49 protein-coding genes, 1 tRNA gene, 1 rRNA gene and 1 pseudogene are annotated in these 45,151 nt (G+C 43.8%); 10 read left to right on the top strand and 42 right to left on the bottom strand.

The window, feature by feature from the left end; translation table 11 throughout:
* The 16 genes from D8877_RS11395 to D8877_RS11320 all read right to left on the bottom strand — a co-directional run.
* The coding region (locus D8877_RS11395) for a YobI family P-loop NTPase (protein WP_446677724.1) at positions 1-564 on the bottom strand (564 nt) is incomplete at its 3' end.
* A 209-nt stretch (positions 565-773) separates the two neighbouring features.
* Complete coding sequence (locus D8877_RS11390) at positions 774-1,526, bottom strand: DUF6261 family protein (RefSeq protein ID WP_185760221.1); 753 nt, start codon at positions 1,524-1,526, stop codon at positions 774-776.
* A gap of 651 nt (positions 1,527-2,177) precedes the next feature.
* Entirely contained in the window at positions 2,178-2,630 is a 453-nt protein-coding gene (locus D8877_RS11385; RefSeq protein WP_125337791.1) for a GNAT family N-acetyltransferase, read from the bottom strand.
* Positions 2,631-3,476, bottom strand: coding sequence for an aldo/keto reductase (locus D8877_RS11380; RefSeq protein ID WP_125337792.1), 846 nt, complete (start codon positions 3,474-3,476; stop codon positions 2,631-2,633).
* 76 nt (positions 3,477-3,552) lie between these two features.
* Complete coding sequence (locus D8877_RS11375; protein ID WP_002903311.1) at positions 3,553-3,747, bottom strand: hypothetical protein; 195 nt, start codon at positions 3,745-3,747, stop codon at positions 3,553-3,555.
* Positions 3,748-3,904: 157 nt separating this feature from the next.
* Positions 3,905-5,056 (bottom strand): N-acetylglucosamine-6-phosphate deacetylase, encoded by a 1,152-nt coding sequence (gene nagA, locus D8877_RS11370; protein WP_032909245.1) that lies wholly within the window; start codon positions 5,054-5,056, stop codon positions 3,905-3,907.
* Between the two features lie 240 nt (positions 5,057-5,296).
* Complete coding sequence (gene rbfA, locus D8877_RS11365) at positions 5,297-5,647, bottom strand: 30S ribosome-binding factor RbfA (protein WP_002908941.1); 351 nt, start codon at positions 5,645-5,647, stop codon at positions 5,297-5,299.
* Positions 5,648-5,822: 175 nt separating this feature from the next.
* Positions 5,823-8,615: a translation initiation factor IF-2 gene (gene infB / locus D8877_RS11360; protein ID WP_125341591.1), complete on the bottom strand. Its 2,793-nt coding sequence runs from the start codon at positions 8,613-8,615 to the stop codon at positions 5,823-5,825.
* 19 nt (positions 8,616-8,634) lie between these two features.
* Complete coding sequence (locus D8877_RS11355) at positions 8,635-8,931, bottom strand: YlxQ-related RNA-binding protein (protein ID WP_002893557.1); 297 nt, start codon at positions 8,929-8,931, stop codon at positions 8,635-8,637.
* Entirely contained in the window at positions 8,924-9,220 is a 297-nt protein-coding gene (gene rnpM / locus D8877_RS11350; protein WP_002893558.1) for an RNase P modulator RnpM, read from the bottom strand. Before rnpM ends, D8877_RS11355 begins: the two co-directional genes overlap by 8 nt.
* A 10-nt stretch (positions 9,221-9,230) precedes the next feature.
* Positions 9,231-10,478 carry a transcription termination factor NusA gene (gene nusA, locus D8877_RS11345; protein WP_312023231.1) on the bottom strand — a complete coding sequence of 416 codons (1,248 nt, stop codon included), beginning with the start codon at positions 10,476-10,478 and terminating at the stop codon, positions 9,231-9,233.
* Positions 10,479-10,537: 59 nt separating this feature from the next.
* Entirely contained in the window at positions 10,538-11,026 is a 489-nt protein-coding gene (rimP, locus tag D8877_RS11340) for a ribosome maturation factor RimP (RefSeq protein WP_032908080.1), read from the bottom strand.
* Between the two features lie 199 nt (positions 11,027-11,225).
* Entirely contained in the window at positions 11,226-11,864 is a 639-nt protein-coding gene (gene trmB / locus D8877_RS11335) for a tRNA (guanosine(46)-N7)-methyltransferase TrmB (RefSeq protein ID WP_125341589.1), read from the bottom strand.
* Complete coding sequence (ccrZ, locus tag D8877_RS11330; RefSeq protein ID WP_002893562.1) at positions 11,861-12,655, bottom strand: cell cycle regulator CcrZ; 795 nt, start codon at positions 12,653-12,655, stop codon at positions 11,861-11,863. Before ccrZ ends, trmB begins: the two co-directional genes overlap by 4 nt.
* 50 nt (positions 12,656-12,705) lie before the next feature.
* Positions 12,706-13,752: an ABC transporter permease gene (locus tag D8877_RS11325; protein WP_125341588.1), complete on the bottom strand. Its 1,047-nt coding sequence runs from the start codon at positions 13,750-13,752 to the stop codon at positions 12,706-12,708.
* On the bottom strand, positions 13,749-14,480 hold the full coding sequence (locus D8877_RS11320) for an ABC transporter ATP-binding protein (RefSeq protein ID WP_032911853.1): 732 nt from the start codon (positions 14,478-14,480) through the stop codon (positions 13,749-13,751). The genes D8877_RS11325 and D8877_RS11320 overlap by 4 nt, the downstream gene beginning before the upstream one ends.
* A 68-nt stretch (positions 14,481-14,548) precedes the next feature.
* On the opposite strand from D8877_RS11320, the gene D8877_RS11315 reads away from it, so the two are divergent.
* Positions 14,549-14,959, top strand: coding sequence for an HIT family protein (locus D8877_RS11315; RefSeq protein WP_125341587.1), 411 nt, complete (start codon positions 14,549-14,551; stop codon positions 14,957-14,959).
* 9 nt (positions 14,960-14,968) lie between these two features.
* A complete protein-coding gene (locus D8877_RS11310) occupies positions 14,969-15,256 on the top strand; it encodes a hypothetical protein (RefSeq protein WP_125341586.1) in 288 nt (95 codons plus the stop codon).
* A 120-nt stretch (positions 15,257-15,376) separates the two neighbouring features.
* On the opposite strand, the gene lytR is transcribed toward D8877_RS11310, so the two are convergent.
* The 5 genes from lytR to D8877_RS11285 all read right to left on the bottom strand — a co-directional run bounded on the left by lytR (position 15,377) and on the right by D8877_RS11285 (position 19,919).
* Complete coding sequence (lytR, locus tag D8877_RS11305) at positions 15,377-16,615, bottom strand: glycopolymer--peptidoglycan transferase LytR (protein WP_125341585.1); 1,239 nt, start codon at positions 16,613-16,615, stop codon at positions 15,377-15,379.
* Positions 16,616-16,622: 7 nt separating this feature from the next.
* Positions 16,623-17,144: a GNAT family N-acetyltransferase gene (locus D8877_RS11300; RefSeq protein ID WP_125341584.1), complete on the bottom strand. Its 522-nt coding sequence runs from the start codon at positions 17,142-17,144 to the stop codon at positions 16,623-16,625.
* Entirely contained in the window at positions 17,137-17,577 is a 441-nt protein-coding gene (gene tsaE / locus D8877_RS11295) for a tRNA (adenosine(37)-N6)-threonylcarbamoyltransferase complex ATPase subunit type 1 TsaE (protein ID WP_125341583.1), read from the bottom strand. The genes D8877_RS11300 and tsaE overlap by 8 nt, the downstream gene beginning before the upstream one ends.
* A 145-nt stretch (positions 17,578-17,722) precedes the next feature.
* Positions 17,723-19,144: an NCS2 family permease gene (locus tag D8877_RS11290; protein WP_002908917.1), complete on the bottom strand. Its 1,422-nt coding sequence runs from the start codon at positions 19,142-19,144 to the stop codon at positions 17,723-17,725.
* Positions 19,145-19,289: 145 nt separating this feature from the next.
* Complete coding sequence (locus tag D8877_RS11285) at positions 19,290-19,919, bottom strand: DUF1361 domain-containing protein (RefSeq protein ID WP_080979545.1); 630 nt, start codon at positions 19,917-19,919, stop codon at positions 19,290-19,292.
* Positions 19,920-20,015: 96 nt separating this feature from the next.
* Here D8877_RS11285 and D8877_RS11280 point away from each other — a divergent pair, with 96 nt between their 5' ends.
* The 6 genes and pseudogenes from D8877_RS11280 (at position 20,016) to D8877_RS11255 (ending at position 25,766) form a co-directional block, all read left to right on the top strand.
* A complete protein-coding gene (locus D8877_RS11280) occupies positions 20,016-20,828 on the top strand; it encodes a Cof-type HAD-IIB family hydrolase (protein ID WP_002901352.1) in 813 nt (270 codons plus the stop codon).
* Between the two features lie 219 nt (positions 20,829-21,047).
* Positions 21,048-22,066: pseudogene (gene adhP / locus D8877_RS11275) on the top strand (alcohol dehydrogenase AdhP).
* Between the two features lie 460 nt (positions 22,067-22,526).
* The gene (locus D8877_RS11270; RefSeq protein ID WP_185760220.1) at positions 22,527-23,522 is read left to right on the top strand and encodes a PTS sugar transporter subunit IIB; all 996 of its coding nucleotides are present in this window, start codon (positions 22,527-22,529) and stop codon (positions 23,520-23,522) included.
* A 44-nt stretch (positions 23,523-23,566) separates the two neighbouring features.
* Entirely contained in the window at positions 23,567-24,373 is an 807-nt protein-coding gene (locus D8877_RS11265) for a PTS mannose/fructose/sorbose transporter subunit IIC (RefSeq protein ID WP_002893578.1), read from the top strand.
* Between the two features lie 18 nt (positions 24,374-24,391).
* A complete protein-coding gene (locus D8877_RS11260) occupies positions 24,392-25,333 on the top strand; it encodes a PTS system mannose/fructose/sorbose family transporter subunit IID (protein ID WP_002893579.1) in 942 nt (313 codons plus the stop codon).
* 70 nt (positions 25,334-25,403) lie between these two features.
* Positions 25,404-25,766: a DUF956 family protein gene (locus tag D8877_RS11255; protein ID WP_002908911.1), complete on the top strand. Its 363-nt coding sequence runs from the start codon at positions 25,404-25,406 to the stop codon at positions 25,764-25,766.
* 186 nt (positions 25,767-25,952) lie between these two features.
* Here the strand turns inward: D8877_RS11255 and D8877_RS11245 are convergent, their stop codons facing one another.
* The 3 genes from D8877_RS11245 to D8877_RS11235 are packed head-to-tail and all read right to left on the bottom strand — an operon-like array spanning position 25,953 to position 27,727.
* Positions 25,953-26,585: a GNAT family N-acetyltransferase gene (locus tag D8877_RS11245; RefSeq protein ID WP_125341580.1), complete on the bottom strand. Its 633-nt coding sequence runs from the start codon at positions 26,583-26,585 to the stop codon at positions 25,953-25,955.
* Between the two features lie 13 nt (positions 26,586-26,598).
* Positions 26,599-27,177: an NAD(P)H-dependent oxidoreductase gene (locus tag D8877_RS11240; RefSeq protein WP_002923321.1), complete on the bottom strand. Its 579-nt coding sequence runs from the start codon at positions 27,175-27,177 to the stop codon at positions 26,599-26,601.
* On the bottom strand, positions 27,170-27,727 hold the full coding sequence (locus D8877_RS11235) for a TetR/AcrR family transcriptional regulator (RefSeq protein ID WP_002923320.1): 558 nt from the start codon (positions 27,725-27,727) through the stop codon (positions 27,170-27,172). The genes D8877_RS11240 and D8877_RS11235 overlap by 8 nt, the downstream gene beginning before the upstream one ends.
* A gap of 310 nt (positions 27,728-28,037) precedes the next feature.
* On the opposite strand from D8877_RS11235, the gene serS reads away from it, so the two are divergent.
* Positions 28,038-29,315: a serine--tRNA ligase gene (gene serS, locus D8877_RS11230; RefSeq protein WP_125341579.1), complete on the top strand. Its 1,278-nt coding sequence runs from the start codon at positions 28,038-28,040 to the stop codon at positions 29,313-29,315.
* A 120-nt stretch (positions 29,316-29,435) separates the two neighbouring features.
* Here the strand turns inward: serS and D8877_RS11220 are convergent, their stop codons facing one another.
* The 16 genes from D8877_RS11220 to D8877_RS11145 form a co-directional block, all read right to left on the bottom strand.
* Positions 29,436-30,353 carry a TDT family transporter gene (locus D8877_RS11220; protein WP_125341577.1) on the bottom strand — a complete coding sequence of 306 codons (918 nt, stop codon included), beginning with the start codon at positions 30,351-30,353 and terminating at the stop codon, positions 29,436-29,438.
* 72 nt (positions 30,354-30,425) lie between these two features.
* Positions 30,426-31,490, bottom strand: coding sequence for an acyl-CoA dehydrogenase family protein (locus tag D8877_RS11215; RefSeq protein ID WP_125341576.1), 1,065 nt, complete (start codon positions 31,488-31,490; stop codon positions 30,426-30,428).
* 18 nt (positions 31,491-31,508) lie between these two features.
* Positions 31,509-32,057 carry a carboxymuconolactone decarboxylase family protein gene (locus D8877_RS11210; protein ID WP_185760219.1) on the bottom strand — a complete coding sequence of 183 codons (549 nt, stop codon included), beginning with the start codon at positions 32,055-32,057 and terminating at the stop codon, positions 31,509-31,511.
* Positions 32,058-32,256: 199 nt separating this feature from the next.
* On the bottom strand, positions 32,257-33,027 hold the full coding sequence (locus tag D8877_RS11205) for an acetyl-CoA carboxylase carboxyl transferase subunit alpha (protein WP_002911786.1): 771 nt from the start codon (positions 33,025-33,027) through the stop codon (positions 32,257-32,259).
* On the bottom strand, positions 33,024-33,887 hold the full coding sequence (accD, locus tag D8877_RS11200; protein ID WP_002901174.1) for an acetyl-CoA carboxylase, carboxyltransferase subunit beta: 864 nt from the start codon (positions 33,885-33,887) through the stop codon (positions 33,024-33,026). The genes D8877_RS11205 and accD overlap by 4 nt, the downstream gene beginning before the upstream one ends.
* Positions 33,888-33,986: 99 nt before the next feature.
* A complete protein-coding gene (locus D8877_RS11195) occupies positions 33,987-35,354 on the bottom strand; it encodes an acetyl-CoA carboxylase biotin carboxylase subunit (protein WP_002901175.1) in 1,368 nt (455 codons plus the stop codon).
* A gap of 18 nt (positions 35,355-35,372) precedes the next feature.
* Entirely contained in the window at positions 35,373-35,795 is a 423-nt protein-coding gene (gene fabZ, locus D8877_RS11190) for a 3-hydroxyacyl-ACP dehydratase FabZ (RefSeq protein WP_002896886.1), read from the bottom strand.
* Positions 35,792-36,280: an acetyl-CoA carboxylase biotin carboxyl carrier protein gene (gene accB / locus D8877_RS11185; protein ID WP_125353369.1), complete on the bottom strand. Its 489-nt coding sequence runs from the start codon at positions 36,278-36,280 to the stop codon at positions 35,792-35,794. Before accB ends, fabZ begins: the two co-directional genes overlap by 4 nt.
* A 6-nt stretch (positions 36,281-36,286) precedes the next feature.
* Entirely contained in the window at positions 36,287-37,519 is a 1,233-nt protein-coding gene (gene fabF, locus D8877_RS11180) for a beta-ketoacyl-ACP synthase II (protein WP_002893606.1), read from the bottom strand.
* Positions 37,520-37,583: 64 nt separating this feature from the next.
* Positions 37,584-38,318: a 3-oxoacyl-[acyl-carrier-protein] reductase gene (fabG, locus tag D8877_RS11175; RefSeq protein ID WP_002893608.1), complete on the bottom strand. Its 735-nt coding sequence runs from the start codon at positions 38,316-38,318 to the stop codon at positions 37,584-37,586.
* A gap of 12 nt (positions 38,319-38,330) precedes the next feature.
* Entirely contained in the window at positions 38,331-39,251 is a 921-nt protein-coding gene (gene fabD / locus D8877_RS11170) for an ACP S-malonyltransferase (protein ID WP_125353367.1), read from the bottom strand.
* Entirely contained in the window at positions 39,244-40,218 is a 975-nt protein-coding gene (gene fabK, locus D8877_RS11165; RefSeq protein ID WP_125337811.1) for an enoyl-[acyl-carrier-protein] reductase FabK, read from the bottom strand. The genes fabD and fabK overlap by 8 nt, the downstream gene beginning before the upstream one ends.
* A 136-nt stretch (positions 40,219-40,354) precedes the next feature.
* Positions 40,355-40,579 carry an acyl carrier protein gene (locus tag D8877_RS11160; RefSeq protein ID WP_002893611.1) on the bottom strand — a complete coding sequence of 75 codons (225 nt, stop codon included), beginning with the start codon at positions 40,577-40,579 and terminating at the stop codon, positions 40,355-40,357.
* A 55-nt stretch (positions 40,580-40,634) separates the two neighbouring features.
* Complete coding sequence (locus tag D8877_RS11155) at positions 40,635-41,609, bottom strand: beta-ketoacyl-ACP synthase III (protein WP_125337812.1); 975 nt, start codon at positions 41,607-41,609, stop codon at positions 40,635-40,637.
* A complete protein-coding gene (fabT, locus tag D8877_RS11150; protein ID WP_002901186.1) occupies positions 41,609-42,043 on the bottom strand; it encodes a fatty acid biosynthesis transcriptional regulator FabT in 435 nt (144 codons plus the stop codon). Before fabT ends, D8877_RS11155 begins: the two co-directional genes overlap by 1 nt.
* Positions 42,044-42,184: 141 nt before the next feature.
* On the bottom strand, positions 42,185-42,976 hold the full coding sequence (locus D8877_RS11145; protein ID WP_125353365.1) for an enoyl-CoA hydratase: 792 nt from the start codon (positions 42,974-42,976) through the stop codon (positions 42,185-42,187).
* A gap of 252 nt (positions 42,977-43,228) precedes the next feature.
* On the opposite strand from D8877_RS11145, the gene D8877_RS11140 reads away from it, so the two are divergent.
* On the top strand, positions 43,229-44,593 hold the full coding sequence (locus tag D8877_RS11140) for an aspartate kinase (protein WP_125341568.1): 1,365 nt from the start codon (positions 43,229-43,231) through the stop codon (positions 44,591-44,593).
* A 231-nt stretch (positions 44,594-44,824) separates the two neighbouring features.
* On the opposite strand, the gene D8877_RS11135 is transcribed toward D8877_RS11140, so the two are convergent.
* Positions 44,825-44,898 (bottom strand) — tRNA-Asn (locus tag D8877_RS11135).
* Positions 44,899-44,903: 5 nt separating this feature from the next.
* Positions 44,904-45,019: ribosomal RNA gene (gene rrf, locus D8877_RS11130) — 5S ribosomal RNA — on the bottom strand.
* Positions 45,020-45,151 lie beyond the last annotated feature (132 nt).

The following is a 45,151-nucleotide window of genomic DNA, read 5'->3' as shown; positions in this document are numbered from 1 at the left end:
CTTTAATAAATAAAAAATTCCATAAAAAAACAAAGTAAATAAGATAACGAGTGCTGAAAGTCTAACAATCGGATGAATAGTCCAAGTAAGCCAATCAATATCCTTAATAAAATCAGTCCATAAATTCAAATACAAAAACAGTAGCAAAATAGAAAATAAAAAAACTGTATTTTTCTTAGGATCAATTTGTGACTCTGCATCCAGTGTTTTAAAAATTGACTTTCTAATTGAGTTGGGCTCAATCTGATGAAGTAATTGATTGATAATCTTTCCCTCAATTGTATTAATTTCACGGTTATTAAGTTCGTTTTTTTTAGCTTCATCATACTGAGCGAGAGAAATATGGATAAACTTTTTGTCTCTTTTCTCTAACTCAAACGTCTCAATGACACTGCTTTTACCAGCTCCATAGTTCCCTGTAATAGCCACATTCGTTGGCTCTGATACATCACTGATAACAAACTCTAGAGCATGTGATATGACTGGTTTTATTTTTACATCTTTATTCGATGTAAGCGAACGAAACTTATACTTTTTTTCCTTTTCCGTACTTTCGTCAATCATTAACAAAATACCTCCCTAACAAGTTACTAAATACTTAAACATTACATCCTTTATCAATATACCCATACTATTATATCAATTTTTCCTCATTCTATAAAGTATTTATATAAAAATCTAATGTATATTATCCTCCCATCCTCACATTCCCTACCCACTATCTATTAAACACCAAAAATCCCCTAGAATATACAATTCTAAGGGATTATTCTTTATCCTGTTACTTCCGGAGTCTGTTCCGGTTTGTTTTTCTTATTTGGACTGGCCAGGCGGCGCTTGCTGTCTCGGATAGTGTTGAGATCCTTGAGGAGTTTGGCAAAGTGAGCTTTCTCTGGGTAGGCTTCTGCGGAGGCTGCAGTATAGCGCATAAAAAGGTCATAAGTGCGGGAGATTTCCGTACGCAGCTGCTTGGTCTTACCGACTTCCTTGCCAGACTTGGCTGCACGCGCTAGGGCTTCGGCCTTATCATAGTCTTCCTGAGCAGTCGTCACTGCGCTAATCACTGGTGAGAGTCCCAGCGTAGTCACTGCCGCATTGTAGGGCTCTTCCTTGAGAGTTTTGAGGAGACTCTTAATCTCAGCAGTTGCAACATCATTATTATGCTTGGTGATATCCTTGTACTTAGTCAGGACTGGAGCCAGTGTCTCGTGGGCTTCCTTAAACTTTGCTTCCTTTATCTTGGCAAATCCCCTATGCAGGGTAAAGAGTCCGACCAGAGCGCTGTCCCGCTCCTTATCTACCTCAGCCAGACTTGTAGTCTGTTTCTTTTCCACGCTGGCTAGCTGTTTTTGGAACTCTTCTAGCTTGCTTGTAAAGGGCTCCAAGTGCGTACTATACATATCTTCGTTCTTATTTGCCTTAACAAAGTCGGTGATGATTTGACGAGAATCCGTCATCAAACTTTCAAACTCACGGTGAGTAAAGTTGCTATAGGTCAAGGGACGAATGGTGTAGTTAGTAGTCATAATAAAACCTCTCCAATAATTTGATGAACTAAGTATAGCACGTGGCGATAAATCTTTTGCAAGGCTGCCCTGAAATGTCATTTTTTATCCCTAAAATAGCACCTTTTCAAAATCAAAGACATAAAATATCCCCACCTGATGATTTCTTCAACTTCAGATGGGGATTATTTCTCTTTAAAAATGGATTATCAGAGCATTTCACGCTTAGAATGCTTTAAAATTTTAACAAACACTAATATTCGAACTTTAGAAAACTTGAAAATTATAGCAAACCACATCATCTGACAAATAGAAAGCATGTATTTTTTCACAAACAGGACTTTTCGAAGCCTAGTTTATCTAAATATTTTAGTAAATACTCGTATTCAGCCTTTAGATTGAATAGACCTTTAGCTAGAGACTCTTTTTCGAGGTTTTGAAAATTACATTTCACTTTTACCTCCCCACTCTCAAGGGCTTGATGATAGCCTCAATCAGTTGGGTGTAATTTCCAATTCTTGGGTCTTCTTCATCTAATTTCCCTATCTTAGTATTTCGTTGGATATTGGGCTCGTTTTACACCTTTCATTATTGCACTGAAACATCTTCTTTTATAGTTTCTTCTAGTGGTAGAGATAAAAATCCCCAGCTCTTTTCAAACTGGGGATACTTTTATATTTTTAATTCATATACTTCCTGCCAGCCGGCTGGTCCTAATATGCGTTGGGGCTGTTTGCTAAAACCAGTCTCTCGGTAGAGGTAGGAAGCGACTTGATTTCTCTCATTGACACCTAGTATGATGCTTTTATACATGGGCAAATGCTCTCTTATGAAATCAGGCAAGAGCTTCAGCGTCTGACTACCGTATCCTCGCATCCGAAAGGCTTCATCCGTTGAAAAGCTACGAAGGAGCAGGCTATCTGGCTGACCGCCATAAGTAAACTTCTTTTCTCCAGCATCCAAGATCAGAAAGGTTACGATTTGATCTTCTTCAAGGCCCAAGATAGCATAGCGATTTTCTAAATCAGCGACAACCTGGCTAGGATGGCTAGTAAATCTCGAGTCGGTTAAATGGTAGGAATGCAAGACTTCTCTATCTGAACTTCGATAGAATCGGATTTTCATCTAAAAATCCATCCCATCCGGATTTGGTGCGCCACCGGCCAAACCGCTGACATTTTTGAGCACTTCCAAGTCAGCAGCATCTAGCTCGATGCCAAAGCAGTCCAGATTGCTGGCAATTCGGTTCGGAGTGACCGACTTAGGCAGGGGCAGGAAGCCTTCCTGCAAGCTCCAAGCTAGCGCGACTTGGGCAATAGTCTTGCCATACTTGTCTGCCACAGCCTTTACGGCTGGATTTTGGAAGAGCTCACCTTGGCCAAATGGTCCCCAAGCTTCCAGTAAAATCTCATGCTCACGGCAGAAGTTCACCGCCTCTGTCTGATAGACACCTGGAGCCAGGCGGATTTGATTGACAGCAGGAGTCATGCGCGCTGTTTCAAGCAAGGCTTCTAAGTGATGAGGCAGGAAATTGCTGACGCCAATCGCTCGAATCTTGCCGAGATTATAAAGATCTTCCATAGCCCGCCAGACTTCGGCATTGCGCTTTTTCCAAGCATCGTTTTCCCTCAGGGGTTTGGGATTCGGCCAGTGGATGAGGTAGAGGTCCAGATAGTCCAGTCCCAACCGCTCCATTGAGGCCGCAAAGGCCTCTTGAGCCTCCTCATAAGTATGAATGTCATTCCAAAGCTTAGTCGTGATGAAGAGCTCCTCCCGCGGAATGCCGCTGTCCTTGATTGCCCGTCCGACGCTCTCTTCGTTCTTATAGATAGCTGCCGTATCAATGTGCCGATAGCCTGCCTTGAGAGCGGCTAATGTTGCTTGATAGGCTTCTTCGCCATCCTGAGCCTTCCAAGTACCAAAGCCCAGCACCGGAATGCCAACACCATTGTTCAAAAGATATTCTCTCATCTCATGTCTCCTTTACAAGTTCCATCTACTGCCTTCAGCAAGGCAGCTGCTACAGTAATCACAAGAGCAGAACTGCTCACTTCTTTTCCTTTTTCTTCAGTATTGGCTTAGGCTTGAAGATATTTTCCTTGGTCGGCTCCATGCCTTTACTGAAAAAGCTATAGATAATGAAAGCAACTCCTGCAACAAGGATCAAGATTCGTCCAAAGATCAGTCCCGCCAGCAGTAAAACAAGTCCCATTATCAGAAATTTCGCATCAATTCGTTTCATAGCCTACTCCTGTTCACATTATAGTCTCATTATATCACGCCTAGGAACGCAATTCAAATCTAGGAGAAGGCTATCAAGTCGTCTGCCAACCAAAAAGAACAGGTTGCCCTGCTCTTTCTGAAAAATATAAGGAGACTAATTTCAATACCTGCGGTTCTCATACATGGAATCGTTCTTGACCATCAAGATAAGTAGCTACCAGCTCTAAATCTTTATCTAAAACGATAAAGTCAGCATCGTAGCCTTCCTTGATCTGTCCGCAGACATCATCAATATGGACGGATTTTGCTGGAATCAGGCTAGCCATCATGACTGCCTGATGAGGATTGGCAATGCCCCATTTGACCACATTTTTCAATCCGTCCTTGAGCTTGAGGATAGAGCCAGCTAGATTGCCCGTTGACTTGAGCCGAGCTGTTCCTTCCGCCACTACCACTGGAAATTCTCCCAACATGTAGTCACCATCTTCAAGACCTCCTGCAGTCATACAGTCAGTAATGAGAGCAATATTTTCATGTCCCTTCTGCTTGAGCAAGATGTCACAGGCCTTAGGGTCCACATGGTGGCCGTCACAAATCAGTTCCGCATAGGTGTGGGGCAGCTCATACATGGCACCAACCATTCCCAGCTCCCGGTGGGTCAAGCCCCGCATACCATTGTAAGCATGCACCCAGACACTAGCACCTGCTTCGACCGCAGTTTTGGCTTCATCAAAGGTCGCGTTAGAATGCCCCAAAGCAACGGTCACGCCTTCATCAGTCAGCGTGCGGACAAACTCCTCCACGCCATCACGCTCTGGTGCGAGAGCAATCTTATTAAGCAAGCCATTTGCAGCCTTCTGCCAAGCACGAAACTCATCCATGCTAGGATCTTTCATATAGGCTGGATTTTGAGCGCCCTTATACTTCTCGGTGAAGTAAGGCCCTTCAAAATAGAGACCGCGAATCTTGGCCCCGCTGGCTTCTTGATAGCGAGCACCGATATTTTCAGTTACTGCTAAGAGGCGCTCATAGGATGAGGTCAGGGTTGTTGGTAAAAAGCTGGTCACACCGGTAGTCAAGAGGCCCTCGCTCATGGTATGAAGAGTTCCTTCGATGTTATTGTCCATCACATCAACACCACCGAAGCCATGAATGTGAGTATCCACCAGACCTGGTGCAATCGAGTAGCCACTGTAGTCTATGACTTCTGCATCCTGCAGAACAGACTGCACCAGCTTGCCAAACTTGCCGTCAATCAGCTCTAAATAACCGCCCTGACGGATTCCCTGAGGATAGAAAAATTGATCTGCTTTGATATATGTAGGCATAAGACTGCCTCCCTTTTTCTTGACTTCTGTATTCTCTGCCATTCAAAGCGGAATTCTGTGATAGAGCTAGCATCTTTCTATAACTGCTTTCTAACTCCCGCTTTTGAATCTCTGAGTTTTCTTGACTATATTATAACTCTTTCTTTTTTATTTGTAAATGGTATATACCTATTTTTACGAAAAATTGTTATATTAAATTTAAAAAACAGAAAACCCAGCCATAACAGCTGAGTTTCTGCTTTATTTTTTATCTAAATCGCGCAGCATCTGGTCGATTTTATTCCCATACTCGATAGATTCATCCTTGACAAAGGTCAAATCTGGAATCTTGTACATCTTCAGATTGTGACCCAGTTCCCGCTTGATGGTACCGGTCGCTTTTTCCAGACCGGTCTGAGCTTTTTGATTATCAGAGGCCAGATTGCTCATAATCGTGTAGTAGACCTTGGCCATGGATAGGTCGCCCAGCATTTGGACATCGGTAATGGTCACACCTTGAACACGCGGGTCACGAACTTTCTTCTGCAAGATTTCATTGACTTCGCGCTTGATTTCCATGCCTACACGGTCTGTACGAAAATTATTTGCCATGAGATTTCCTTTCTAATTTTTCTCTTCTGCAATATAAGCTAGGCCTAGCCTAGCTTATATTTTAGTTTTAATGAATGAAATTCGATCTAAACTCTTTGTGAAAAAGATGCGGAACTAGAAGTATAGACTTCCGCCAAATATGATTTCACTGCGAGTTTTTAACGGACTTCTTATCTTATTTCTTAATTTCTTCCATGATGTAGGCTTCAATCGTGTCATCTACTTGAATGTCATTGTAGCCATCAATCATGAGTCCACCTTCGTGGCCGTTAGTAACTTCCTTAACATCATCCTTGAAGTGCTTGAGGCTGGCAAGCTCACCATCGTAAATCACGACGCCATCACGGATAACGCGAACCTTGGAATCACGGGTCACTTTACCGTTGATAACCATAAATCCACCGATAGTACCAACCTTGGAAACCTTGAAGGTCTCGCGGATAAGAGCTTCCCCAATGATTTTTTCTTCGTATTCTGGATCTAGCATTCCCTTCATGGCATCTTCCATTTCTTCGATAACCTTGTAGATAATGCTGTGGAGACGAATTTCGACATCGTCAGCTTCTGCCTGTTGGCGAGCTTGAGATGTAGGACGCACATTAAATCCGATGATGAAAGCATTTGAAGCTTCTGCTAGTGTCACATCAGATTCATTGATAGCACCAACCGCTGAGTGGACGATGGTAATCTTGACGCCTTCCACTTCAATCTTTTGCAGGGAAGCAGACAGGGCTTCTACAGAACCTTGTACATCAGCCTTGATGATAACATTAACAGACTTAACTTCACCAGCTTTGAGGGTATCAAAGAGATTTTCCAGACTGACGCGGTGAGTAGCTTGACGCTGTTTGAGAAGGGCACGTTTGGCACGTTCTTCACCGGCTGCACGTGCAGCTTTTTCATCTTCATAAACCGCAAAGTGGTCACCAGCCATCGGAGTTTCATTGAGACCAGTGATAGAAACCGGTGTAGATGGTCCTGCCACCTTCACGCGACGGCCTAGATCATTGGTCATAGCCCGAACCCGACCGAAGGTATTACCAACAACGATTGGATCCTGCACATTCAGTGTACCTTGTTGAACCAGAAGGGTTGCGACAGCACCTTTTCCTTTATCCAGACGGGCTTCAATGACTGTACCAATCGCTCGAACAGTCGGATCTGCCTTGAGCTCTTGAATTTCAGCCACTAAGAGGACTGTTTCCAGCAAGCTGTCGATATTTTGATTGAATTTCGCTGAGATTTCTACAAATTCAGAATCTCCGCCCCAAGCTGTTGACATGACACCATGCTCAGCCAACTCACCAATCACGCGCTCAGGATTCGCTCCTGGCTTATCAATCTTGTTGATAGCTACGATGATTGGGACATCAGCGGCTTTGGAGTGGTTGATAGCTTCGATCGTTTGCGGCATAACACCGTCATCAGCCGCTACGACCAGGATAGTGATATCCGTCACAGAGGCACCGCGAGCCCGCATAGAAGTAAAGGCCGCATGTCCAGGCGTATCCAAGAAAGTAATCTTCTTGCCGCTTTCCTCGATCTGGTAAGCACCGATGTGCTGAGTAATACCACCTGCTTCGCCTGTAGCTACGCGAGAGTTACGCAGGGTATCCAAGAGGGTTGTTTTACCATGGTCAACGTGTCCCATGATGGTTACAACCGGCGGACGCTCTACCAAGGCATCTTGGTTGATATAGCCTTCTTCTACGAAGAATCGCTCAATGTCAGCTGTGTCAACTTCCACCTTCTTCTTAGCTTCGATACCGTAGTCCACCATGAGGAGCTCAATAGTATCGCCGTCAAGAGATTGGTTTTGCGTTGCCATCACACCCATCATGAAGAGTTTCTTGACAATTTCAGCTGGCTCGCGCTTGATCCGTTTTGCGATTTCTGCAACGGTCATTCCGTCTGTATATTCAAATTCAGTTGGCAACTCATGGAACTTACGTTCTGTAACAGGTTTTGGTGCCTGATTATTGTTGCCCTTTCCTTTTTTATTTTTCTTGTTTTTATTCCAATTACTATTTCTTTGATTTCTCACTTGATTTTGACTGCTTCGATTCTTTTGTTGTTTTCTTGGACCTTCTTCTTCGCGATCAAAATCATCGCGCTTCTTATCTGGTCGAGCTTGCTTCTTACGACGCGTATCCACAGCGGCTGGCGCTGGGCTTGGATTCGCTGCTGGCGCAGATGGAGCTGGTGCAGGCTGAACTGGTACACTTGCTTCTGCCTTAGGCTGCTCCTTACGGCGATTTTGCCGTTCCATAACTTCTTTTGCTTCCTGAGCTTGCTTAAAGCGTTCCTCACTGGAGCGAGCGTATTCAGCATTCTGCTCTGCTTTCAAAGCTGCTGCCCGAGCCTTAAAGTCAATCTTCGGTCCTTGAGGCTGTTGGCGGTTTTGACCGTTAAATCCTTGATGATTCTGACCATTGCGGCGGCCATCTTGACCACGATTATCGCGACGGTCATTTGGACGATTGCCCCTATCTCGGTCATTGCGGTTTCCACGATTCTTATTTCGATTATCGCGGTCCTCACGCTTGCCTTGCTCTTTGTTTTGTGGTTTGCGGTTGCCTTGCTGCTTCCGACGCTCTGCCTCTTCCTTGGCTCTCGCTTCACGTTCTGCCTTAAAGTTCCGGCTTTGTGGGCGCTTGACAGGCGCAGCTGTTTCTACTTTCGCTTCTGGCTTAGCAGTTACTTTTGCCTCTGGCTGTTCTGCCTTGACTGGCGCTGCCTCTTTGGCAGGAGTTTTTTGCGGTGACGGCTGAGCTGCTACAGGCTTTTCTGCAGTGGCTTGAGGTGTGGCTGCTTTTGTAAAGCTGGATTTGATTCGCTCACCAGCGTCAGCTTCTACGCTGGATGAATGACTTTTGACATCCAGTCCCAGCTCCTTCGCACGAGCCACTACCTCCTTGCTTTCTTTTCCCAGTTCTTTGGCGATTTCATACAATCTTACTTTAGACAAATCTTGTCCTCCTCTTCTATTACATAAGAGACCTCATTTTCTTTGTAAAACCAGCATCTGTCACGGCGAGCACTTTTCTGGCCTTGCCAATGGCAGAGCTTAATTCCAGTGTTGAAAACACGGTTGATACTTCTACTTGGTAGTAACGACTTTTATCAGTGATTTTCTTGCTGAGATTAGGAGCTGCATCCTGGGCCAAAAAGACCAGATGTGCTTTTCCCTCCTGGATGGCCTTGACGGTTAGCTCCTCACCAGAAATGATGCGGCCAGCCCGCTGAGCCAGTCCCAGCAAATTTGCAAGTTTCTCTTTATTCAAGACCTAACTCTCTTCTTTTGACCTTATGATCGACATAAGCGATTAACTCATCATAGAAAGCCTCATCCACTTCCATACTGAAGCTGCGGTTAAAGACCCGCTTCTTCTTGGCTTGAAGAGCTTCCTGATTATCCAGCTTGATATAGGCTCCACGTCCGTTGGCCTTGCCTGTCGGATCGATAAAGACTTGACCTTCCTTGTTCTTGACAATCCGCAATAAATCGCGCTTGTCAATCACTTCATTGGACACCACTGATTTTCTTAAAGGGATTTTTCTTGTTTTTGCCATTCCAGCCCCCTTAATCTAGTTCTTCAGCTTCGCTTTCTAACCCAGCTGTTTCCAGTACAGTTTCCTCTGCAGCTGCGTCAAAGTCTGTTGCTGAAAAATCTGTCTCTAGAACATCTACATCTGCAAGAATTTCTTCTGCTTCCTGAGCAAATCCGCCCAGTTCATTGGCTGCTTCCATTTCTTCAAACTCAGTGGCAGACTTGATATCAATTCTAAAGCCTGTCAAATGAGCTGCCAAGCGAACGTTCTGTCCGCGACGGCCGATAGCCAGAGAAAGCTTGCTGTCCGGTACGACAACCAAGGCCCGCTTGTTATCTTCTTGATTAAAGATAACCTGGTCAACCTCTGCAGGAGCAATAGCGTTGTAGATAAACTCAGCTGGATCTGCTACCCACTCGATGACGTCGATATTTTCTTCAGTCGGTACCATACGGCCGCTCTTGGGATCATATTTGGCAGGATGGAACTTGCTCGTGATCTTCTTGATGTTAGCTCCACCGCGTCCGACGATAGTTCCGATAGCATCCACGTTAGGATTATGGCTGCGAACCGCTACCTTGGTCCGATCACCCGCTTCACGTGACACGCTCATGATTTCCACAGTTCCATCATACACTTCTGGAATTTCCTGCTCCATCAAACGCTTGATCATCTCTGGATGGCTGCGGCTAACAAAGACATTGACACCGCGAGGATTGTCTTCTACCTTGTATACAAAAACTTCGATACGATCGTGAGAGGCAAAGACCTCACCAGGAATCTGGTCTTGTTTCGATAGCTGCGCTTCAATGCTACCTAGATTGACGTAGATAAAGCGATTGTCAAAGCGCTCCACCGTTCCTGACATGATTTCATTTTCATGTTCTTTATAGGTATTGTAAGTGATTGCTCGGGTCTGCTTGCGCATCTTTTCCATGATGGTTTGCTTGGCAGATTGAGCAGCGACTCGGCCAAATTCAGCTGGCGCTTCTTCAAACTTGATCTTATCTCCCAATTCATAGGCTGAACTGATAGCCAAGGCATCTTTGAGACTGATTTCCAAACGGCTGTCAAAGACCTCGTCCACGACTTCGCGAACAGTATAGACACGGAAATCTCCTGACTTTTCGTCAAACTCAATGGCCGCGCTGTCTGCCTGACCATAGCGACGACGATAGGCTGAGCGGAGTGACTCGGTCACTGCGTCAATGATATCTTCTTTCTTGATTCCTTTGTCTTCTTCCAAAATGCGGAAGGCCTCTAGCATTTCTTTACTCATTTTTATATGACTTTTGCCGAAACAAAAGTGTTCCTTTCTTTTCTATATTGCTTCTGCGGCTAAAACTTAACGGCTAATCTGGCTTTGGAAACCAGACTGTAGGGAATTTCGACTTCTTTTCTGCGAGTCTTGTCCAGATATTCCATGTGCAGAACATCCTCTTCAAAGCTCAGCAAGGTGCCTTCAAAGACTTTCTGCTTGTCAACAGCCTTATAGAGACTGACATGGATATAACTGCCGACTGCATCGGCTAGCTGTTCCTTGGTCTTGAGCGGACGCTCCAAGCCTGGACTGGTCACTTCCAGAAAATACTGTTCCGGGAAAGGATCTGGCTTGATTTGATCCAAGAGCGGACTGATAATATCCGTCAAATCCGCTGTATCATTGACCGTAATACCTTCAGGCTTATCTACAAAGACACTGAGAACGTAGTCCCCGCCCATCTTTCCGTACTCAATATCGACTAATTCATAAGGGGCCAAAATGGCTGGCTCAATAACCTCCCTCACCAATTCAACAATTGTTGCGATATGACGACACCTCCTCACAGATAAGAGGCGAAGATACTTCCTCGCCTCTCTTTCCTTATTCATTACTAGTATTATAGCACGACAAGTCCCAGAATGCAAGGGAAATATGCTGTGCAAGCTTTTAAAGACAAAATGCCACTTAAAACACTCTTATTTTAAAGTAAAATTCTTTCTTAATAATAAAGTCTTCAAGGAGGATTTCCTCGAAGACTCTTTCTTATTCAAATGCTGCTTCCACCCGGTAGATAACTTGTCCTTTGTTAGCAAATTTCTGCTCATACTCGGTCAGGACATTATCCTCGAAGTCGCTGGCATGCAAATCCAACCACACGCCCTTTAACTTCATACCATACTGTGAAAAGCTTACTAGGCTATACTCAAAAAAACCGCGGTTGTCCGTTTTGAAGTGGATTTCTCCATTTTCTGGAAGAATCTGCTGATAGGTCGCCAGAAAGGACTGATAGGTCAGACGGCGCTTTTCATGACGTTTTTTGGGCCAAGGATCCGAGAAGTTCAGATAGAGGCGGTCAATCTCGCCCTCTTCAAAATAATCAGTCAAATCCGAACCATCCACCCAGAGTAGCTTGATATTGGGCACATCCGTTGCCAGCACCTTATCTAAAGCATAGCTGAGGACCGATTTCTGGATATCAATCCCGATGTAGTTGATCTCAGGATTGGCCTTAGCCATACCGGACACAAAAGCTCCTTTGCCGCTGCCAACCTCTATATGAATGGGATGATCATTACCAAAAATCTCCTGCCATCTACCCTTGGCGTCTGCTGGATTTAAAATCACATACTGGGGATGCGCTTCTAGCAGTTCCGTCGCTCCCTTACGATTCCTTACTCTCATTGTCCTCTTCCGTATTTGGAACGGAAGTTTCGTAATGCGTAAATCTCCCGGTTCACATTTTCTAAATCATTGTTTTCATAGTATTTAGCAATCTGCATCAGATAAGAATACTGTCCAAACCAGTATAGCTTATTGAAAACTGTCTGATTATACTTATAACCATAGGCGCTCAGCCACTCTTGCCAACCTGAATCAGGCACATAATGGCTCAAAATATGAGCTACATCCATCATCCTGTCTGTCAGGCGCACAGAATCCCAATCCACCAAGTAAATGAGCCCGCTGTCGGTCTCTACCCAGTTGCTGTGGCGCACATCTCCGTGAACGATGGTCGCATAATCCTCACGAAAGGCTGGTACTGTCTGGCGTAGGTCGCGGATAACTGATTGCAGATATTGATTATTCCTCAAAGCAAGCGGCACTTGATTGAGCCAAGCATTCAGCAAATCAGTCGGCGTTTCCAAAGTATAGCCCAGCTTGGTCAGCTGCGTCATCAATGGGCGCGAGCGATGCAGCCGTGTCAAAATATTGATTACTTGCTTTTTGGACATATCATTTGGGGTCAGAATAGTGCCTGAAAGCCACTCCTGCCCGCTCATAACATTGCCGTCCGGCATCCGGCGGCTCCACAAAAGCTGCGGTGCGATTTGTTCTCGAGCTAAGCCTGCTAAGATAGGGGTTGTATTCATCTTGACGAAAACGCGCCCCCCGTCCGGATAAGTCCCCATATAGGCCTTTCCGCTCTTACCAGCTATCGGTGTCAGGGTCAGCTCGTTATCAACCAAGTCCATGTTTCCCCTCCGTAAAAAGTTTCTTTATCATTTTACTAGTTTTACCTCTTTTAGTCAACCAATCTCCGTAACTTAAACGGCAGATAGAACAGATAGAGTAGGGCAGTCGCTCCCAGCATGGCCAGCACTGCTGTCTTGTCTTGGAAAAATAGCAGAGCAGTCAGCACTTCAGCCAAGAGAACACTGCCGCCAATCGAAGTGATAATTTGTCTTGCTCCCTTCAGCTTTTCCCCTCTTTCTATTGGAAAAAGTTGGGTTAAAAACTGATAATCAAAAGCTTCGTATAAGGCCGTCAGCTGGAAGAGCAAGAGGTAATTGAATAATACCGCAAAAGCTGCAGCAATCCAAGCTTGAGTGACAAAAATCAAGGCCAAAAGAGCTAGAAAGAGCAGTCTTAAGGTCAGAGCAAAGAAGTCTCCATTTCGCAAATAAGAGCGCAAAAAGAGATTCTGCCAGGTTTTGCTATGCTGCTTGCCCACAAGTCTCGTCAAACCATCCAGATAGGCTCGGCGCTTGACACTGTTTGAAATGCCTTTAACATTGGTAAAGAGAGCAAAGAAGCGCAGAATCGTCTGCTTTCGGGCTGCTTCATAAGCCACCAGCGCTTGCCAATCTATGCCATTTTCAGTAAAGAACTTCTTGGCCTTAGCCTGAAACAAAAACCATTTCAAGACCAGCATGAAGAGGCAGTAGAGCCCAAAGCCCCATATAGGCAATCCCAGAGCCAGAAAAAGCGGAGCTAACAGTAGCAATAACCCAGTCTGTAAGACTGCATACAAGAGATAGGAACGTAGAATCTGAGCCTTGATAAAAGCTCTGACTTCTGCTTCTCTGACCAAGAGAAAGAGAGCATCCGGCTTTTCCAGATAGGTCGCAATCCGTCCAAAAGGCAGGATAAAGACCGATAGAATAACTAGACTGGCAATAATGGGTAGGTGATTGGTCGGAAAGTGCCGCAAAAGCTGACTGTACTGAACACCTAAAAATCCCATAAAAATCAGCAGAAAGAGCACAAAATGGTCATTAAAAACATAGCGCAGGTATTTCAGACATTGCTGACGAAAATCCTGCTTTCGTTTGGCAAATAATTCTTTCATAGCGCTGCCTCTTCTGTCAGGGCTAGATAGATGTCATTCAGACTAGCATCCGGCATTTGAAATTGAGCACGCAACTCAGTCAAGCTGCCCTTGGCCCTCACTTGACCCTTGTGCAGAATTACAAAACTATCGCACATCTTCTCGGCAGAGTCCAGAACATGGGTGCTCATCAGAATGGACTTGCCCTTCTTCTTTTCCTCATCCAAGAGCTGGATAAGGTCTGCAATAGCTACCGGATCCAGACCCAAAAAAGGCTCATCCACAATAAAAAGGCTGGGATCAACTACAAAAGCACAGATAATCATCACTTTTTGTTTCATCCCTTTTGAAAAGTGAACAGGGAACCAATCCAGTTTTTCCTTAAGTCGGAACATTTCCAGTAGCTTATCCACGCGCTTAAAAGCTGTCTCCTGCTCAATGTCGTAAGCCATAGCTACCGTCTCAATGTGCTCGCGCAGGGTCAATTCTTCGTAGAGACTAGGCGTTTCCGGAATAAAACCGATCTTCTTGCGGTAATCACTGGGATTGGTCCGCAGCTCCAACCCATCAATTTGAATCTGTCCCTTATAAGGCGTCAAAAGACCAATAATCTCATTGATAGTCGTAGACTTGCCCGCACCGTTGAGACCAATCAGACCAACCAGCTGGCCATTGCCCACTTCAAAGCTGACATCCTTTAAAACCGGGATATTAACATAGCCGCCCGTAAGCTCTTTGATTTCTAACATATTTTCTCCGAATTCTGGTATAATGGTTCTTATATTATAACAAAATCTAGCGAATAGAGGTACCATTTATGGCTGATTGTATTTTTTGTAAAATTATTGCTGGAGAAATCCCTTCTTCTAAAGTCTATGAAGACGAGAAGGTCCTTGCTTTTCTGGATATTTCCCAGGTAACACCAGGTCATACCTTGGTTGTCCCTAAAGAGCATTTCCGAAATGTGCTGGATATGGATACTGACAGCACCTGTCAGCTCTTCGCTCGCGTACCTGACATTGCCCGTAAGGTGATGAAAGCCACAGGCGCAGCTGGTATGAATATCATCAACAACAACGAAGAAATTGCTGGACAGACTGTCTTTCATACCCATGTGCATTTGGCACCACGCTACAGTGATGCAGATGATCTCAAAATTACTTTCGCAGCCCACGAACCAGACTTCCCAGCTCTGGCCGAATTAGCTGAGAAGATTGCGCAAGCTTAAGGAGGGAATATGAAACTGTCAAATATTTTCCTATTTATTGGTGCTGCAGTAGCCAGCTACAAGCTAGTTGAAAACCGTCAAAAAATCCAAGAAGAAATCATTGAAACAACAGATAGCCTAGACAAAGTAAAGGACAGTCTAGCCAGTATTCAACGAAATATTGCCATCATTCAAGAGCAAAAAGAGCAAGTCAAAGACATGGCTCAAGATCTTACTTATAAATATAAAGTCCTTGAAAACCAAGCTCAGGTGCAGATCCAGCAAATCAAAGACATCTGGGAAAAGTACGAGTCTTGATAGAGAAAAGGTGTATGATAGGGGAACAATAATTCCAATCAGCCACTGCGTCAAGAGCTTTCCGTCATAACCAAAAGAGACCAAGACATTTTGTCCCGGCCTCTTTTTATATTTAACTTTTTACTCTGTAGTCGCATTGACTACTGGCTGACTTTGTGGGGCGCTGACACTGACATCTGCCGCTGGGGCGGAGGAAGCTGCTGGAGCAACTGGAGTCGTATTCGTAGTTCCAACTGTTGTATCTGTCGACGGATAAGAGTAATTCTCATAACTATTATTATAAGTAGGCTGACTATAAGAATTCTGGTAATTGCTATAGCTTTCTGTGCTACTAGCTGTACTACTGCTATTGCTGCTTCTTAGACTGTTGCCACCCATAATATCTTCATAGAGAACAGCATTGGTCTTCAGACTCTTAACTGTGTCCAAGCCCAGAGACTTGCGGATTAGATTCTGCATGCTCAGCAGATGCTCTGACGTCACCAGCTGATAGCTTCCACCATCAGGCAAGGTCGCATCTTCTCCACGCAGCTGTTCAGACTTGATGTTCTTAAAGGCATCCTGATAGCCTAGCAATTGTGGAATGCTTTTTGAATCAAGTGCGATATTGGTCTGCATGTTGCTGCTGACAGCTTTTAAAATAGCCTGATAATGACTGACACTGTTGAGGCTGAGAACTTTTTCAACCACTTTCTTAATTACTTCACGTTGACGATTTTGGCGGCCATAGTCACCCTCTGGATCCTGATAGCGCATGCGAGCATAGACCAGCGCCTGATCACCATTGATAGTTTGCTTGCCTGGCTCAACCTTAGCAGTATACTCAGGCTCATTATCCTCAATAGAAATTGGGAAGTCAAAGGTATTATTAACCTCAATACCACCTACTGCGTCTACTAGCTGAACCAAGCCCTGCATATTGATCATCACATAGCGGTCGATGTGGATGTTCATCAAGCCCTCAATAGTCGAAATGGCTAACTCTGCTCCGCCTGTCGCATAGGCTGCATTCAGCTTGGCTTCAACTGTCTGACCGTTCTCATCAATCTGAGTCAGAATATCACGTTCCAAACTCATCATGACCGTTTTCTTGGTCTTGGGATTGACACTCAGGAGAATCATGGTATCGCTGTTCCCGACCCAAGTATCCTCGCGGGAGCCGCTCCCTGTATCTACACCCATCAGCAAGATAGTCATAGGCTTAGTCGCAGAAATGACATCTGTCTCATTTCCCAAGCCCTTATAAGTCTTGGACAGTTCATCTGTCGACTGACCATAAATCGTCCATGCATAAGTACCGATACCAGCTGTCGTTACAACAAGGAGGCTGAGAAACATCATTATAATCTTTTTAAACATATCTTTTTTAGTCTATCAGTTTACCCATCAGGTAAACATCAAGAAATATCCCTTCTTTTAAATAGGCTCCTCTTTTTTGTAAGCCTTCAATTTCAAATCCTAAATCTTTATAAAGGTGAACTGCTCGTTCATTTCTAACCTGAACGCTCAATTCCAAACGTCTAATAACTTGAGAATCTTCTGCCCAAGTCAGTGCCTCTTCCAGCAATATGCGTCCCAGTCCTTGATTCCAGAAAGCTTTCCTCACTACAACAAAGACTTGACCAATATGGCGAATTCGCTCATGGAAATCAGCTGTGATGCTGACAAGGCCAGCAATCTCACCATTTAAAAGCGCCAACAGATAAAGCTGATTACTAGAAGCAGCCTGATGCTCAATGAATGAAGCCATCTCCTCTTGATTCATCAAAATTCCAGCTTCATCCAGTGTCATATAATCTGACTCAGACCCAACCTGATTGAGGAAGGCAATCAGCTCAGCAGCATCTGTTTTTTCTGCTTCACGCAAGCATAATTCATATTCAGTCATTCTGCAGTCCCTCAAGCAGCTCTTGGGCTCGTGTTCCTTTGGCTTCAAAAACCAATTCACGCCCGTCTTCCTTTTTCAAGAGGCTTAATTTGAGATAGTCTTCAGGCAGATTTTCTCCCAGCAGCTCCCCCCATTCAATGACCGTCACACCCTCCCCGAAGAGAAAGTCATCCAAATCAATGGAATCTGGATCGTCTCCGATGCGGTAGACATCCAGATGATAGAGCGGCAAGCGCCCCTCGTATTCCCGAACAATGGTATAGGTTGGACTTTTAATCATCTGACTGATGCCTAAACCTAGAGCCAGACCCTTAGTAAAGGTTGTCTTCCCTGCTCCTAAATCTCCCGTTAAAACCAGTACATCCCCTGCCCGAAGCAATTTGCCCAGACGCTGACCCCACTGGATTAATTCTTCCTCATTATGACTAAACATTCTCTTATTATACCAGAAAAAATTTTTTTCTGCTTAATTTTGCAAAAGAAAAATCAGCTACTAAAAGCCGATTTTTTATACTGAAAATATAGCCTATTTCTATATAAAGGGTACTAAACTCAAGGAAATCCAGCAATGTTTAGACCTAATTTAAAGCCAGATTAACGAAATTCAAAATAAAGAGAAGATCCAAAATCCAAATCATAGAATGTACATCCTTGGCTTGACCTTTGAAGATTTTGACCAAAGTGTAGGTGATAAACCCAGCTGCTATCCCGTGAGTGATAGAATAGGCAAATCCCATAAAAATAGAAGTAAAGAAAGCTGGAATAGCCTCCGCCATATCATCCCAATGGATATTTTTCAGACTAGCCAGCATCATAATCCCCACGATAATGAGAATCGGTGCAGTTGCAGCATTAGGAACAATAGCCAAGAGTGGGCTAAAGAAGCTTGACACCGCAAAGCAGATGGCTACGACCAAGGCGGTCAGACCTGTTCGGCCTCCAGCTCCGATACCAGCTGCAGACTCCACATAAGTCGTCACGTTAGAGGTTCCAGCAATGGCGCCAATAGAAGTTCCGATGAGATCCGAGTAAAGCGCCTTATCCAAACCTTCTGATTCATGGTTTTCCCCAGAAGTCGCCACAATCCCGACCTTTTCGCCTGTACCGATTAAGGTACCAATGGTATCAAAAATATCTGTCAAGGAGAAAGCCAGAATGGCCATACATGTCTGAGGCCAGCGAGCCGAATCTGCTAAGAGGGCACCCAGACCTTTCGGACCTACTGCCACCCCAAAAATCTGCCCCAGTTCACTAACAGCAGTGCCAATGTTATTCTGCCCAAAGTCAATGGCTGACAAATCAACCAAGCCAACCAGAATAGCTACCACTGTCGTTACTAGGATGGATAGGATAACACCACCCTTGATATTTTTCACGATAAAGAAGATTGTGATGGCCAAACCGACCAGGGCTACTAGGACCGCTGGATTGTTAAAGTCTACCAGACCTGGAGTTGCTGCTGAATTAGCCGTAATAGCCGCTGCAGCCTTATCTGCTCCCTTGCCAGCTACTGTATAATTGCCCGGATCGATTGAAAACTTGAGCAAGCCGGCATTTTTAATACCTACATAAGCCAGAAATACTCCGATCCCAGCTGAAATAGCTGCGCGCAAGGAGCCAGGAATTGACTCGATGATCATCTTACGCACCTTGGTCAGAGTGATAATGAGCGAAATAATTCCGCAGATAAAGACCATAGCCAAGGCTTCCTGCCAAGTGTAGCCCAAGGCAAAGACGACCGTAAAAGTGAAAAAGGCATTCAACCCCATACCCGGCGCCTGCGCATAAGGCAGGTTGGCAAAGAAGGCCATCATCAAGGTGCCGGCAACAGCCCCGATAATCGTAGCTAGAAAAACACCCTGCTTAGGCATACCTGTCTGAGCCAACATAGCCGGATTGACAAATAAAATGTAGGACATGGCAAAGAAAGTCGTCAGACCAGCCAAAACTTCTGTCCGGACATCTGTCCCTTTTTCGGTCAGTTTGAAAAATTTATCCATTTTTCAATAAATCTCCTTTTGAGTAAAATTTCTAACATCTAGTTCAATAACAAATAAAAACATATTGAATTTCGTTTATTTGCGAACGATATTTTAAATTATAATAAAAAACATTCACTTTTTCAAGGTGAATGTCTCACTGTTCTTATTTTTTATTATCTTTCATCAGAAACACCAAACTCATAAACTGCAAAAAAGTAAAACCAAGAATGAAAGGCAGACGATCAGGCTGCAAAGTTTGCAAAAGCTTCTGTATAACCAGCTGTGGATGAAGTAATAAATCCCAGCTATTGAGGCGATCATAACGTCCTATGTAGATAGCCAGACTGGACACAGCCGACAAAGCTGCTGTCAGCAACAAGTCCAAATACCAGTTAAGCTTCCAGCCTTCCTTGATGACATACCAGCTCTCCATACCACAGAAAATACCGAACAAAATACTAGAGACAAAAGCTAAAAAGAGCAGGAAAACACTTGGCTTACTCAGAACATCTGCCACCCAAGTCATATGAATCAAATCGGTAATCATATAGAAAGTGTTGGGGAAGAAAAGCAACCACAGCAAGAAAAGAAGAGGATAAGCCCATTTCTGTTTCTTGAATAAAAGTGTCGAGACTGCTACATCATAGCTGATTAAGGCCAAGGTCATATTCCAGATGAGATAGGTCGGACCGCCATTTAGAGATTGGATATAGATAAAAAAGGCAATCATCAGAAAAAGAGCATGAATCATGATCGGTTTACGCATACGAAAAGCTCCTCCTTGGTGTGTCATAATTGTGACTGATTAGAGCACCATTATAACATAAGTCGTGTTATTTACACTGAATTCTGTTATAATAGTCTGTATTATCACTGAAAAGAGACTCACATGACAAAAAAAGTAATCGCTGTGGACTTGGACGGAACCTTGCTGGACTCTAATAGCAATCTGTCTGATTTCACCAAAGAAACCATCAAAAAAATTTCCCAAAAGGGCCACAAGGTTATTATCACAACAGGCCGGCCTTACCGCATGGCTTTGAAATATTATAAAGAATTAGAGCTCAATACGCCCATGATCAACTTCAATGGCTCTCTGACTCACATTCCAGAAAAGAAATGGGATTTTGAAAAATCGCTGACGCTGGACAAGTCCTTTCTGCTGGATATGGTTAAGCGTAGGGATGAGATTGAAGCGGATTTCATTGCCGGCGAATACCGCAATAAATTCTATATCACCAATCCCAATGAAGAAATCGCTGATCCCAAGCTCTTTGGCATCGATGCTTTCAAACCTGAAAACCAGTTTCAAGCCAATCTTGTAACGGAGAATCCTAACGCCATTCTCCTGCAGACGCGAGCAGCTGACAAATATGCTTTGGCAGAAGAAATGAATGCTTTTTACCAGCATGAACTTTCTATCAACTCTTGGGGCGGCCCACTCAACATCCTCGAGTGTGCTCCCAAAGGTGTCAATAAGGCCTTTGCCCTTCAGTACCTGCTTAATGTTCTCAATGTAGACCGTAAAAATCTGATTGCCTTTGGAGATGAGCAAAATGATACTGAGATGCTGTCCTTTGCTGGCACTGGCTATGCCATGAAAAATGCCAATACTGACCTTCTTCCATACGCCGACCAGCAATTGTCTTTGACCAATGACCAAGATGGCGTCGCCCACGAGCTCAACAAACTCTTTTTATAAAAGTAGACAATTAGGCAAACTCTGTTCGAGAGTTCGTCTTTTTCTTTTTTGTCTTCTCACGACCTCTATCAGGTTCAAAAAGCTTTAAACATAGGAGCTTATCAGCTATGTCAGAATATTAGAGTGAATTCACTCTTAGATTTGTAAGCGTTTGCCATTTGTTTGAGTTTGTAATGTAATTAACATAATCAAAAACTAAATAACAGGAGGAAACTACTTATGAAAGCAGTTGTTGTAAATCCAGAGGGAACTAATGTCCAACTCGTTGAAAATAAAGAAATGCGTCCGCTTGAAACAGGGGAAGCTCTCGTTGATATCGAATACTGTGGTGTCTGCCATACTGATTTGCATGTCGCACATGGTGACTTTGGTAAGGTACCGGGTCGCGTTCTTGGCATGAAGGTATCGGTATTGTCAAAGAAATCGCTCCAGATGTAAAAAGTCTCAAGGTCGGAGACCGCATCAGTGTTGCCTGGTTCTTTGAAGGCTGCGGCGCTTGTGAATACTGTACAACTGGCCGCGAAACCCTTTGCCGTACAGTAAAAAATGCTGGTTATTCCGTTGATGGTGGGATGGCAGAGCAATGTATCGTAACAGCTGATTATGCAGTCAAAGTTCCAGAAGGACTAGATCCTGTCCAAGCTTCTTCTATCACCTGTGCCGGCGTAACTACCTATAAGGCAATCAAAGAAGCCCAGCTGCAGCCAGGCCAATGGACAGTTATTTTTGGAGCAGGTGGTTTGGGTAACCTAGCGGTTCAATATGCCAAGAAAGTCTTTAATGCCCATGTAGTCGCTGTTGATATAAACAATGACAAGCTCGCTCTGGCCAAAGAAGTTGGTGCTGATATCGTCATCAACGGTCATGAAGTTGATGATGTCGCTGCTCTTATCCAAGAAAAAACTGGCGGTGCGCATTCTGCAGTAGTAACAGCCGTTTCTAAAGTTGCCTTCAACCAAGCTGTTGACTCTGTTCGTGCTGGCGGTCGGGTAGTTGCCGTTGGATTACCATCTGAAATGATGGATATCAGCATTGTCAAAACCGTTTTAGATGGTATCCAAGTCATCGGTTCCCTCGTTGGTACTCGCAAGGACTTGGAAGAAGCCTTCCAGTTTGGCGCTGAAGGATTAGTGGTTCCTGTCGTTCAAAAACGCCCTGTTTCAGATGCTGTGGATGTCTTTGACGAAATGGAAGCGGGTACCATTCAGGGACGTATGGTACTTGACTTCACACACTAATGCTTTAAAGCATGTCAGTCCCAACATTTACCAAACTCTTGGAAACTTATGATGGACAGACTTGATATTATTTAGAAACTTTTGCCATTACAGAGGGAGACTAAAGACATAAGATGCGATTTTTTGTCTTTGGTCCTCCTCTTTCTTTTTTGATAAATAAACACTTTCTCAAACAAAAGTCTCTTCCGTCATTTCAAAAGTCTCTTTCATATTATTTCAACGTTTTTCATATATTAATCTATTGTATTTTCTGTTTTCCTAATTTATTAAAACATTTCTATAGCTAAGGTTTGCTTATACCTATATTTATCAGGGGTTCAGCAAATACTGACTTTTTTGAAAGAAAAAGTCGTTTTTAGGAACAAACGCTTGCATTTTTCATGAAAACGTTTTATAATAAACTTGCCTTAAAGTTTTCTTAAAACTTAAGTCAAACATTTTATAAGGAGGAATGTCAATAATGAGTATCGGAATCATTATTGCTAGCCACGGTGAATTTGCTGCTGGTATTCATCAATCAGGTTCTATGATTTTCGGTGAGCAGGAAAAAGTACAAGTTGTTACTTTTATGCCCAACGAAGGACCAGATGATCTCTATGCAAAGTTCAATGACGCTGTGGCTTCGTTTGATGCGGACGATGAAGTGTTGGTCTTGGCTGACCTTTGGAGTGGCTCTCCATTCAACCAAGCTAGCCGTGTCATGGGTGAAAATCCAGACCGCAAGTTCGCTATCATTACAGGCTTGAACCTGCCTATGCTGATTCAAGCTTATACAGAAAGGATGATGGATGCCACCGCCGGCGTTGAAGCTGTAGTGGCCAATATCATCAAAGAAGCCAAGGAAGGAGTCAAAGCTCTGCCTGAAGAGCTGAACCCTGCTGCTGAAGAAGCAAATGCTCCTGCTACAGCTGCTCCAGTTGCCCAAGCAGCAATCCCTGAAGGGACTGTAATCGGTGACGGCAAGCTTAAAATCAACCTTGCCCGGATCGACACACGCTTGCTGCACGGTCAGGTAGCAACAGCTTGGACACCAGATTCAAAAGCAGATCGTATTATCGTTGCTTCTGACTCAGTTGCTCAAGACGAACTTCGTAAAGAATTGATTAAGCAAGCTGCACCAGGTAATGTCAAAGCAAATGTTGTTCCAATCGACAAATTGATTGCTGTTTCAAAAGACCCTCGCTTTGGCAACACACATGCCTTGATTCTATTTGAAACTCCTCAAGATGCCCTCCGCGCTATTGAAGGCGGTGTGCCAATCAAGACACTTAATGTCGGTTCTATGGCTCACTCAACTGGTAAAACAATGGTCAACAACGTACTGTCAATGGACAAGGAAGACGTTGCTACTTATGAAAAGCTGCGTGACCTTGGCGTTGAATTCGACGTACGTAAAGTACCAAATGACTCTAAAAAAGATTTGTTTGATTTGATTAAGAAAGCCAACGTGCAGTAGAATCAAACGTTTTGCTTTTATTAATTTACGAAAGGATTTAGAACATGTCTATTATTTCTATGGTTTTAGTAGTCTTTGTTGCCTTCTTAGCTGGGCTAGAAGGTATCTTGGACCAATTCCAATTCCACCAACCGCTGGTTGCTTGTACCTTGATTGGACTGGTAACTGGTAATTTGGCTGCTGGTGTTATGCTGGGTGGCTCTCTCCAGCTGATCGCTCTTGGCTGGGCTAATATCGGAGCTGCTGTAGCACCTGATGCCGCCCTCGCTTCTGTTGCCGCTGCCATCATCATGGTACTGGGTGGAGACTTCTCAAGCAAAGGAATCGCTGTAGCACAAGGTGTTGCTATTCCACTTGCTGTTGCTGGTCTCTTCTTGACTATGATTGTCCGCACTTTGTCAGTCGGTTTGGTTCACGGTGCAGATGCTGCTGCGAAAAAAGGAGACATTAAAGGAGTTGAACGCGCTCACTTTATCGCTCTCTTCATGCAAGGAGCACGTATTGCTATCCCGGCAGCACTTCTTTTGATGATTCCTGCTGAGTCTGTTAAATCTGCTCTTGAAGCTATGCCAGCTTGGCTATCAGAAGGGATGCAAATCGGTGGTGGTATGGTCGTAGCCGTTGGTTATGCCATGGTTATCAACATGATGGCAACTCGTGAAGTATGGCCATTCTTCGCTATTGGTTTTGCTTTGGCTGCTGTCAGCGAACTCACTCTGATTGCCCTCGGTGCAATTGGTGTCGCTATTGCCCTCATCTACCTTGCCTTGTCTAAAAAAGGCGGAAATGGTGGCGGTGGAGCAACAGCTTCATCTAACGATCCAATCGGCGACATCCTAGAAGACTACTAAGAAAGGAGATACACTATCATGACAGAATTAAATACTGTAAAACCTGATGAGTCAGGAAAATTGACTCTTTCAAAGGCTGACCGTCAAAAAGTTTGGTGGCGTTCTACTTTCTTGCAAGGTTCTTGGAACTACGAACGTATGCAAAACTTGGGCTGGGCTTATTCACTAATTCCAGCTATTAAGAAACTTTATACTAAAAAAGAAGATCAAGCTGCTGCTCTTGAGCGTCACTTGGAATTCTTCAACACTCACCCATATGTTGCAGCTCCAATCATCGGAGTTACACTTGCGCTTGAAGAAGAAAAAGCAAATGGTGCAGCAATTGACGATGCGGCTATCCAAGGGGTTAAAATCGGTATGATGGGACCTCTGGCTGGTATCGGAGACCCTGTCTTCTGGTTCACAGTTCGTCCTATCCTTGGTGCACTTGGGGCATCTCTTGCTTTGACTGGAAATATCATTGGTCCACTTATCTTCTTCTTAGCTTGGAATGCTATCCGGATGGCTTTCCTCTGGTACACACAAGAATTGGGCTACAAGGCTGGTTCTGAAATCACTAAGGACATGTCTGGTGGTATCCTTCAAGACATTACCAAAGGTGCTTCAATCCTAGGTATGTTTATCTTGGCTGTTCTGGTTGAGCGCTGGGTATCTATTAAGTTTGTCTTTAACGTTTCATCTGTTAAGCTAGATGATAAAGCATATATCCATTGGGACAAATTGTCTAGTGGCTATAAAGGTATCCAAGAAGCCTTTGCTCAAGTAGGTCAAGGACTATCTCAAACCCCTGAAAAAGTTACAACTTTCCAACAAAACTTGGATTCCTTGATTCCTGGTTTGATGGGACTGCTTCTAACTTTCGCTTGTATGTGGTTGCTTAAGAAGAAAGTATCCCCTATCACTATCATCATCGCCCTCTTTGTAGTTGGTGTACTAGCTCACGTTGCTGGTTTGATGTAATCAAAAAGAAGGTTTCGGCCTTCTTTTTATTGTGGTATAATAGCTATATTATCTAAAAGGGAGTTACTCTATGGCACAGTCACAAAACAAAACAGTTGAGTTTAATACTACTGGCGTATCCTATCTTGGATTAGGCGGAAAGGTTGGGAAATTTTTAATCGGCGAGACTGCTCTGGAGTTTTACGCTGATGCCAATGTAGAAGATTATATCCAGCTGCCTTGGACTAGCATCACTGCTATCGGTGCTAATGTTTCTGGCAAGAAAGTCAGCCGCCACTTTGAAATCTGGACTGATAAAGGAAAGTTCCTCTTTGCCTCCAAAGACTCTGGTAAGATTCTCAAAATTGCGCGGGAGCATATTGGTAATGACAAGGTCGTTAGATTGCCGACTCTGTTACAAAAAATTGCTGGAATCTTTAAGAAGAAAAAATAAGGTTGAAAAAGTTTCAACCTTATTTTTTATATTTTCGACTAAGATAAAAGCTGCTTGTATCAGCAAGATGGAGCTAGCACAAAAAATTGGAAAGTGAAACAATCTAAGAATGCACTATTTCAGCCCCTTGAAATGATAGGGTGGGGTAAGCTAACATTATCAACGCAAGACCGCATCATTAGATTTTTAAAAAGTATAAACATCAGCTAAATTTTTCTCGAAAGTCCATGTCTTAACACCTTCAACATCACGGGCATCTAGTTGTTTAAATCCGTTCTTTTTGTAAAAACGACAGTTGCTTTCTGTATGAGTAATCAAAGTAAGCCTCTGGCATTTCTCTTCTTTGGCAAGCAGCTCAAGTCCCTTTGAGATAAAAAGACCGCCAACTCCCTGTCCTTGATAATCAGGCAGCACACCCAGCAGTTCAAGATATAGAGTTGAAACACCCCTTTTCTTAGCTTCTTTGCTCCCCTCCCCAAAGACTTTTTGAAAGGCTAAAAGCTGGGGAATATATTGCCACATCCTCCATGCTCCTGCCTGCAAAAAGGAAAGTATACCGACAGGATGGCTACCGAGCTTATGAATAGTAGCGACCGCCATAAGACGCCCGTCCACTTCAGCAAGCAGGCAAATATGATGACGCATCGCCGCCTTAACCATAACTGCATGCAATCTATTTAGAAAATCAATATAAGACCAGCTGCTGCCAAAGAGAGGACGGAATTTTTCTCTGTAGACCTCATGCTCCGCAAAAGCAGCAGTTAAAACCGAGACCGCAGCAGCAAGATCCCTTTCATCTGCTCTTCTAAAACGAATCATGATAGCTACCTCCTCAAATCTTTTCTGCTAATTTTTCTAAAAAAGCTTGACGTTTTTCAGCTGTAGACTGAGAAATATTCCCGAAATTCAACCAACGGCGCTGTCTAGCACCGATAGACTTAAAGGCATGGCCCAACATGGCTTTCTTGACGACATCACCACAGAAATATTTAAGATAGAAGGTCGGTGCTGCAGAGGTAGTAATAGCCAATACCTCTTTAATATTGGTCAAACGACCAACTAACTGGCGAGTCTTCGTCTCCTCGTAAATCTTATTTTTCAAAAAGACCTTATCTTCAAAGCCCTTGACAATAGCTGGCATATCCGCCCACCAGATAGGAAAAATCATGATAAGGCGGTCACAGGACGCAAGAGCTTCCTGATATTTTAAAACCAGCGGGTCTAGTGCCTGACCTTTATTAAAAAGCGCTAGCTCTTCCTTGGTATAGACAGGATTAAAACCATCCTCATAGAGATCGATCAGTTCATAGGTCTGACCTTTCTTCTCCAACAAGTCCTGAACCTGCTCTAAAATAGCATGGTTAAAGCTTTTATCATAGGGATGTGCATAAACAATGAGATTTTTACTCATATTTGTAACCTCCTAGTAAATCATTGAACATTGAGCGATAGACTTCCTCATCAAAAGGCTCCAAGCCTTTGGCAATAAAATGCCCATAGCCTGTGATGAAGGTGTCCAGCTTGAGCAAGAGAATCTTTTTCTCTTTCTGACTCTCAATAGGCAGCCTATCCAGATAAGCCACTGTCTTATTCCCGATTTCCAGAAGCTCACCTTTCCGGTAAGCCTCTATCGCCACAGGACTGAAAAAGAGAAAATCCATCATCCGGCTGTTGGACTCATATTCCGAAAAAAGAAAGAGTCCTATTTGCCAAATGCAATCCAAAGGATCAGATACTCCGTCAAGATACTGCTCCTCTAAACGTCTAAGCTGGCTCTGGTTTTCCAAAAGACAGACCTGATAGTAAAGATCCTCCTTGTTTTCAAAAGCCTTGTAAAAAGCACCAGTCGTAACCCCCAGCAAAGATGCCAGTTTCCTCAGAGGGATATTCTGATAGCCATATTCTCTGATAAGCTGGCTTGCCTTCTCAATCATACGGTCGCGCGTTGTTTGTTTTACCATAAGAACTCCTTTAGATAACGACGTTACCTTTATCTAAAGATAACACAGTTATCTTTTTCTGTCAAGATTTTTCCTATCCTAGGATTTACATTTTCCGGAAAATCCTGTATAATAGTCGAAACGGATAAGTACTATTGGACACTTTTCAGAAAGTCTGCGGCGGCTGTGAGCAGATAAGGAGAAAATAGGAAATTCTACCGTTAGTTTAAAAATGAATAATTAAGCAAGTGCACTTTTGTGAAGTTGGATGGAACCGCGGCTATGCCGCTCCAACAGTTTCATAAAGTGCTTTTTATTTTTGGAGGTACCTATGTTAGATTTAAAACGCATCCGTACGGACTTTGATTCTGTCGCTGAAAAATTGGCCACGCGAGGTGTTGACGCTGCTACACTCAACCAAATGAAAACCATTGACAAAGAACGCCGGGATTTGTTAGTCAAGGTCGAAGAACTCAAGGCAGAGCGCAATACCGTTTCTGCTGAAATTGCTCAAGCTAAACGCAACAAAGAAAATGCAGATGACAAGATTGCTGCTATGCAAAAACTTTCTGCTGAAGTCAAGAACTTAGACGCAACCTTGGCTGAGCTGGATGCTAAGTTGACTGAGTTCACTACCACTCTGCCTAACATCCCGCACGAAAGTGTTCCTGTCGGAGCAGATGAGGACGAAAACGTCGAAGTCCGTCGCTGGGGGACACCGCGCCAATTTGACTTTGAAGCTAAAGCTCACTGGGATTTGGGTGAAAATCTGGACATCTTGGACTGGGAGCGTGGAGCAAAAGTTACTGGTGCTCGCTTCCTCTTCTATAAGGGCTTAGGAGCTCGATTAGAGCGTGCTATCTACAACTTCATGCTGGACGAGCATGGCAAAGAAGGCTACACAGAAGTCATCACTCCCTACATGGTCAACCATGATTCTATGTTTGGGACAGGGCAATATCCTAAGTTCAAAGAAGATACATTTGAGCTAAGCGATACCAACTTCGTTCTGATTCCGACTGCTGAAGTTCCGCTGACCAACTATTATCGAGACGAAATTTTAGACGGCAAAGAATTGCCAATCTACTTCACAGCTATGAGTCCGTCATTTCGCTCTGAAGCTGGCTCTGCTGGTCGTGACACGCGCGGTCTCATCCGTCTGCACCAATTCCATAAGGTTGAAATGGTTAAGTTTGCCAAGCCAGAAGAATCTTATCAAGAGCTGGAAAAGATGACTGCCAACGCTGAAAACATCCTGCAAAAGCTGAATCTGCCTTACCGAGTTGTAGCACTCTGTACTGGGGATATGGGCTTCTCAGCTGCTAAGACCTACGACTTGGAAGTTTGGATTCCTGCTCAGAATACCTACCGTGAAATCTCTAGTTGCTCTAACACAGAAGACTTCCAAGCTCGTCGAGCTCAAATCCGCTACCGTGACGAAGCAGATGGCAAGGTCAAACTCCTTCATACTCTCAACGGTTCTGGGCTGGCTGTCGGACGTACAGTAGCAGCTATCTTAGAAAATTACCAAAACGAAGATGGCTCTGTGACTATCCCAGAGGTTCTGCGTCCGTACATGGGTGGCTTAGAAGTTATAGCGCCAAAATAAAAAGCAGATTATCCTGATACTTTGCCTGTATCACTAGGTCTGAATGCAGACTTATTTTGCTAAAATTAAAAAAATCCGAGTTCAACTCAGAGAAAATCAAAAACAGATTTTCAAAGAGTATCATCTCGGATTTTTTGTTATCTTTCTGGCTCGCAATGAGACTGCATAGTAAAAACAACCATAGAGGACAATTACGAAAGCCAGCAGAGCTTCTGCATGACTTAGCCAAACAAGCCAGGTCCAACCTAGATAATCAAGTCCCAGTCTCAGAGCAAAAGCTGTATTGACAAGAGGAAAGGTCAAGGCTGACCAGCTAAGCTGAGGACCCAGTCGGAAAATGCGAGGTAAAAGACATAAAACCAACAGATAAAAGGCTTGCGATAAGAGGAGCAGCAAGGCAACAAACCAACCTTCAGCATCAGCACCAGCCAGACGGATATAGCTTCCCAGCAGGAGCGAGAAAGGCGCACAGTAAATGGCCCACTGCGGCTTTAAAGCATCAGGCAGCCTTTGTGACCGCCTAACCTTGTAAAACAAGGGATAGAGAATCAAACTCAGTAGCAGAGCAAAAAACCAAGCCAAATAGCCCAAAAGCAGCTGATGAACTACTCCCTGGGTCAAGCTTGCCATGGCCAATCCAACATAGAGAACCGTCCAGCTCGGGGTCAAAGATAATCCCTCAGCCTTAAGCACATACTTCCATGTAAAGATAGCTATTAGAACAATATGCAGCAACAAGGCCATGTACCAAATTAATTGGCTTATCCAAAGTAAACCAAGCTTGTTCAGGTAAGCAGCTAAGAGCATACTAGCCATTGGATAAGTCGCAAAGCTCGATAAGAAAGGGGCCTTTTGCAAATCTTGCCGATAGTCCGAAAATGACAGTACTAAAGCCAGTGTCAGATAAATCCAAAGTATCAATGCCAGACCATTTAACAAGTGGAAAAAGATAGAATGGTAGTTCAGTAAAAGATTAGCTAAGCCAAATAGGCCAAGAATCAACCCAGATAAGAGAATGGGAGGTCGTTTGCTGTTCACGAAGCAACTCCTTTATAGTAATGTTTTGAAGTCCCTTTTCAATGCCAATCAGACGTTTGTTTGCTATCATTTCTATGAAACTTCTAAAATATGCCGCAGCTGGACTGCACTCGGTGAGACAATGGGAAGAAAAGCTCCTTCGTTCCAACGGCGGATAAAGCCAGAAGTCGAATTACTCAAATATCCTCTGCCTCCACTAGCCTGCAACTCCAAGAGCAGACTTTGGGCTACCACATCAACTATATCAATTCGCAGCTGGAAGAGCTCCTTAGGATGCTCAATAAAATAGCCAGGCTGGAGAAGACCTCTATAGAGCTGATCCTGGATTTCAGTCAGAGCAGCCACTTGCTCCTCCCACTCCTCTCTCAAAATGGAGCGGACTGACAGATTAGCTTCGACCTCCTCTAGCGATTTCTCTGCTAGGCCAAGAGCCAAACCAAACTGATACCCTAGAAAAGCTGGGCGATTTTCTGCCAAAAAGGCCTGGGCATCTTGAGCAAGAATCCATTCCTCTTGTAAAGGCACATGATTAAAGGTCAGGGCAGCTGTATTTCCCCCTTGCAAGGATACAAACTCTAAATCCGCTGAACGAGAGAAATTCTCTGCGTCAGATGGCACAGCCAGAACCAGCGGCTGGCGGCTCCCATCTTCGAAACCAGCAACAAATATGCTGAGAAAGCGATCCGCGCGAGCATTGGTTACCCAAGGCAGACGTCCCTTGAGATAAAACTTCCCGTCTTCTTCTACAATAGAGACATTTAACTCTTCTAAGTCCGACAGGAATTTAACAGCATTGGACAGGGCTGTCGCACCTGCATATTCCCCTGACAAGAGCCCTTCCAAATAGTGGTCTCTAAAGTAGGGATTAGAAGACTTTAAAACGTTATCAATAAAGGTCCTTTGTCCCCAAGAGATAAAGGAAGCGGTCAAGGAATGGTGAGCCAGCTCCTTGAGCACTTCAATCACATCCGTATCATTGCCACCTCGGCCTCCCAGCTCTTCTGGAACGCCAACCCTAAAGGCTCCTTCAGCGGCGATACGCTCAATCAGTTGGTTACCCGCTGCACAGGATTCTTTGTCAATTTGGTCAGCGTGGTCATCCAACCAGTTGATAAACTCTTCTGAAAAAAATGTCATTTGCTACCTCCTCAAAGACTAGGCATAAGGTTGCAATTCCGGATTAATTGGCGTGTTGGCCAGATTATTGGCATAATTGCAAAGGGTCGCAAGGCTGACACCCAGAACTACATCCAGAGCATTCTCATGCGTATAGCCTGCTTCTAGGAAGTCTGCCAAAGCCTCGTCTCCGACCCGTCCCTTAGTATTAATGACAGCAATGGTAAATTTAGCAAGCGTATCTAGCTTCGAATCTGTATCAATCGAAGTACGATTGCGCAGAGCCTCCAAAAGATCATCATTCATTTGAATCTGCTTGATTGAAAAGGCTGTATGACCCGCTACACAGAAAGCACAACCGTTGGTAACTGCAGCCGTTATCTGCACTACTTCACGCTCAGTCGGTGTCAGGCTGTTACGGCGATTGATGGCTCCAACCGTCCGATAAGTTTCCAAAGCCGTTGGTGCATTGGCCAAAAGACCGATAAGATTGGGAATGTAGCCACCGTTATCTTTTTGAACAGTTTCCAGGACTTCTTTTACCTCGGCTGGTGCGGACTCAATCGTGTGGATAGTAAATTCTGACATATGAAACCTCATTTCTTTTAATTAGAAACTATCTTAACATAGGACCAATGGCTTGTATAATATATATTTTATATAAGTCCTATAAAGAGAATATAATGCGATTTTTCAAACTAAAATATATTTCCCTCGTGAGGTAGCTCCACATCAATTCCAAACAAGAATCCGAAACGAGAAAAAGAAGCCTTTGGGCTTCGATTTTTTAATATTTCCTGAATCGCTGGTAGCGATTTTCCAATAATTGCTCCAAGGGTAGCTGAGACAGACTATCCAACTCCGTTGCGATTTCTTCTTTCACTGCAGCCAGTAATTCATGGTTGTTAAAGCCTCTTTCAGGAATGACCTTATCTACCACTTCCATCTGCAAGAGCTCATGTGAAGTAATTTTCATCAACTCTGCAGCTTCCATAGCGCGGCTGCCGTCTTTCCAGAGGATGGAAGCAAAGCCTTCTGGACTGAGAACTGCATACATAGAGTTTTCCAGCATCCAGACCTTGTCTGCTACAGCCAAAGCCAAGGCACCACCTGAGCCACCTTCACCAATGATGATGGCAATAATCGGTACTTTGAGATTGCTCATCTCCATTAAGTTACGGGCAATGGCTTCCCCTTGGCCACGCTCCTCAGCACCGACACCAGGATAAGCACCTGCCGTATTGATAAAGGTTACCACAGGACGACCAAATTTTTCCGCCTGCTTCATGAGACGCAGAGCCTTGCGGTAGCCTTCTGGATGCGGCTGTCCAAAGTTTCGTCGCAAATTATCCTGCAAATTGCGTCCCTTTTGAATACCGACCACTGTTACAGGCTGACCGTTTAGCGTCCCGATACCTCCAATCACCGCACCGTCATCTCGAAAAGAGCGATCCCCATGCAGCTCGACGAAGTTATCAAAAATTCCTTGTGCAAAATCCAGCGCAGTCAAACGAGCCTGATCACGCGCTTCTTTAATAATCCGAGTGATTTTTGTCATGCTTGACCTCCATGGAATGCTAATAAGGTAGCAAGTGTATCTCTCATGTCACCACGCTTGACGATGGCATCCACAAAACCATGCTCCATGAGAAATTCAGCCTTTTGAAAATCATCTGGCAGCTTCTCACGAACTGTGGACTCAATAACTCGACGCCCGGCAAACCCAACCAGAGCCTGAGTTTCAGCCAGAATAATATCGCCCTCCATAGCAAAAGAGGCTGTGACACCACCAGTTGTCGGATCTGTCAAGACGGTCAGATAGAAGAGGCCTGCTGCAGAGTGCCGCTGAACAGCCGCAGAAACCTTAGCCATCTGCATCAAGCTCATAATACCCTCCTGCATGCGAGCACCGCCAGAAGCCGTAAACAGAACGACTGGCAATTTATGCTCTGTTGCATACTCAAAGAGACGGGTAATCTTTTCACCCACAACTGTCCCCATAGAAGCCATGATAAAGTTTGAATCCATGATTCCAAGAGCCGTTTTATGCCCCTTGATACTAGCTGTTCCAGTCAGAACCGCCTCATCAAGTCCCGTCTTCTCACGGGTAAGAGCCAATTTTTCTTGATAATTAGGGAAGTTCAGAGGATCCTTGGTTTCAATTCCAGTGAACATCTCCTCAAAACTATTCTCATCTACGGTTAGGTTTAAGCGCTCATGAGCAGAAATACGGAAATTATAGCCACAGTTAGGACACACACTATCATTTCCAAGATCTTTTTGGTAAATGGTATGCTTACAACCTGGGCATTTCGAAAAGAGTTCGTCTGGAACCTCAGGCTTTGCTTGAGGCTTTTCCCGACTCGCTCGATTAGGATTGATACGGATATATTTATCCTTCTTTGAAAACAAAGCCATCGTTTACGTCTTCTCCTTTTCAAGATTTTATACTCAGGCACATCAAACAGCAAGAGCCACTGTCTTTCGAGTTTACAGAGCAGTTCTTACATGTCTTATCTATTGTTTCTCTTGATAAGCCGGAAGGAACTTCTCCATGAGAAAGGCTGTGTCATAATCACCAGCAATTACATTAGGATCTGAGATTAAGTCCAGTTGGAAGCCGCTGTTGGTCACAACACCGTCAATTTCTAGTTCATAGAGTGCACGTTGCATCTTCATCAGAGCATCAAATCGGTTTTCCCCGTGAACAATTATCTTCGCAATCATGCTATCGTAGTAAGGCGGGATGGTATAGCCAGGATAGACGGCTGAATCCACGCGCAGACCCACTCCACCGCTTGGCAGATAAACATTTGAAATCTTACCTGGACTCGGTGCAAAGTTAAAGGCTGGGTTTTCAGCATTGATCCGACACTCAATCGCATGCCCTCGGATTTCAACATCATCCTGACTGAAGGACAGCTCTTGACCGTTTGCAATCTTAATCTGCTCTTTTACAATATCCACACCGGTAACAAACTCGGTGACTGGATGCTCAACCTGCACCCGAGTGTTCATCTCCATAAAGTAGAATTCACCCTTGGCTTCATCAAGCAGAAACTCAATCGTTCCGGCATTTTCATAGCCGACAGACTGAGCAGCCCGAACAGCTGCTTCACCAATCTGCTGACGCAGGGTTTTCCCAATCGCCACAGATGGACTTTCTTCAAGCACTTTCTGATTATTACGCTGCAAAGAGCAATCTCGCTCGCCCAAGTGGACCACATGTCCCTGCTGATCAGCTAAAATCTGCACTTCAATATGGCGCGCTGGATAGATGACTCGCTCCATATACATGGCACCATTACCAAAGGCTGCTTTGGCTTCGCTAGATGCAGACTCAAAAGCCGCTACTAAATCCTCAGCCTTTTCAACCTTACGAATGCCCTTGCCGCCGCCGCCAGCAGAAGCTTTGAGCATGACTGGATAACCAATCTTTTCTGCGACTTCCAAAGCTTCTTCAGAGGTATGAACTTCTCCATCAGAACCTGGGATAACTGGCACTTTCGCCTTAATCATCTGAGCTCGAGCATTAATCTTGTCCCCCATCAAGTCCATAACAGCACCTGAAGGTCCAATAAACTTAATGCCGACTTCTTCGCACATGGTCGCAAATTTAGAGTTTTCGCTCAAAAAACCAAAACCAGGATGAATGGCTTCTGCACCTGTTAGGACAGCAGCAGACAGGACTGCGTTCATATTTAGATAAGAATCAGTGGACTTGGCTGGGCCGATGCAGACAGCCTCATCAGCCAGTAGGGTATGGAGTGCTTCCTTGTCAGCCGTTGAATAAACAGCTACCGTATCAATTCCCAACTCGCGAGCTGCACGAATAATTCTGACCGCAATTTCCCCACGGTTAGCAATTAAAATTTTACGAAACATGGTGAAAGCTCCTTTTATCTACTGGCCAATCGCAAAGGTCAAGGTACCGCTGGCCGCCAGTTTTCCATCAACTTCTGCTTTCGCCTCTACAACCGCAATGGTTCCGCGGCGCTTAACAAACTTAGCTGTCATAATCAGCTGATCACCTGGTACAACTTGCTTCTTGAACTTAACCTTGTCCATGCCAGCATAGAAGACCAGTTTGCCCTTATTTTCTTCTTTGGACAATTCCAGCACGCCGGCTGTTTGAGCTAGAGCTTCCATGATCAAGACACCTGGCATAACAGGATATTGAGGAAAATGCCCGTTAAAGAAAGGCTCATTGACTGTCACATTTTTCAGAGCAACAATCTCATCTTCGCTAACTTCCAAAACACGATCCACCAAAAGCATTGGGTAACGGTGCGGAAGTGCTTCTTTTATTGCATTGATATCAATCATTTGATGCGTACCAGCCCTTTCCCAAATTCAACCATTTCTTCATTCTGAACTAGAATTTCTGTAACCAGACCATCTTTTGGTGCTGGAACTTCATTCATGACCTTCATTGCTTCAATAATCATTAGGGTTTGACCTTTTTTAACTTGGTCTCCAACTGATACAAACGGCGGCTTGTCTGGACCAGCTGCTAAGTAAGCCACACCAACCAAAGGACTTTCCACAACATCACCTTCAGCAGCAGGTGCCGGAGCTTCTGAAGCTGTTTCTGGCTCTGCAGACGGAGCTGTTTGAGGAGTTGCCTCAATCACAGACGCACTCGCAGCCTGCAAAGGTGCAGCAATTGGAGCAGAGCTGGCTGTTGGTACTGCAGCCTGACCTTCATTCTTACTAAAAGTCAGCTCATCACTCTGATTTTTGTAAGAAAACTCACGCAGACTAGACTGGTCAAACTGCGCCATTAAATCTTTAATTTCGTTGATATTCATAGGTTTTTAAGCCTCCCAGCGTTTAAAGGCAAGAACTGCATTGTGGCCGCCAAAGCCAAATGTATTGGAAATCGCATAAGGGATTTCCTGTTCCTTACCTTGACCGTAAATAACGTTGGCTTCAATATAGTCTGGCAGCTCTGTTGTACCAGCTGTTTTTGGCACATAGCTATGACGCATCGCTTCAATCGTTGCAATAGCCTCAACCGCGCCTGCTGCACCGAGCAAGTGTCCTGTAAAGGATTTAGTAGAAGACACCGCTACATCTTTACCAAAGACAGAAACAATGGCTCCGCTTTCGCCTTTTTCGTTAGCAGGGGTTGATGTACCGTGAGCATTGACATAAGCCACATCTTTTGGCTCAATTTCAGCTTCTTCAACCGCCTGTTTGATCGCCTTGATAGCGCCCAAACCTTCTGGATGCGGAGAAGTCATATGGTAAGCATCACAAGTATGACCATATCCTACCACCTCAGCCAAGATAGTCGCTCCACGCTTCTCAGCATGTTCCAAGCTTTCCAGAACCAGCATACCAGAACCTTCACCCATGACAAAACCATTGCGGTCCTTGTCAAAAGGAATAGAAGCACGCTTAGGATCTTCTGTCGTAGAAAGAGCAGTCAGAGCCTGGAAACCAGCAATCGCAAATGGTGTAATAGAAGCTTCTGAGCCACCAACCAGCATCACATCTTGATAACCGAACTTAATTGAGCGGAAAGCTTCACCAATCGCATCGTTAGCTGAGGCACAAGCTGTATTGACAGACTTACAGATACCATTGGCTCCAAAGCGCATAGCCACATTTCCTGCCCCCATATTTGGCAGGGCTTTTGGCAAGGTCAAAGGTTTGATACGTTTAGGACCTTTTTCATGCAAGCGAACAACCTGCTCTTCAATTTCCTGAATCCCGCCGATACCTGAAGCCACAATGACACCAAAGCGATCCTTATCCAACGCATCTACATCTAAGTGAGCATTGTTGACCGCTTCTTGAGAAGCATAAATGGCATAAAGTGTGTAATTATCATAACGGTTGGTATCCTTTTTGACAAAGTATTTATCAAAAGGGAAATCCTGAATTTCCGCCGCATTGTGAACACTGTATTCACTATGATCAAATTTAGTAATTGGACCGATTCCAATATTGCCTTCTTTTAAATTATTCCAGAATTCTTCTGGAGTATTCCCGATAGGTGAAGTTAAACCGTATCCTGTTACAACAACTCGATTAAGTTTCATATTGAGCTCCTTTATTTAGATGAATCAACTGATTTTCTACTCGTTAATATTCAAAAACTGTGACTTACTGCATAGTAAAGCCGCCATCAATCGTGATGACTTGACCCGTCAGATATTCTTGACCTGCCAAGAAGAGAGCAACATCTGCTACTTCTTCCGGAGTACCAAAACGCTTCATCGGAATGAGCGCCAGAGACGCTTCCTTGATTTTTTCTGGGAGCACATCTGTCATATCAGATGCGATAAAGCCAGGGGCAATGCAGTTAACACGGATATTTCGCGCTGCCACTTCACGGGCTACTGACTTAGAAAAACCAATCAGACCGGCCTTGGAAGCTGCATAGTTTGCCTGACCGATATTTCCAGCCAAACCAACGACACTCGATAGGTTGATAATAGCACCCTGACGAGCTTTTGTCATCGGTTTCAGGACTGATTGTGTCATATTGAATGTTCCAGTCAAGTTCACTTTCAGCACCTGCTCAAAATCTTCTTCCGTCATTTTCAGCATGAGCTTATCACGGGTAATACCAGCATTATTGACCAATACATCCACAGACCCCAGAGCTGCAACAGCTTCTTCTACTATCCGCTGAGCATCCGCAGATTTAGACACATCCCCAATAACAGCTACGACTTTACCAGAATAACCGGCAAATTCAGCCAAAATATCATCAGAAATCCCGCTTAGTCCGTTTAAGATAACATTGGCTCCGACACTGGCAAATTTATGCGCAATTGCCAGACCAATCCCACGAGCAGACCCTGTAATTAACACATTCTTGTTTTGTAATTCCATGATGATTCCTCATTATTTTTCTAGAAGAGCATTCAAACTTTCTACATCTTCAACTTGGCGTACATCCGCAGACCTATCAATTTTCTTAATAAAACCAGACAGAACTTTGCCAGGACCGATTTCGATAAATTCAGTCACACCAGCTTTCTGCATTGTAGCAATGCTGTCATAAAAGCGCACTGGCTCCATTACCTGACGAGTCAAAAGCTCTTTGACTCTTTCTTTTTCCATCACAGTTGCTTCAGTATTTCCGACTAATGGCCGTACAAAATCTGAAAACTCAACTGTTTCCAAGACTTCTGCCAATCGTTCACTGGCTGGCTTTAAAAGCGCTGTATGGAAAGGTCCGGATACATTGAGCGGGATTAAGCGCTTGACACCAGCATCTTTCAAAAGTTCCACAGCCTTATCCACTGCCGCCACTTCTCCGCCGATAACAATCTGACTTGGCGTATTATAGTTGGCTGGTGAGACTACACCAATAGCGCTTGCTTCTTGACAGACCTCTTCAATGAGAGAAACCTCAGCATTTAAAACTGCGACCATTTTCCCAGAGCCAGCTGGAGCTGCCTCTTCCATGAAGCTACCTCGCTTAGCGACCAAGCCCACTGCAGTCTTAAAATCAAGAGCGCCCGCAGCCACCAAAGCAGAATATTCTCCAAGTGAGAGACCTGCTACCATATCAGGCTCGATTCCCTTATCAGCCAAGAGCCGATAAATAGCTACTGAAGTCGTTAAAATAGCCGGTTGCGTGTAGCGAGTTTGATTGAGCTTTTCTTCATCCTGATCGATCAAAGCTCGGACATCATAGCCTAGAACTTGGCTAGCCTCATCAAAAGTTGACCTCACAAGCTCATACTGATCATAAAGCTCGCGCCCCATTCCAAGGTACTGCGCTCCCTGACCGGCAAAGAGAAAGGCTCTTTTAGTCATTTCTAGTTACTCCTGCCCAACGTTTTGCTTCCTGCTGAATCTTCTCAGCAGCACCATAGTAGATATCTTTGAGGATTTCTTCGACTGTTTCTTCCTTACTGATTAAACCAGCAATTTGACCAGACATGACGGAACCATTTTCCACATCTCCGCGAACAACCGCATTGGCCAAAGCACCAGCTCCAAGATTTTCAAAAACAGTCAAATCTGGATTTTCTTGCTTGAAGGCTTCTTTTTCTGCCTTTTCGAAATCACGCGTCAGCTTATTCTTGATAGCACGAACCGCATGACCAAAATGCTGGGCAGAGATAGTCGTATCAATATCGCGAGCCTTCAAAATCATGTCTTTATAGTTTTGATGGGCGTTTGATTCCTTAGCAACGACAAAGCGTGTACCGACCTGAACAGCTTCAGCTCCCAGCATAAAGCCAGCCGCAGCTCCATGGCCATCCGCAATACCACCAGCAGCAATAACTGGAATGCTAACAGCTTCAGCAACCTGACGAACCAAGGACATGGTAGTCAATTTACCGATGTGGCCACCAGCTTCCATACCTTCTGCGATGACTGCATCCGCACCGATCTTTTCCATCCGCTTAGCCAAGGCCACACTTGGCACAACAGGGATAACTGTAATCCCCGCTTCATGGAAACGAGCCATGTGCTTGCTTGGATTACCCGCACCAGTTGTTACTACTTTTACTCCCTCTTCAATGACGAGATCCACAATGTCGTCTGCAAAAGGAGAAAGAAGCATGATGTTAACTCCGAAAGGACGGTCCGTCAAAGACTTAATCTTGTCAATATTAGCCTTTACCACTTCTTTGGGGGCATTTCCGCCACCTATGATACCAAGACCGCCAGCTTTTGAAACCGCGCCAGCCAAGTCACCGTCAGCAACCCAGGCCATCCCGCCTTGGAAAATAGGATAATCAATATTCAATAATTCTGTAATACGTGTTTGCATAATACCTTCCTTTTATCATTGCTTAAGTAATAGCTTGATCTCAAACTATCACATACTCGTTGTATTTTCTTTACTTTGACAGTCAAACTATTACCTAAACAAGAGAGAATATCTTTCGATACTCTCAGTTACTTGCTTATTTAGTTTTTTCTTCTACATAAGCAACCAAATCACCAACTGTGTTCAAACCTTCTTCAGTTTCGATTTGGATGTCAAATGCATCTTCAATTTCTGAAATCACTTGGAATAAGTCCAATGAATCTGCTTCAAGATCATCGAAAGTTGACTCAAGAGTAACTTCTGATGGCTCTTTGCCAAGTTCTTCAACGATAATTTCTTGTACTTTTTCAAATACTGCCATGGATAGACTCCTTTAAAAATAAAATATTTTTTATCATGTGTTTCCACTTGATTAACTAAATTGTAACAATAAGCGTGCCCCATGTCAAACCTCCACCGAAACCTGACATCAAAATTGTCTGATTTCCGTTCAGTTTGATTAGTCCTTGCTCGACACACTCAGATAATAAAATCGGGATGCTAGCTGCACTAGTATTGCCATATTCCATCATGTTGCCCGGAAGTTTCTCCCGAGCAACACCAAGCTTCTTAGCCATTTTATCCAAAATACGGATATTGGCCTGATGGAGCAACAAAAAATCCAAATCTTCCGCTGAAAGCTGACTGTTTTCAATGGTTTCTTTGATAGAACGAGCAACATCACGAATAGCAAAATCGAAAATAGCTCTACCGTCCATTGTCAGATAAGGCTGATTCTCACCTTTTTCAGAAAAAGGTGAAGCCAAACCGATTTTTCCGCAGGTCAGACTATCTCCGCGTGATCCGTCCGTAAACTGACTTTCTGCCAAAAAATGCTGTTCTGAAGCACTTTCCAACAGAACACCGCCAGAACCATCTCCGAAAAGAACAGCCGTTGAACGATCCGACCAATCTACCGTCTTAGAAAGGGTCTCACTACCTATGATTAGACCTTTTTGATAACGGCCAGAAGAAATTAATTTTTCTCCAGTCGATAAGGCGAAGATAAAGCCACTGCAGGCCGCCGTCAGATCAAAGGCAAATGCATTCTTGGCCCCAATATTGGCCTGTACTCTCGCAGCCGTTGAAGGCATTAAAGAATCCGGCGTAATGGTGGCAACAATGATAAAGTCCAGGTCTTGAGCAGAAGTCCCTGACTTTTGCAGCAAATTCTCTGCTACTTTTGTAGCTAAATCACTGGTCGTCTCATCTGACGATAAATGGCGTTTTTTAATCCCAGTTCGACTTGAAATCCACTCATCACTGGTATCCATAATCTCTGCTAGATCATCATTGCTGACAACCTGACGGGGAGCATAATGAGCCACTTGGCTAATCTTAGCATAGTTCATTATTTCAAATCCTCTAGGAAACTATATAAATTTTGCAGGCCCTTTTGCATCACTTGTCTCTCTTCTGGACTCATCCCATCCACTACCTGCATGACCATGCGGTTGTGGAATCTCTTGTGAAGACGATACAAAAGCCGCCCATTCTTTGTCAAATTCAGATGCACCACACGACGGTCAACTTCCGACCGACGCCGCTCAATATAACCCTTACGCTCCAGATTATTCAAACTAGTCGTAACAGTCCCCAAGGTAACCATCAATTCTCGTGATATATCACTTGGAGTAGCATTTGGGGTTGTGCCGATAACATCTATTGTATGCATTTCCTTAATGGAGACATCGTTGAAGCGACTGCTTCTTAGGCTCGATTCTTCAATAACCAAGACATTATTGAAAATAGACGTTAAGTAATCATTTACTAACTGAAAGTTCAAAACCATACCTCCTTAAGAAAATACTTTGACAATCAAATTTTATCAGATAGAAAAGTAATTTGCAAGCTTTTTTGAAAATTAATTTGATTTTCAAATATTTTTGTAAACAACTTGCAAAATAAGCAACCTTGAACCAATACATTATTTACCAGTGAAGTTTGGACGACGTTTCTCAGAATAAGCTCGAACCCCTTCTTTGAAATCCTCTGTGAAAGCCAGCGATTTCTGCAATTCTAACTCTAGTTCTGCATACTCAGACCAGCCGCTAAACAGACTCTTCCAGACCATTTCTTTCATGGCTCTGTAAGAATTCAGAGAGCCACGTTTCAGCTTCTTGAGCAACTGTTCCGTTGTTTTTTCCAATTTCTCTGCTTCACAGACTTTATAAAGCAAGCCATAATCCAGAGCTTTCTCTGCAGTCAGAGCTTCCCCAGTCATAACCAGATGGGTCGCCCGAGTCACCCCGATAGCACGAGCCAGTAAGAAAAGACCGCCAGCATCTGGCGCCAGACCAACTCCGACAAAGGCTTGAATGAAACGGGATTTTTCAGTCGCAATACAGAAATCCGCTGCAACGACCATATTGGCAGCCGCACCAGCAACAGGACCATCAACACTCATGATAACAGGCTTAGGAAGGCGTTTCATAGCAAAAGAAATATCATTGACCAATTCAGCGATTTTCACCAAGGATTGGACATCATCATCACTGACTGCTCTCTGCATCTCAGCCAAGTCTCCACCCACTGAAAAAACCTTTCCATTCGCATTGATAACTAAAAATTTGACGGACTCATCCTTAGCAGCAAGTTCAATAGCCTCTAAAATTTCCTCACACATAGGAATATTAAAGCCATTTGAAACTTCAGGACGATTGAAAGTAATCGTTGCTATTTCATCTGCTACATGATAGAGAATTCCATTAAATGTCATTTCAGCTCCATTCCCGACCCGATCTCAAATCAGCCGTTTTATTTTATTATTAAATAATTTGATATTCAAATTATACACAACTTATATTTTATCATAAAATATAAAAGAAAGGAAATAAAAAAATGGGTAAAAATAAATTAGCGTTCTGATTTAAACGATATTAGTAATAATTTGGGTAAAAATAGTATAAAAACAACGTTTGAATAATTTTCAGAATTTTGTTATAATTTTTAAAATAAGATAGGAGAGCCTATGAAAGTTGTAAAATTTGGTGGAAGTTCACTGGCTTCTGCGACTCAATTAGAAAAAGTTTTGAACATTGTCAAATCTGATCCTGAACGTCGATTTGTTGTAGTATCAGCGCCAGGAAAACGCCACGACGACGATATCAAAGTAACCGATGCCCTGATTAAATATTACCGAGAGTATATTGCAGGAAATGATGTCACACCAAACCAACAGTGGATTATCAATCGCTATGCAGATATGGTTGCAGAATTAGGTTTGAAACCAAAAGTTCTGGAGAAAATTTCCAAAAGCATCACAAGCCTTGCAACTGTACCAATTGAAGATAATGCATTTCTTTATGATACTTTTCTTGCAGCAGGAGAAAACAACAACGCCAAATTAATTGCAGCATATTTCAGTCAAAATGGCGTTCCAGCTAGCTACGTGCATCCGAGAGAAGCAGGACTCGTCGTTTCCAGTGAGCCTGGCAATGCAAGAATTCTTCCTTCCAGCTATGATAAGATTGAAGAACTCAATAATTCTGATGAAGTTCTAGTTATCCCTGGTTTCTTTGGTGTTACTCAAGATGGCCAAATCTGTACTTTCTCCCGTGGTGGTTCTGACATTACAGGCTCTATCATTGCTGCGGGGGTCAAAGCAGATATTTATGAAAACTTTACTGATGTTGATGGAATCTTTGCTGCCCATCCCGGCATTGTCCACAAACCGCATTCCATTCCCGAGCTAACCTACCGTGAAATGCGAGAATTGGCCTACGCTGGCTTTACCGTTCTCCACGATGAAGCTCTGCTTCCAGCATACCGCGGCAAAATTCCGCTGGTTATTAAAAATACCAACAATCCAGAACATCCAGGTACTCAAATTGTCCATAAACACAGTAAGGACCATCTCCCTGTCGTTGGGATTGCTGGAGATGCAGGATTTGTCAGCATTAACATGTCCAAGTACCTGATGAACAGAGAAATTGGCTTTGGTAGACGCGTCCTTCAAATTCTCGAAGACCTGAATATTGGTTGGGAGCATATGCCTACAGGAATTGACGACCTCTCTATTATCTTGCGCGAGCGCGAATTAACTCCTATCAAAGAGGAAGAAATCCTTCGCCAGCTTGTCCAAAAAGCAGAGGTTGATCATGCAGAAATCGAACACAACCTTTCCATTATCATGATTGTCGGCGAAAAAATGAAGAGTCATATCGGGGTTACAGCTACTGCAACCAAAGCTCTTTCAGAAAACAACATCAATATTCAAATGATGTCCCAAGGTTCAAGCGAAGTATCCATCATGTTTGTTGTGGAAAAAAATCAAGAAAAAGCAGCCATACGTGCTTTATATAGAGCCTTCTTTGAAGTCAATACAGAATCATAAATGCAAACCTCAGAAGCATTTTTATCATACAATCACTCGATAATCGAAAAAGGCAGAAGTTAGTTACGCACTAACTTCTGCCTTTTTGATTTAACTGCTAAATACTGTTATTTAATTCACAGACTATCTGAAAAACAATAGCTTTTAACACTACCACTCACAATCATAGAATTATCTCCCATTGTAAATAATACCAAAAAGTACAAAAAAAGAGGTAAAACCTCTTTGAAACTCCGCCAGTAGGACTCGAACCTACGACATCATGATTAACAGTCATGCGCTACTACCAACTGAGCTATGGCGGATAAACGCTAAGCGACTTCCATATCTCACAGGGGGCAACCCCCAACTACTTCCGGCGTTCTAGGGCTTAACTGCTGTGTTCGGCATGGGTACAGGTGTATCTCCTAGGCTATCGTCACTTAACTATTGAATTAACGTTCCTGTCCTCTCAGACAAGCCTTGTCAACTCAAAATTGAATACAATATCAAATCTCACATTTCTCTAAACCATTCGCTGCACTCTGATGAAGCTCTTATTCTAGGATAAGTCCTCGA

The organism is Streptococcus sanguinis (assembly GCF_003943735.1).
GTDB lineage: Bacteria > Bacillota > Bacilli > Lactobacillales > Streptococcaceae > Streptococcus > Streptococcus sanguinis_E.
Note: the sequence above shows the minus strand (reverse complement) of the source record. Positions and strands in the feature narration are given on the sequence as shown.

Coding starts and splice junctions, on each gene's coding strand:
- D8877_RS11390 (WP_185760221.1), bottom strand. CDS start 1,526: ATGACTACTAACTACACCATTCGTCCCTTGACCTATAGCAACTTTACT.
- D8877_RS11385 (WP_125337791.1), bottom strand. CDS start 2,630: ATGAAAATCCGATTCTATCGAAGTTCAGATAGAGAAGTCTTGCATTCC.
- D8877_RS11380 (WP_125337792.1), bottom strand. CDS start 3,476: ATGAGAGAATATCTTTTGAACAATGGTGTTGGCATTCCGGTGCTGGGC.
- D8877_RS11375 (WP_002903311.1), bottom strand. CDS start 3,747: ATGAAACGAATTGATGCGAAATTTCTGATAATGGGACTTGTTTTACTG.
- nagA (WP_032909245.1), bottom strand. CDS start 5,056: ATGCCTACATATATCAAAGCAGATCAATTTTTCTATCCTCAGGGAATC.
- rbfA (WP_002908941.1), bottom strand. CDS start 5,647: ATGGCAAATAATTTTCGTACAGACCGTGTAGGCATGGAAATCAAGCGC.
- rnpM (WP_002893558.1), bottom strand. CDS start 9,220: ATGGCAAAAACAAGAAAAATCCCTTTAAGAAAATCAGTGGTGTCCAAT.
- nusA (WP_312023231.1), bottom strand. CDS start 10,478: ATGAGTAAAGAAATGCTAGAGGCCTTCCGCATTTTGGAAGAAGACAAA.
- trmB (WP_125341589.1), bottom strand. CDS start 11,864: ATGAGAGTAAGGAATCGTAAGGGAGCGACGGAACTGCTAGAAGCGCAT.
- ccrZ (WP_002893562.1), bottom strand. CDS start 12,655: ATGGACTTGGTTGATAACGAGCTGACCCTGACACCGATAGCTGGTAAG.
- D8877_RS11325 (WP_125341588.1), bottom strand. CDS start 13,752: ATGAAAGAATTATTTGCCAAACGAAAGCAGGATTTTCGTCAGCAATGT.
- D8877_RS11320 (WP_032911853.1), bottom strand. CDS start 14,480: ATGTTAGAAATCAAAGAGCTTACGGGCGGCTATGTTAATATCCCGGTT.
- D8877_RS11315 (WP_125341587.1), top strand. CDS start 14,549: ATGGCTGATTGTATTTTTTGTAAAATTATTGCTGGAGAAATCCCTTCT.
- D8877_RS11310 (WP_125341586.1), top strand. CDS start 14,969: ATGAAACTGTCAAATATTTTCCTATTTATTGGTGCTGCAGTAGCCAGC.
- lytR (WP_125341585.1), bottom strand. CDS start 16,615: ATGTTTAAAAAGATTATAATGATGTTTCTCAGCCTCCTTGTTGTAACG.
- D8877_RS11300 (WP_125341584.1), bottom strand. CDS start 17,144: ATGACTGAATATGAATTATGCTTGCGTGAAGCAGAAAAAACAGATGCT.
- tsaE (WP_125341583.1), bottom strand. CDS start 17,577: ATGTTTAGTCATAATGAGGAAGAATTAATCCAGTGGGGTCAGCGTCTG.
- D8877_RS11290 (WP_002908917.1), bottom strand. CDS start 19,144: ATGGATAAATTTTTCAAACTGACCGAAAAAGGGACAGATGTCCGGACA.
- D8877_RS11285 (WP_080979545.1), bottom strand. CDS start 19,919: ATGACACACCAAGGAGGAGCTTTTCGTATGCGTAAACCGATCATGATT.
- D8877_RS11280 (WP_002901352.1), top strand. CDS start 20,016: ATGACAAAAAAAGTAATCGCTGTGGACTTGGACGGAACCTTGCTGGAC.
- D8877_RS11270 (WP_185760220.1), top strand. CDS start 22,527: ATGAGTATCGGAATCATTATTGCTAGCCACGGTGAATTTGCTGCTGGT.
- D8877_RS11265 (WP_002893578.1), top strand. CDS start 23,567: ATGTCTATTATTTCTATGGTTTTAGTAGTCTTTGTTGCCTTCTTAGCT.
- D8877_RS11260 (WP_002893579.1), top strand. CDS start 24,392: ATGACAGAATTAAATACTGTAAAACCTGATGAGTCAGGAAAATTGACT.
- D8877_RS11255 (WP_002908911.1), top strand. CDS start 25,404: ATGGCACAGTCACAAAACAAAACAGTTGAGTTTAATACTACTGGCGTA.
- D8877_RS11245 (WP_125341580.1), bottom strand. CDS start 26,585: ATGATTCGTTTTAGAAGAGCAGATGAAAGGGATCTTGCTGCTGCGGTC.
- D8877_RS11240 (WP_002923321.1), bottom strand. CDS start 27,177: ATGAGTAAAAATCTCATTGTTTATGCACATCCCTATGATAAAAGCTTT.
- D8877_RS11235 (WP_002923320.1), bottom strand. CDS start 27,727: ATGGTAAAACAAACAACGCGCGACCGTATGATTGAGAAGGCAAGCCAG.
- serS (WP_125341579.1), top strand. CDS start 28,038: ATGTTAGATTTAAAACGCATCCGTACGGACTTTGATTCTGTCGCTGAA.
- D8877_RS11215 (WP_125341576.1), bottom strand. CDS start 31,490: ATGACATTTTTTTCAGAAGAGTTTATCAACTGGTTGGATGACCACGCT.
- D8877_RS11210 (WP_185760219.1), bottom strand. CDS start 32,057: ATGTCAGAATTTACTATCCACACGATTGAGTCCGCACCAGCCGAGGTA.
- D8877_RS11205 (WP_002911786.1), bottom strand. CDS start 33,027: ATGACAAAAATCACTCGGATTATTAAAGAAGCGCGTGATCAGGCTCGT.
- accD (WP_002901174.1), bottom strand. CDS start 33,887: ATGGCTTTGTTTTCAAAGAAGGATAAATATATCCGTATCAATCCTAAT.
- D8877_RS11195 (WP_002901175.1), bottom strand. CDS start 35,354: ATGTTTCGTAAAATTTTAATTGCTAACCGTGGGGAAATTGCGGTCAGA.
- fabZ (WP_002896886.1), bottom strand. CDS start 35,795: ATGATTGATATCAATGCAATAAAAGAAGCACTTCCGCACCGTTACCCA.
- accB (WP_125353369.1), bottom strand. CDS start 36,280: ATGAATATCAACGAAATTAAAGATTTAATGGCGCAGTTTGACCAGTCT.
- fabF (WP_002893606.1), bottom strand. CDS start 37,519: ATGAAACTTAATCGAGTTGTTGTAACAGGATACGGTTTAACTTCACCT.
- fabG (WP_002893608.1), bottom strand. CDS start 38,318: ATGGAATTACAAAACAAGAATGTGTTAATTACAGGGTCTGCTCGTGGG.
- fabD (WP_125353367.1), bottom strand. CDS start 39,251: ATGACTAAAAGAGCCTTTCTCTTTGCCGGTCAGGGAGCGCAGTACCTT.
- fabK (WP_125337811.1), bottom strand. CDS start 40,218: ATGCAAACACGTATTACAGAATTATTGAATATTGATTATCCTATTTTC.
- D8877_RS11160 (WP_002893611.1), bottom strand. CDS start 40,579: ATGGCAGTATTTGAAAAAGTACAAGAAATTATCGTTGAAGAACTTGGC.
- D8877_RS11155 (WP_125337812.1), bottom strand. CDS start 41,609: ATGAACTATGCTAAGATTAGCCAAGTGGCTCATTATGCTCCCCGTCAG.
- D8877_RS11145 (WP_125353365.1), bottom strand. CDS start 42,976: ATGACATTTAATGGAATTCTCTATCATGTAGCAGATGAAATAGCAACG.
- D8877_RS11140 (WP_125341568.1), top strand. CDS start 43,229: ATGAAAGTTGTAAAATTTGGTGGAAGTTCACTGGCTTCTGCGACTCAA.